Source organism: Pseudomonas sp. TSO6, from assembly GCF_056098905.1.
This window is the reverse complement of sequence record NZ_JBLZWV010000034.1, coordinates 57672-113726: the sequence shown is the minus strand read 5'-3', so window position 1 is coordinate 113726 and position 56055 is coordinate 57672. Positions and strand designations below refer to the sequence as shown.

Annotated in this window: 49 protein-coding genes, 1 pseudogene and 1 riboswitch (2 of these 51 running past the window's edge); of the genes and pseudogenes, 19 read left to right on the top strand and 31 right to left on the bottom strand. The window is 62.4% G+C overall.

What is annotated here, in order from left to right:
• The 3 genes from ACN6NG_RS15585 to ACN6NG_RS15575 form a co-directional block, all read left to right on the top strand.
• Positions 1 to 80: the final stretch of a hypothetical protein gene (locus ACN6NG_RS15585; RefSeq protein ID WP_474314945.1), read on the top strand. The gene continues 211 nt to the left of window position 1, outside the view; only the last 80 of its 291 coding nucleotides appear in the window; the start codon falls outside the window, past its left edge; its stop codon occupies positions 78 to 80.
• A gap of 426 nt (positions 81 to 506) precedes the next feature.
• Entirely contained in the window at positions 507 to 875 is a 369-nt protein-coding gene (locus ACN6NG_RS15580; protein WP_353455694.1) for a hypothetical protein, read from the top strand.
• A 219-nt stretch (positions 876 to 1094) separates the two neighbouring features.
• Positions 1095 to 1403 carry a hypothetical protein gene (locus ACN6NG_RS15575; protein ID WP_041167748.1) on the top strand — a complete coding sequence of 103 codons (309 nt, stop codon included), beginning with the start codon at positions 1095 to 1097 and terminating at the stop codon, positions 1401 to 1403.
• Positions 1404 to 1452: 49 nt separating this feature from the next.
• Here the strand turns inward: ACN6NG_RS15575 and ACN6NG_RS15570 are convergent, their stop codons facing one another.
• The 3 genes from ACN6NG_RS15570 to ACN6NG_RS15560 form a co-directional block, all read right to left on the bottom strand.
• The gene (locus ACN6NG_RS15570) at positions 1453 to 1665 is read right to left on the bottom strand and encodes a hypothetical protein (RefSeq protein ID WP_049276428.1); all 213 of its coding nucleotides are present in this window, start codon (positions 1663 to 1665) and stop codon (positions 1453 to 1455) included.
• A gap of 145 nt (positions 1666 to 1810) precedes the next feature.
• The gene (locus tag ACN6NG_RS15565; RefSeq protein ID WP_063423522.1) at positions 1811 to 2011 is read right to left on the bottom strand and encodes a hypothetical protein; all 201 of its coding nucleotides are present in this window, start codon (positions 2009 to 2011) and stop codon (positions 1811 to 1813) included.
• A gap of 115 nt (positions 2012 to 2126) precedes the next feature.
• Positions 2127 to 2441 carry a hypothetical protein gene (locus ACN6NG_RS15560; protein ID WP_063423520.1) on the bottom strand — a complete coding sequence of 105 codons (315 nt, stop codon included), beginning with the start codon at positions 2439 to 2441 and terminating at the stop codon, positions 2127 to 2129.
• A 231-nt stretch (positions 2442 to 2672) separates the two neighbouring features.
• Here ACN6NG_RS15560 and ACN6NG_RS15555 point away from each other — a divergent pair, with 231 nt between their 5' ends.
• Positions 2673 to 3032: a hypothetical protein gene (locus ACN6NG_RS15555; RefSeq protein ID WP_063423518.1), complete on the top strand. Its 360-nt coding sequence runs from the start codon at positions 2673 to 2675 to the stop codon at positions 3030 to 3032.
• An 84-nt stretch (positions 3033 to 3116) separates the two neighbouring features.
• Here ACN6NG_RS15555 and ACN6NG_RS15550 read toward each other — a convergent pair whose 3' ends face one another.
• The 3 genes from ACN6NG_RS15550 to ACN6NG_RS15540 form a co-directional block, all read right to left on the bottom strand.
• Positions 3117 to 4298: a hypothetical protein gene (locus ACN6NG_RS15550; protein WP_474314942.1), complete on the bottom strand. Its 1182-nt coding sequence runs from the start codon at positions 4296 to 4298 to the stop codon at positions 3117 to 3119.
• A 51-nt stretch (positions 4299 to 4349) separates the two neighbouring features.
• Positions 4350 to 4829 (bottom strand): VOC family protein, encoded by a 480-nt coding sequence (locus tag ACN6NG_RS15545; protein ID WP_016499924.1) that lies wholly within the window; start codon positions 4827 to 4829, stop codon positions 4350 to 4352.
• Between the two features lie 110 nt (positions 4830 to 4939).
• Complete coding sequence (locus tag ACN6NG_RS15540) at positions 4940 to 6559, bottom strand: NADP-dependent glyceraldehyde-3-phosphate dehydrogenase (protein ID WP_049276423.1); 1620 nt, start codon at positions 6557 to 6559, stop codon at positions 4940 to 4942.
• Positions 6560 to 7039: 480 nt separating this feature from the next.
• Between ACN6NG_RS15540 and ACN6NG_RS15535 the strand changes: the two genes are divergently transcribed.
• From ACN6NG_RS15535 to ACN6NG_RS15525, 3 genes are all read left to right on the top strand, one after another.
• Positions 7040 to 8194, top strand: coding sequence for a hypothetical protein (locus tag ACN6NG_RS15535; protein ID WP_474314939.1), 1155 nt, complete (start codon positions 7040 to 7042; stop codon positions 8192 to 8194).
• Between the two features lie 73 nt (positions 8195 to 8267).
• Positions 8268 to 9395 carry a glycosyltransferase 61 family protein gene (locus ACN6NG_RS15530; protein WP_063423510.1) on the top strand — a complete coding sequence of 376 codons (1128 nt, stop codon included), beginning with the start codon at positions 8268 to 8270 and terminating at the stop codon, positions 9393 to 9395.
• A 34-nt stretch (positions 9396 to 9429) separates the two neighbouring features.
• Positions 9430 to 10218 carry an AraC family transcriptional regulator gene (locus ACN6NG_RS15525; RefSeq protein ID WP_474314935.1) on the top strand — a complete coding sequence of 263 codons (789 nt, stop codon included), beginning with the start codon at positions 9430 to 9432 and terminating at the stop codon, positions 10216 to 10218.
• On the opposite strand, the gene ACN6NG_RS15520 is transcribed toward ACN6NG_RS15525, so the two are convergent.
• On the bottom strand, positions 10211 to 10792 hold the full coding sequence (locus ACN6NG_RS15520; protein WP_063423508.1) for a LysE family translocator: 582 nt from the start codon (positions 10790 to 10792) through the stop codon (positions 10211 to 10213). The genes ACN6NG_RS15525 and ACN6NG_RS15520 overlap by 8 nt on opposite strands.
• A gap of 269 nt (positions 10793 to 11061) precedes the next feature.
• On the opposite strand from ACN6NG_RS15520, the gene ACN6NG_RS15515 reads away from it, so the two are divergent.
• Positions 11062 to 12633 carry a TerC family protein gene (locus tag ACN6NG_RS15515; RefSeq protein ID WP_016499918.1) on the top strand — a complete coding sequence of 524 codons (1572 nt, stop codon included), beginning with the start codon at positions 11062 to 11064 and terminating at the stop codon, positions 12631 to 12633.
• Here the strand turns inward: ACN6NG_RS15515 and rarD are convergent.
• On the bottom strand, positions 12596 to 13483 hold the full coding sequence (rarD, locus tag ACN6NG_RS15510) for an EamA family transporter RarD (RefSeq protein ID WP_024717647.1): 888 nt from the start codon (positions 13481 to 13483) through the stop codon (positions 12596 to 12598). The genes ACN6NG_RS15515 and rarD overlap by 38 nt on opposite strands.
• 32 nt (positions 13484 to 13515) lie before the next feature.
• Positions 13516 to 15102: an EAL domain-containing protein gene (locus ACN6NG_RS15505; protein WP_063423506.1), complete on the bottom strand. Its 1587-nt coding sequence runs from the start codon at positions 15100 to 15102 to the stop codon at positions 13516 to 13518.
• A gap of 299 nt (positions 15103 to 15401) precedes the next feature.
• Between ACN6NG_RS15505 and hppD the strand changes: the two genes are divergently transcribed.
• On the top strand, positions 15402 to 16478 hold the full coding sequence (gene hppD / locus ACN6NG_RS15500) for a 4-hydroxyphenylpyruvate dioxygenase (RefSeq protein ID WP_063423504.1): 1077 nt from the start codon (positions 15402 to 15404) through the stop codon (positions 16476 to 16478).
• Between the two features lie 22 nt (positions 16479 to 16500).
• On the opposite strand, the gene ACN6NG_RS15495 is transcribed toward hppD, so the two are convergent.
• Together ACN6NG_RS15495 and ACN6NG_RS15490 are read right to left on the bottom strand one after the other, a co-directional pair.
• Positions 16501 to 17307: a CSS-motif domain-containing protein gene (locus ACN6NG_RS15495; RefSeq protein ID WP_474314931.1), complete on the bottom strand. Its 807-nt coding sequence runs from the start codon at positions 17305 to 17307 to the stop codon at positions 16501 to 16503.
• A gap of 132 nt (positions 17308 to 17439) precedes the next feature.
• Positions 17440 to 18126, bottom strand: coding sequence for a type 1 glutamine amidotransferase domain-containing protein (locus tag ACN6NG_RS15490; RefSeq protein WP_474314928.1), 687 nt, complete (start codon positions 18124 to 18126; stop codon positions 17440 to 17442).
• A 184-nt stretch (positions 18127 to 18310) separates the two neighbouring features.
• Between ACN6NG_RS15490 and ACN6NG_RS15485 the strand changes: the two genes are divergently transcribed.
• Positions 18311 to 20380: a hybrid sensor histidine kinase/response regulator gene (locus ACN6NG_RS15485; RefSeq protein ID WP_474314926.1), complete on the top strand. Its 2070-nt coding sequence runs from the start codon at positions 18311 to 18313 to the stop codon at positions 20378 to 20380.
• Between the two features lie 3 nt (positions 20381 to 20383).
• Here ACN6NG_RS15485 and ACN6NG_RS15480 read toward each other — a convergent pair whose 3' ends face one another.
• The 7 genes from ACN6NG_RS15480 to ACN6NG_RS15450 all read right to left on the bottom strand — a co-directional run bounded on the left by ACN6NG_RS15480 (position 20384) and on the right by ACN6NG_RS15450 (position 31604).
• A complete protein-coding gene (locus ACN6NG_RS15480; RefSeq protein ID WP_474314923.1) occupies positions 20384 to 21997 on the bottom strand; it encodes a response regulator in 1614 nt (537 codons plus the stop codon).
• Between the two features lie 79 nt (positions 21998 to 22076).
• Positions 22077 to 23132, bottom strand: coding sequence for a tetratricopeptide repeat protein (locus ACN6NG_RS15475; protein WP_063423494.1), 1056 nt, complete (start codon positions 23130 to 23132; stop codon positions 22077 to 22079).
• Positions 23133 to 23408: 276 nt separating this feature from the next.
• Positions 23409 to 24824, bottom strand: a complete 1416-nt coding sequence (locus ACN6NG_RS15470; protein WP_474314920.1) for an efflux transporter outer membrane subunit — start codon at positions 24822 to 24824, stop codon at positions 23409 to 23411.
• Positions 24821 to 28000 (bottom strand): efflux RND transporter permease subunit, encoded by a 3180-nt coding sequence (locus ACN6NG_RS15465; RefSeq protein WP_474314917.1) that lies wholly within the window; start codon positions 27998 to 28000, stop codon positions 24821 to 24823. Before ACN6NG_RS15465 ends, ACN6NG_RS15470 begins: the two co-directional genes overlap by 4 nt.
• Before the next feature lie 12 nt (positions 28001 to 28012).
• Positions 28013 to 29254 carry a multidrug efflux RND transporter periplasmic adaptor subunit MexE gene (gene mexE, locus ACN6NG_RS15460; protein WP_049274506.1) on the bottom strand — a complete coding sequence of 414 codons (1242 nt, stop codon included), beginning with the start codon at positions 29252 to 29254 and terminating at the stop codon, positions 28013 to 28015.
• A gap of 158 nt (positions 29255 to 29412) precedes the next feature.
• Positions 29413 to 30999: a rhodanese-related sulfurtransferase gene (locus ACN6NG_RS15455; RefSeq protein WP_474314914.1), complete on the bottom strand. Its 1587-nt coding sequence runs from the start codon at positions 30997 to 30999 to the stop codon at positions 29413 to 29415.
• Positions 30996 to 31604, bottom strand: coding sequence for a cysteine dioxygenase family protein (locus ACN6NG_RS15450; RefSeq protein WP_063423486.1), 609 nt, complete (start codon positions 31602 to 31604; stop codon positions 30996 to 30998). The genes ACN6NG_RS15455 and ACN6NG_RS15450 overlap by 4 nt, the downstream gene beginning before the upstream one ends.
• 304 nt (positions 31605 to 31908) lie before the next feature.
• Here ACN6NG_RS15450 and ACN6NG_RS15445 point away from each other — a divergent pair, with 304 nt between their 5' ends.
• Positions 31909 to 32844, top strand: coding sequence for an ABC transporter substrate-binding protein (locus tag ACN6NG_RS15445; RefSeq protein WP_063423484.1), 936 nt, complete (start codon positions 31909 to 31911; stop codon positions 32842 to 32844).
• A gap of 137 nt (positions 32845 to 32981) precedes the next feature.
• Entirely contained in the window at positions 32982 to 34289 is a 1308-nt protein-coding gene (locus ACN6NG_RS15440) for an LLM class flavin-dependent oxidoreductase (RefSeq protein WP_474314910.1), read from the top strand.
• Here ACN6NG_RS15440 and ACN6NG_RS15435 read toward each other — a convergent pair.
• Together ACN6NG_RS15435 and gspG are read right to left on the bottom strand one after the other, a co-directional pair.
• Positions 34283 to 35473, bottom strand: a complete 1191-nt coding sequence (locus ACN6NG_RS15435; protein ID WP_063423479.1) for a type II secretion system F family protein — start codon at positions 35471 to 35473, stop codon at positions 34283 to 34285. The genes ACN6NG_RS15440 and ACN6NG_RS15435 overlap by 7 nt on opposite strands.
• Positions 35474 to 35484: 11 nt before the next feature.
• Positions 35485 to 35910 carry a type II secretion system major pseudopilin GspG gene (gene gspG, locus ACN6NG_RS15430; RefSeq protein ID WP_063423602.1) on the bottom strand — a complete coding sequence of 142 codons (426 nt, stop codon included), beginning with the start codon at positions 35908 to 35910 and terminating at the stop codon, positions 35485 to 35487.
• 185 nt (positions 35911 to 36095) lie between these two features.
• Here gspG and ACN6NG_RS15425 point away from each other — a divergent pair, with 185 nt between their 5' ends.
• From ACN6NG_RS15425 to ACN6NG_RS15410, 4 genes are all read left to right on the top strand, one after another.
• Positions 36096 to 36689 (top strand): lytic transglycosylase domain-containing protein, encoded by a 594-nt coding sequence (locus tag ACN6NG_RS15425; RefSeq protein ID WP_061203881.1) that lies wholly within the window; start codon positions 36096 to 36098, stop codon positions 36687 to 36689.
• A 118-nt stretch (positions 36690 to 36807) separates the two neighbouring features.
• The gene (locus tag ACN6NG_RS15420) at positions 36808 to 38268 is read left to right on the top strand and encodes a sensor histidine kinase (RefSeq protein ID WP_063423478.1); all 1461 of its coding nucleotides are present in this window, start codon (positions 36808 to 36810) and stop codon (positions 38266 to 38268) included.
• Positions 38269 to 38566: 298 nt separating this feature from the next.
• Positions 38567 to 40060, top strand: coding sequence for a sensor histidine kinase (locus ACN6NG_RS15415; RefSeq protein WP_063423476.1), 1494 nt, complete (start codon positions 38567 to 38569; stop codon positions 40058 to 40060).
• The gene (locus ACN6NG_RS15410; RefSeq protein ID WP_474314904.1) at positions 40029 to 41456 is read left to right on the top strand and encodes a sigma-54-dependent transcriptional regulator; all 1428 of its coding nucleotides are present in this window, start codon (positions 40029 to 40031) and stop codon (positions 41454 to 41456) included. Before ACN6NG_RS15415 ends, ACN6NG_RS15410 begins: the two co-directional genes overlap by 32 nt.
• A gap of 114 nt (positions 41457 to 41570) precedes the next feature.
• Here the strand turns inward: ACN6NG_RS15410 and ACN6NG_RS15405 are convergent, their stop codons facing one another.
• The 3 genes from ACN6NG_RS15405 to ACN6NG_RS15395 form a co-directional block, all read right to left on the bottom strand.
• Positions 41571 to 41873, bottom strand: coding sequence for a hypothetical protein (locus tag ACN6NG_RS15405; protein ID WP_063423474.1), 303 nt, complete (start codon positions 41871 to 41873; stop codon positions 41571 to 41573).
• Between the two features lie 84 nt (positions 41874 to 41957).
• Positions 41958 to 43310 (bottom strand): GntP family permease, encoded by a 1353-nt coding sequence (locus ACN6NG_RS15400; protein WP_063423472.1) that lies wholly within the window; start codon positions 43308 to 43310, stop codon positions 41958 to 41960.
• Positions 43311 to 43421: 111 nt separating this feature from the next.
• On the bottom strand, positions 43422 to 43961 hold the full coding sequence (locus tag ACN6NG_RS15395; protein WP_016499891.1) for a gluconokinase: 540 nt from the start codon (positions 43959 to 43961) through the stop codon (positions 43422 to 43424).
• 207 nt (positions 43962 to 44168) lie between these two features.
• Between ACN6NG_RS15395 and gntR the strand changes: the two genes are divergently transcribed.
• The 3 genes and pseudogenes from gntR to ACN6NG_RS15380 all read left to right on the top strand — a co-directional run bounded on the left by gntR (position 44169) and on the right by ACN6NG_RS15380 (position 46644).
• Positions 44169 to 45188 (top strand): HTH-type transcriptional regulator GntR, encoded by a 1020-nt coding sequence (gntR, locus tag ACN6NG_RS15390; RefSeq protein WP_197897794.1) that lies wholly within the window; start codon positions 44169 to 44171, stop codon positions 45186 to 45188.
• A 100-nt stretch (positions 45189 to 45288) separates the two neighbouring features.
• Positions 45289 to 46107: pseudogene (locus ACN6NG_RS15385) on the top strand (PAS domain-containing protein); the annotation flags it as partial.
• Between the two features lie 42 nt (positions 46108 to 46149).
• Positions 46150 to 46644, top strand: coding sequence for a methyl-accepting chemotaxis protein (locus tag ACN6NG_RS15380; RefSeq protein ID WP_232107066.1), 495 nt, complete (start codon positions 46150 to 46152; stop codon positions 46642 to 46644).
• On the opposite strand, the gene ACN6NG_RS15375 is transcribed toward ACN6NG_RS15380, so the two are convergent.
• The 8 genes from ACN6NG_RS15375 to ACN6NG_RS15340 form a co-directional block, all read right to left on the bottom strand.
• Positions 46619 to 49888 (bottom strand): transporter substrate-binding domain-containing protein, encoded by a 3270-nt coding sequence (locus ACN6NG_RS15375; RefSeq protein ID WP_474314900.1) that lies wholly within the window; start codon positions 49886 to 49888, stop codon positions 46619 to 46621. The two genes, ACN6NG_RS15380 and ACN6NG_RS15375, sit on opposite strands and share 26 nt — an antisense overlap.
• 13 nt (positions 49889 to 49901) lie before the next feature.
• Positions 49902 to 50516 (bottom strand): response regulator transcription factor, encoded by a 615-nt coding sequence (locus tag ACN6NG_RS15370; RefSeq protein ID WP_063423466.1) that lies wholly within the window; start codon positions 50514 to 50516, stop codon positions 49902 to 49904.
• 222 nt (positions 50517 to 50738) lie between these two features.
• On the bottom strand, positions 50739 to 50981 hold the full coding sequence (locus tag ACN6NG_RS15365) for a DUF1272 domain-containing protein (protein WP_063423465.1): 243 nt from the start codon (positions 50979 to 50981) through the stop codon (positions 50739 to 50741).
• A gap of 66 nt (positions 50982 to 51047) precedes the next feature.
• The gene (gene cobM / locus ACN6NG_RS15360; RefSeq protein WP_474314895.1) at positions 51048 to 51800 is read right to left on the bottom strand and encodes a precorrin-4 C(11)-methyltransferase; all 753 of its coding nucleotides are present in this window, start codon (positions 51798 to 51800) and stop codon (positions 51048 to 51050) included.
• A 33-nt stretch (positions 51801 to 51833) separates the two neighbouring features.
• Positions 51834 to 52223: a cobalamin biosynthesis protein gene (locus ACN6NG_RS15355; RefSeq protein WP_474314892.1), complete on the bottom strand. Its 390-nt coding sequence runs from the start codon at positions 52221 to 52223 to the stop codon at positions 51834 to 51836.
• On the bottom strand, positions 52223 to 52909 hold the full coding sequence (locus ACN6NG_RS15350) for a CbtA family protein (RefSeq protein WP_474314889.1): 687 nt from the start codon (positions 52907 to 52909) through the stop codon (positions 52223 to 52225). The genes ACN6NG_RS15355 and ACN6NG_RS15350 overlap by 1 nt, the downstream gene beginning before the upstream one ends.
• A gap of 9 nt (positions 52910 to 52918) precedes the next feature.
• Positions 52919 to 53107 (bottom strand): CbtB domain-containing protein, encoded by a 189-nt coding sequence (locus tag ACN6NG_RS15345; protein ID WP_016499882.1) that lies wholly within the window; start codon positions 53105 to 53107, stop codon positions 52919 to 52921.
• Between the two features lie 94 nt (positions 53108 to 53201).
• A riboswitch (cobalamin riboswitch) is annotated at positions 53202 to 53425 on the bottom strand.
• Positions 53426 to 53592: 167 nt separating this feature from the next.
• Positions 53593 to 56055, bottom strand: the 3' portion of a protein-coding gene (locus ACN6NG_RS15340; protein WP_474314887.1) for a TonB-dependent receptor plug domain-containing protein. It continues 12 nt past the right edge of the window; only the last 2463 of its 2475 coding nucleotides appear in the window; the start codon falls outside the window, past its right edge — the gene reads right to left on this strand; the stop codon is at positions 53593 to 53595.

Here is a 56055-nt window from a genome sequence, read left to right as displayed (position 1 = left end):
TAAACCCCGACGGTTCGCCCGATGTCTCGTATACCGGCAAGAACAAAGCCAACGGGGTGTGCCAGGTCAAGGCGTCGTAGAAGGCCGCCACGCATGAGTGCAGTGGTAGCGGTTGGATGCGGTTCGATGCTGGAACGGTAATTGCTGTGACCCTGAGACATTGACCTCGCGGAGAGCGCCGAAATGACTCAGGATGACCGCTATTACATGGTTTTCGTTGTGGCTGCTGTGCTGGTACTGGATCTGGTAGCAACCCTGGTGTTTCTCAAGGCCATTGCCTGACCCCGAAAGTGGGCACGGTAATACTCGGAGTTGGGGTCATTTGCCGTCGCTTATGCCCATCCGACTGTGACATACCCGAGCCCTTGCATCCTGAACCCATATAGCAAACAACCCTATGGCACGGTTGCTATTGAGCAGTAACATGGGGTCACGAAAACTAAAAAATGGGCGTGCTACTTGGCAACACTTTCCAGGTTCTCGATGGGGGAGCAGGAGTGTGTCGCGTGAAGCGTTCAAGATCGGGAGCAGGTGCATTGCTTGTGTCCACCTTCGCCGCAGTGTTCATGGCAGGTTGCGCACAAACCCCTGACGTACGTGACGGGCATGATTATACCTCTGGCACCACCGCGAAAAGCCCACCGGCGTATCTGGGGTGCGTGAAGGGGGAACTTCCAGGGAATGTGAAAACCTACGAGGTCGACAGCGATAATTCGGTCAGGCTGTTCATCGAAAGCACCGATCCCACCAAGGCAGGTGGCCTTGTGGAGCTGCGCAGTACAGGAGGCCAGCACCAGTTCACGGCCTATCAACGTGATGCCTGGTACGACCATGGCCGGTTGTTGGATGCCGCGTTGATGTGTTCAAAAGCATGATGCAATGACCCCTCTACACTAAAAGCCCGCCATCGAAAGCGGGTTTTTTGTGTAGGGACGTCAGCATGATTTCCGCCCAACGCGCTGTATGCAGGTTCACCGGCAAATTTCAAGAACTGGCTGGAGCCGCGCCTGTTTTGCATTTGCCTGCCTTGACCGCGATAATTCACGCATTTGGATGGAGAACAGTGGGTGGAAGCTAGAAGCGTTGTCGCCGAAATGTTCATTGGGATCCCGACGCATTTCTGGGTGTTGCCCGTTGCCGGCCTGGTTGCATACTTCGGCCTGAAATGGTCCGCCAGATTCAGCAGTCGTAGCACCCTGCTGCAAGCCTCGACTTACCTGTTGTTGCTGGCCCTGGCGGTGTTACCCAACGGCTTTTATGCCCTGTTTCCACCGGCGCCCGACCCGGATGTGCTGTTGAATCACGCGCCATTGCCCAACTATGCGGGGCGCTTTTACCTGGATGCGTTCTACGTGTTCAGTGGTTGGGCGCTGAGCAAAGTGGCGAAGCTCAAGTTCAGCTGACTGGTTGCCCGGGCACCTGACGCGAAGCAGTCACCTGCTTCGCTTATCATCAAGCGCCTTTGATATCGTCGATTTTCGCAGCCACAGAGCGCAACTCGTCCGCAACCACATCGATGGACCGGATGTGCGCCGTGACATCGATCTCGCGCTGTGAACCTCGCGCCTCCATGAACCGGGCGTGGCCGCTCATGGCCTGACTGAGTTTTTCCAGATGATCGGCTGTTCGGACCAGATCCGACTTGATGCTGTTAAGCGTCTCCATGGTGCTAAAGGCCTTCCTTGCTATCGCTTCATCGGTCCCGTGAGCATCGCCTCAGGGCCGGGTGAAACGCAACAGATTTGTGGAAGGCCCCTCCTGGCCCGGGCTCTGAAAAGCTTGTGCGATCCCTGCAGTGGCGTCGGAGGTTTCAGCTTTTTTCCTGCACCTGCAGTACCGAACCCTTGTCGTCGGTCACCAGCAATCCGCTGGTGTGAGTGCCGTCTGATTGCTGCTCGGCAAGTGGCACGTCCGAGGAGCGAAGGATGCTGCAGGCCTGTTCACCGGTTTTAAGTGTGACCAGCTTGCCATGCTGATAGAAGAGTTGCGTGGTGTTGGCGTTCTTTTGCATGGTGTGTAGTCCCTGGCCGAGTCGCGGTGTGATGCCCCATTGGCAGGTTCACTTTCTCAGCGTTCAGCCGGCCATGCTACTGGCAGAAATATCAGGTGCTCTGTATGCCACCCGTTCAGGCTTCGTCCGGCAACCGCCCTGGGCTGAAGAAAAACGAGGCCACCACCACCGCCGTGATCACGCCTGTAGCATCTGCAAGAAACAGCAGCAAAGCACTGGTATCACCCTGCGCCAAGTGTTTGCCTAGCGCAAAATCCACACCATGCGGGCATGCGGCGAGCATGAGCAGCATGGCGGCCAGCAGGCCAGAAAGCAGCTTCATGTAGGCCCTGCCGAATGCCAGGCCATAAGCCCAGAACACGAAAATACAGAGCACGGCGAGGCCGGTGGAGGTTGCATATTGGGCGAGTAGTTCCAGCCACCAGAGCATGGGATTCTCCTGAGTAAAGCCGGCCGGTGATACCGTGGCCTGATGTTAATCAGAAGCAGGGCAGAATGAATTCGTTCCTTGGGTCACAACAATTAATTGCTGTTTCCCGGCGTTGTTAAACAAGCCGCGATGTGGCCGTGGTATCGCTGGGGCGTTGTTGCTGTGTCAATTTCGCGAAAAGTCAGCCGCAAGACCTTGGTTGATTAGAAACTCGGCGCAACCCTCGCTAGAATGCAGCGTATCCCTGACGGCCAATTGCAAATGCCTACTTTTCGTATCTTCATCGCTTCTGCGTTAGTTGCCACTCTTGCCGGCTGCGCAACGCCCGGCAAACCCACTGCCAGCAAGCTGACCAACAAATCACCGCAGCAGTACGCTGCCTGTGTCCTGCCCAAGTGGCAGGCCTTGGCACCCCAGGCCACACAGAAGTCGATTGCCCACGGTTACCGGCTAACGGCATCCAGTGCGGTGGCAAGTGACGATGTGCTGGACGTGGTCGACGCTCGCGAGGGCAGCCGCGCGACCTTCTACAAGGGCAGCTTCCTGTCTGGCGACAAATTGCGCCAGGCGGCCAAGGAATGCCTGGACTGAATCGGTACCCGCGAGCCTGGGCCCCTTTGCGCCCCGGTCGCGCCACAAGACCGTTGCTGCAGCGGGGCATGTACTGTCCGGCGTTCAGCGCTCCCGCATGAAGAAACCGGCGACGAACTTGCGGAAGGTTTCCAGGCTCTTGAAGTCGGCGTAGCGCTTGAAGTTTTCGGTGTCCGGCTCTGGCCCGATGGGCTGTTCCAGTAGCGACACTGACAACACCCTGTCCTGGTCCGAGGTCAGCACCAGCTCATCCATCACCTGGCCGCCGATCACTGGCCGGCGCATCTGCACCTTGACGCCTTTGCTGGCCATCCAGTCGATCAACGACACCAGGGCCTTGAGCGGTTCGCGCTCTTCATCGCGATACACCGGGAACAGATGCGAACGGGACAGCACCGGCACGCTGGCCACGTGGATCAGCTCATAGAAATGGCTCCCGGCGCTGGTCGGCGAGTAGATCATCAGCGCCAGCAACGGCCCGGTGGTACGGCTACCGCCCCAGTACAGGTGGTGCCCCTGGAAGTCGAAGCCGTCTTCACTGCGGTTGTTGAACAGCTTGCGCCCTTTGATCTGGTCGACGCAGTCCAGCATCAGCCCATGGCGGCGATGGTTGCCGAACACGGTGGCTTCGCGCAGGCGGGACTTGAGCATCATCATGTGCTTCATGTCCAGCCGGGTTTCCAGGTAGTTGCTGGCAGGTACCCGTTCCAGCAGCGGGTAGCGGCTGGCCACGCTGCGCAATTCGGCAAACTGCGTGGTCAAGTCTTTTTTCAAGTGGGTGGCGTAGAGATTGAGGCCACTGGTTTCGATCCAGGTCAGCAACAGCGACAGCAAGCGCTGCTGTTCGCGCCGCTCGTTACCATCACTGGTGGCACTGGCGTTACCGGCGCGGAAGTCACCAATCAGGCGCAACGGCGTGTCGGGCGGTAGCCAGGCGGCGGGTGGCGCAGGGTCGTCTTCGCGCTCGGAGGCCTCCCGCTCGTCCTTGGTGAACGGGCAGCCAGGCGCGTGCTCGGCGGTGCCTGGGTTGTTCTTGAGGAACAAGGTGCCGGTGCTGCCGTTAAGGGTGACATTGAGCACTGGCAAGGCGTCTTTGCGGCAGTCACAGGCCAGCCACTGGTTGGCGTTGCGCACCTTCATCAGTAGCTGGTTGGCCTGCAGCAGGCGTGGGCCGACGAGGCTGCCGGTAGCAAAGCCGACCAGCAGCTCCTCTTCGGCGGAGGTCAGGCTGCGCACCTGCGCAGCGGTTTTGTCGATGATTCGCATGAAGCAGCTCCAGGCTACGAGCCTCAAGCTTCAAGCAAAGTCGCGCCGCTTTCAACTTGCCGCTGGGTTACCACCGAACATCTTCGCGGCGCGGGCACGAATTTCATCAGGGCTCAGGTCCTCCTTATGGGTGGAGACGAACCAGATATTGCCGAACGGGTCCTTCAGGGTGCCGCTACGGTCGCCGTAGAACTGGTCGGTCAAGGGGTGCAACTGGGTGCCGCCAGCCGCCAGGGCCTGGGCGTATACCTTGTCGCAGTCCTCGACATACAGGTGCAGGCCCACGCCTGCGCCACTGAGCTTCTGGCTGGCGGTAAGGCCGCCCTCCATGTCGCAGGGGTCGCCCAGCATCAGCGACGAGTCACCGATCCTCAATTCGGCATGGCCCACGCGCCCACCAGGGGCATCGAGGCGGAACATCTCGACCGCACCAAAGGCCTCCTTGTAGAACTCGATGGCTTTGGCGGCGTCGTTGATGGCCAGGTAGGGGGTGATGCTGTGCTGGCCTTCCGGGATGGGTTTGACTGCCATGTTCGACTCTCCTTTGCGGTGGGCGCCGGAGGGCGCCCTGTTGCTTAGAGTCGTTTGCGCCGATGGAAAATCGACAATGGTGCTAGATCGATTTTCTATAAGTGCGGCCGTCAGAAGATGTAGTCGGTGGTCAGGAAGCTCGATTGGCGGTTACGGATGATTTCGCTGATCAGTGCCTTGTTGGCCTCCTGGAAGCGGGTGGCGACCAGGGTGCGGATAGAGAAGACACGCAAGGCGTCATGTACCGACAGGGTGCCTTCGGCGCTGTTCTTGCGGCCGTTGAACGGGTAGGTGTCCGGGCCGCGCTGGCATTGTGCATTGATGTTGATGCGCCCCACCTGGTTGGCGAAGATGTCGACCAGGCTGCCGATGGTCGCCGGGTCGTTGCCGAACAGGCTCAGCTGCTGGCCGTAGTCGGAGTCCAGCACGTAGTCGATGACGGTTTGCAGGTCGCGATATGGCACTACGGGTACCAGGGGGCCGAACTGCTCCTCGTGGTACACGCGCATTTCGTGGTTCACCGGGTACAAAAGGGCCGGGTAGAAGAACGACCCGCGGCTTTGCCCGCCACCTTCGTTCAGCACGCGCGCGCCCTTGGCTGTGGCATCAGCGACCAGGCCGTCGAGGTAGTCGACTTTGCCGGGCTCCGGCAATGGCGTCAGCGCGACGCCCGGTTCCCAGGGCATGCCGGGCTTGAGCGCGGCCAGTTTGCGCTGGAACTTGTCGAGGAAGGCGTCGACCACGTCCTCGTGGACGAACAGGATCTTCAGTGCCGTGCAGCGCTGGCCGTTGAACGACAGCGCGCCGGTAACCGCTTCTTCGACGGCGTTGTCGAGGTCGACCTGGGGCAGCACGATCCCCGGGTTCTTGGCATCCAGGCCCAGTGCGGCGCGCAGGCGGTGGGGGCGTGGGTGCAGCTTTTTAAGGTCGCTGGCAGCCTTGTGTGTACCGATGAAGGCGAACACATCGACGTTGCCGCTGGCCATCAGCGCGCTCACCGTCTCCCGGCCGCGGCCATAGATCACGTTGATCACACCCGGCGGGAAGCTGTCACGGAAGGCTTCGAGCAACGGTCGGATCAGCAGCACACCGAACTTGGCCGGCTTGAACACTACGGTGTTGCCCATGATCAGCGCCGGGATCAGCGTGGTGAAGGTTTCGTTCAGTGGGTAATTGTAGGGCCCCATGCACAATGCCACGCCCAGGGGCGCGCGGCGGATCTGGCCGAGGGTGCCCTGTTCCAGCTCGAAGCGGCTGGAGCGGCGGTCGAGGTCCTTGAGAGCGTTGATGGTGTCGACGATGTAGTCGCAGGTGCGGTCGAATTCCTTTTCCGAATCCTTGAGGTTCTTGCCGATCTCCCACATCAGCAGCTTGACCACCGCCTGGCGCTGCTCGCGCATGCGTGCCAGGAAGGTTTCGACATGCTGGATACGCTCGGCCACTCGCATGTTCGGCCAGGCACCGCGGCCCTTGTCGTAGGCCTGTACGGCGGCGTCGAGGGCGGTGAGGGCGGTGTCGGCATCGAGCAGCGGTGCGCTGCCCAGCACCACCTGGCGTTCATCAGCACCCTCCTTGAGCCATACCGGACTGCGTACCGTGGCCAAGGGGCCGTCCCAGCGCCTGAGCTCGCCGTTCACCAGGTAATCTCGTTGTTCCAGAGGGGCTCCCAGGCGCCAGGTTTCCGGGATGTTCTCGGCGCTGGGGAAGAGTGAATCGAGCAGACGGTCCATAGGTACTGCACCTCACATTGCGGGGCTGGTTTCAAGCCGGGTGAATCGCTTCAGCTGCGAGCATGCACCGGCCGCCGGAAAAACACCAGTCTGGCTCAAGCGGGCCGTGTGTGCTTGCCAAATGAGCCAGCAGGCACCTTGTAAGGCGTTCAGGCAGTTTGACGTTTCTTTTATGCAAAGAAGATATCAAATGCTAATTATCAATAGCCAGGTGGTAATGGAATGCCATGTGTGTCGGCACGCTTATAGCCAACTTGCGATTGGCGAGGGTTTTCACGCAGGAAATTTGACGCCATCAAACTTGATCTAAAGTCAGCCAGAAGCCGCTTGCCAAAGCGTTTGCAGGCATCTTAAATTGTTACTGGATGTGATAGGCAAGTTTCACGGCAAACTATAAAAATCAAAGCGTTAAGTGTTTTTGCTGATTTTTTCTCTTTTTCAGATAGACCATAGAGCACTTCAAAGGACGTCGAAGAAGAAATGAAAGAGACCTTGACGGCTGTGGCGCGAAAGCTCCTGTCACCCTCCATGCGCTACGAAATGAGGCTGCTGGCCAGCAAAATTCGGGAAACGGCGGCGCGTGCCTGTTTCTGGCGTTGGGAAGTAGCCAGGTTTCGGCTACAGCAGGAAAGCCCTTACGAAATCCTCTACATCGGCCGCAAGCAACAGCGGGAAATGGCCAAGCTGCTGATCGGTGGCAAGGGCCAGGGCAGCGCTTCTATCGTGGACAGTGCAAGTGCAACGGCGGCTGCCAACCATGTCGTGGTAATCAGCGAAATGCCCTCGTCGGGGGCGCTGTCAGTGCCTCATTACCTGAGCGCCGTAGTGCCGCTGGGCCGCTCGCTGGAGGACATCACGGCGCGCTACGACAGCGAACTGCGGCGCAGTATTCGCAAGAATCGCCCGCTGTACCAGATGCGTCAGGCCCTCTCGGACGACGAGATCGCCATGGCAGACCGTGAGCTGCTGCGCCCCTATGCCACGGCCAGGCAGGGTATCCATGCTGCGCAGTTCCCCACGGAAGAAGTGTTCCGCATTGCCAAAAACGTCGGCAGGCTCGACCTGATCACGCTGGGTGACGAAGTGATCGGCTGCCATTTGGGTTGCGAAGTGGTACGCGGTGGCAAGCGCTACTGGAGCACGTTGCGTTTCGGCTATTGCGAGGCGGTGTTCAGTGATGCCAAGAGGTTGCGCGAGGTCAATTCGATTACCACTTTCATGGCGCTTGAATGGGCCTTGGAGCAGGGCTTCGATTATTACGACATCGGCCTGTGCCTGGCGCGCCCGGACGACGGTCTGCTGAAATGGAAGCGCCGTCGCGGGGGGGACATCGACTCTTTGGGCAACCATGCCTACCTGTTTGTTCGCCTGCCCAAGACTGGTACGGCGAAGTTCTTGTGGGATACCCCGATGTTTGCAGTGGAGGGCGACAAACTCACGCTGCACCTGGGGTTGCCGGATGGCCCGAGCGATGAGGAGGTTGCCAGCCGTTACCACGAAATGGTGTTTGGCGGCCTGCACAAGATTTATCTCTACGGTGGCAGAAGTGCGGGTGAACCGTTCGTGGAAACCCTGCGCAGCCGTTACGCCAGCCTGCAGTCGCCGCCCACGATGGAAAGAGTCACATGCAACTGAGTGGTTGCCAGGGATGCATTGATCTGGCGCTTGACGCCAGGGTTTAGACTTCGTCATCAGGGGAGGACGCTTCATGGGAAGCGACATCTCGCAGTTCAGTGCATCGCCCGAAACCAAGCAGCACACGTGGACGTTGGCCGCCTACCGCTACATGGCGCGCAAGCGGCTGGGCAAGAACACGGCCCTCGACCTCAAGAGCATCGCCACCAAGAGTTGGGACATTGCCCCGGGCGAAACCACGGTGTCGCCGCCGGCCATTTTCCTGCCTGGCCAGATGGAGCGGGTCATGGGCTGGGAGGGCAAGCGTTTTTACCCCTACGTGCACCCCGCTCGCACCATGGAGGGCGGCATCAGCACGCTACAAGGGCCAACCCGCGGCTACCTGATCAAGAATGTGTGGCTGGTCGATGGCGCGTTGTACAAGGGCAAGGCCAGCCACTGGCTGTCGCTGAAACCGAGCACCTTCCCGACCATCATCGTTGACAACGAAATAGACCGCGGGGCCATATATTGCACGCAAAACGGCAACTCGTGGTTCGGCACCTGGCTGATGGAAGATTGCCCGACCTATGCGCTGGCCTGTAACGAGGGCATACCGGTGACCACCGCGCCATCGGCCCGGTACCCGCTGTTCACCCAGGCGCCGGCCTACGAAGACTGGCTGGGCATGAAGCCGGTGCGCCTGCGCAGTGCTTTTTTCCGTGAGCTGGTGCTGTTCGATGACCAGAGCAACAATCGCAGCCGGCATGCCCGCTATCGGGCCATGGGTGACAAACTGCTGTCGCACGTGCCGCATGCCCCGCATCCTGGCGTATTCCTGCTGCGCGGCGGTGACGGTGACCTGCGCCTGTTGCGCAACGAGCTGGAGCTTGCCGAGCACCTGCGTGTGACCCGTGGTTTTCGCATCGTCAATCCGCTGAAGTCCGACGTGCCGAGTATTGTTGCGGCCTGTGCCGGGGCCAGAGTGGTCATCGGCGTGGAGGGCAGCCAGTTGGTGCACGGGGTGAATGTGCTTCAGCCTGGGGGCTGCCTGCTGACCTTGCAGCCGCCGAACCGTTTTGTCAGCTACTACAAGTACCTGACGGATCGTGACTACCAGCATTTTGGCTTTGTGGTCGGCATACCGGAGGGTGATGGCTTCGTGATTGATATCGGTGAGGTGGAGCGGACGCTGGACCTGTTTCCACAGGTAAACGTGTAGTATCGGTGCATGTCAGCAGCGAGTGGGCAAGGTGATGATCGAGGTTTCGCGGTTCTGGCGTGACCCTGCAGTACCCTTTGTCGAAGCGCGGCGGGTAGGGGACGGGCGGCAGGTGTGCTACGCCGCGCACTCGCATGAGAGCTTTTCGATCGGTGTGATCACCGGCGGGCGAAGCACCTACCTCAACGGTGACCTGCGCATCCAGGTAGGGGCCGGTACCACCGTGCTGATGAACCCGGGCGTTGTGCATACCTGCAATCCCATCGACGGTGAGCCTTGGTCTTACCTGATGCTGTTCGTCGACCTCCCCTGGTTACAGGAGCAAGGCTTTGAATTGCCGACGCAAACCTGGAGTGACTCGCCTGCGTTGTACCACCGGTTATTGCAGGCGTTTGCAGACCTGTTCGATGCGGGTGTGCCTGACCGGGAAGGCCGCCTGGCCGCGCTGTTCGGCGCCTTGCCGGGCTTTCTCGGCGTCAATGCCCGTGTCAGTGACGAAGGCCACCCACGGCTGGACGCGGCAGCAGCGTTCATACGCGCTCATCGCAGCGATCCGCTGAGCCTGGCAGATGTCTGCGCAGCGTGCGGGCTGTCGCGCGCCTACCTGATTCGTGCCTTTCGCCAACATTACGGGCTGACACCGCATGGCTATCTGCTCGACCAGCGCGTTCAGCTGGCCAGGGCGCAGTTGCGTCAGGGGCGGGCCATTGCCGAGGTCGCGCAGGAGGCCGGGTTTGCCGACCAGGCGCACTTGCAGCGGGCGTTCAAAAAGCATTTGGCTGCGACGCCGGGTCATTATCGCAATGCCACCGGGGTCAGATAACCAGGTACACAGCACTGCCCGCCAGCAAAACCGCCAACCCGCGATTGAGCAGGCGCATGTGCCGTGGGTTGCTCAGGTACTGGCGAATCACGCTGCCGGCCCATGCCCAACTGGCCACCGAAATGAAACAGATCGGCCCGTAGATCCAGGTGAACAACCACAGCAAGTGCTGCTCACCGCCGGTGTAAGCGCCGACCCCGGCCACTGCCGCCAGCCAGGCCTTGGGGTTCAGCCATTGCATGGCCGCGCCGTGCCAGGCCGAGGGGGCGGGTGTTGAGTGCGCGCCAGTCAGCTGGCCATCGTCGCGGGCCAGTTTCCATGCCATGTACAGCAGAAACATCACCCCACCCCAGTGCAGTAGCACGCTCAACACAGGCCAGCGCAGCAGCAGCTGGTGCAGGCCCAGCCCGACCAGCACCAGCAACAGACAGAAGCCCAGGGTGGCGCCGGCGACATGCGCCAGGCTGGCACGTAAGCCATGGCTGGCGCCGCTGCTCAGGGCAACGATGTTGACCGGGCCGGGGGAGATTGACGCCGCCAGTGCAAAGGCGGCCATGGACAGGGACAGGCTCATGTGAGAGATCCGGGTGGTTGCAAGGAACCCTGATTTTCAGCTGTTGGTTGTCTAGAGTATTGAATAAAAGTACCCCCAATGCGGACTCACACGCGTTACAGGTTTTGTAATAGTTTTGCGCTATCAGAGAAAACTGCTGTGCCTGTAGGATTATTTTCCCAATTTTCTATCAAGGTATATATGAGCACCTTCGCGGAGCCCCCCAGTCTCTGGCCTCTCAGGCCGTCCTCCCTCTGTCCTCGTGACGCTTCCTTCGTGAGTACCCGTTAATGGAATGGTTAGCCGATCCCACGGCGTGGCTGGGCCTGTTGACGCTTATCGTCCTTGAGCTGGTGCTGGGTATCGACAACCTGGTGTTCATTGCCATCCTGGCAGACAAGCTGCCACCGCATCAGCGCGACCGCGCGCGGGTGATTGGCCTGAGCCTGGCATTGATCATGCGCCTGGGCCTGTTGGCCAGTATTTCGTGGATGGTCACCCTCACCGCACCGTTGATCGACGTGTTCGGCAAGAGCTTCTCTGGCCGTGACCTGATCATGCTATTCGGTGGTGTGTTCTTGCTGTTCAAGGCCACCATGGAGTTGCACGAACGCCTGGAAGGCCATGTGACCCAGGCCAGTGGCACGCTGCGCCATGCCGCATTCTGGCCTATCGTCGCCCAGATCGTGGTGCTGGACGCGGTGTTCTCGCTGGATGCGGTGATCACGGCAGTGGGCATGGTCGATGAGCTGTCGGTGATGATGATCGCGGTGATCTTCTCGATCGGTATCATGATCGTTGCCAGCAAGCCGCTGACCCGCTTCGTCAACGCCCACCCTACGGTGATCATGCTGTGCCTGGGCTTCCTGATGATGATCGGCTTCAGCCTCACCGCCGAGGGCCTGGGCTTCCATATCCCGAAAGGCTACCTGTACGCAGCGATTGGCTTCTCGATCCTGATCGAGCTGTTCAACCAGCTGGCTCGTGCCCGCCGCAAGCGCAGCTTGCAGCAGCACCGGCCGCTGCGTGAGCGCACCGCACATGCCGTGCTGCGCCTGCTGGGCGGCCGCCGGGTCGAGGCTGACGAGGTGGGCGAGGAAATCGCCGACCTGGTCGAAGGTGGCGAGGAACAGGTGCTGTTCGATCGCCGTGAGCGGGTAATGATCAGTGGCGTACTGAACCTGGCCGAGCGGCCGATCCGTACGGTGATGACCGCACGTGCCGAGGTCGATGTGATCGACCTTGCGCAACCGGCCGAAGCCATTGCCCAGGCCCTTGCCAACTCGCCGTACTCGCGCCTGCCGTTGATACGTAATGGCCGTGTCGACGAACCACTGGGCTTCGTGCACAAGAAGGAGCTGCTCAAGGAGTTGTTGTCGGGCCACCAGCCGGAGCTGGAAGGCATGGTACGGGCGCCGTTGAACCTTCTGGAGAGCTTCAGCATCCTCAATGCCCTGGAGCAGATGCGTGGGCAGTCGACCCACATCGCCTTTGTGGTCAACGAGTTCGGTGACTTCACCGGCCTGCTGACCATGACCGACATCCTTGAGTCGATTGCCGGTGAACTACCGGACGCGAGCGAGGTTGAAGGCCCCGGTATCGTCCAGGAGGGTGAAGGCTTTGTGGTGAGCGGTGCACTGAACCTGAGCCAGGTACAGGCACGTACCGGCTTCAGTGCCCGTGCCACCGACGATTACCAGACCCTGGCAGGCCTGGTGATGAGCCTGCTCGACCGCCTGCCGATGGTGGGGGATCGCCTGGCCTGGAATGGCTGGACGCTGACCGTGGAGGCGGTTGAAGAGCGGAGGGTGCGCCAGGTTCGGCTTATACCGAACGGCGACGCTGACGCAGCAGGTGCTTGAAGCCCTCGAGCACCAGTACCAGCACCGCGGCCCAGATCGGCAGGTAAGTCAGCCACTGATCCGGGCCGATGGTTTCGCCCAGCAGCAGCGCCACCCCCACCAGCAGCACGGGCTCGACGTAGCTGAGCAGGCCGAACAGGCTGAATGGCAATAAGCGACTGGCCAGCACGTAGGCGATCAGGGCCGAGGCGCTGATGGCCCCAAGGACCGGGATCAGGGCATACAGGCCCGGGTGAGCCTGCAGGTCGCCGGACGAAAGCGGGCCCTGGATCACGAAGTACAGCGCCCACGGCAGCAGCAGGCACATGTCGCACCACAGGCCACCCAGGTGGTCGGTGCGGCAACGCCGGCGCAGTACGAAGTAGATCGGGTAGCCGATCGTCACCAGCAGGGTTTCCCAGGCAAAACTGCCATTCTGGTACAGCTCGTGGCCTACGCCCAGCGCGGCGCAGGCCACGGCTACCTTCTGCAGGCGCGACAGGCGCTCGCCGTACACCAGCCGCCCGGTCAGCACCATGGCCAGCGGCAGCAGAAAGTAGCCCATCGACACTTCCAGGCTGCGCCCGTGCAGGGGCGCCCAGAGGAACAGCCACAACTGCACGCCCATCAGCCACGACGTACCGACCATGCCCAGCAAGAGCACGGGCGTGCGTTTTACCCGGGCCAGCAGCTCGCCTACCCGTTTCCAGTCCTTCGAGACAAGCATGAACAAGGTGAGGCAGGGCAGCGTCAGCAGGGTGCGCCAGCCAAAGATCTCTTCGCCATCGAGTGGCGTGAGCAGCGAGGTATAGAAGTACATCACAGCGAACAGACAGGACGCCATGACCGATGAAACAATGCCTTTTGACACAAATGCCTCGAATGGGGAGTTGAGCGGTTGGATCAGCCGCGCATGATCTCAGGGGGCGCCCCTTGCGGCAACCGTGACGCGCCCGGATGTGAGGCCAGTGCCTCAAGGAACTGCGCCGCAGGCATGGGCCTGGCGAACAGGTAGCCTTGCTGGAAGTCCACGCCATGGCGGGCCAGGTAGTCGCGCTGGGTGTCAGTCTCGACACCCTCGGCAACGATGCCAAGGCCCAACTTGGCAGATAGCTCGATGATGGTTTCGAGGATGTGCACGGACAGCGCATCGCCGCCGATCATGGCAACGAAGCTCTGGTCGATTTTCAGATAGTCGACCTTGAACTGGCGCAGGTAATTAAGGCTGGATTGCCCGGTGCCGAAGTCGTCGAGTGCAATCATTACCCCCATGGCATGCAGCTTCTCGAACAGTTCCAGGGTCACCGGGGTGGGCTCGATAAGCTTGCGCTCGGTTAGCTCCAGGGTCAGTACCACCCGGCCAGGCGGGAAGTGCTGCAGGAAGGTGCGGCAGTCGTCCAGCAGGCGCAAGTCGCGGCAGTGGTCGGCGGTGATGTTGACCCCGATGTGAAAGCCATCCTCCAGCAGCCCAATATAGGGCGCGAGGCTCTGGGCAGTGTGCATCATCAGCGCACGGGTCATGGCGACGATCTGCCCGCTGTGCTCGGCATAGGGGATGAACAGGTCAGGGCGAACCAGGCCTTCTCGCGGGTGGTTCCAGCGCATCAGCACTTCAGCACCGGCCCAGCGGTAATCGCCCTTGCGCACCACCGGCTGGAAGTACGGCAGGAATTCGTCAGCCTGCAGGGCCCGATCCAGCTCGGCGCGGGGCGAGGTGGCGCGGCGAATCTGCCAGCGGCAGACCAGCGCGGCCACGGCCCCCAGTACCAGCAGCAGGCTGAGCAGGGCAGGGTAGTGGCTGCGCAGCAACTGGCCTTGCTTGTCGGCGCTGTAGCCGCCCTGCACGCTGAACGGGTAACGCGTCGAGCCCAGCAACACGTGGGCACTGGCTGCGGCAGGTGGTGCGCCTATGTGTACAACGCCGTCCTTGCCCATCCAGGCGTTGCCTACGCGTATTTGCAGCTCTTCATCCGGGCCGATCAGGCGCAATGCGGTCAACAAATGGTCGCCATCCACCGTGGTGATTGCGCCGTTGTCGCCGTCGCTGGCGCGGTACACCAACAGTGGATGCCCCGGGGTGACCGAGTTGCCGTCCATCAGCCAAAGCTTGCCATCGGTGTAGTCGCTGGCGTTGACGGGCTCGTCGAATTCGCCGAACAGCGAGGTGCAATAAAGGTTGTTGTGCCTGAACAAGTTGGTCGAGCGCACGAAGGCATTGCGGGTCACCTGGGCACGCAGCGTAAGCTGGACCTGGTCGCAAGGGCTGGCAGTCAGGGGGAGTAGCGCATTGGCAGCACGGGACAGGTTGTCGAGGATGCGTTCGACGTGCTCCACCGCCTGGCGGGTGGTGGCCTGGCTGCTGGCCTGCATCTCGCGCTCTACCTGCCAGTTCATCACGGCAAGGCCGCACAATACCGGCAGCACGCCGACGACCCAGGGCAGCAGGTTGCGCCAGCTCAGGCTGGCGCGGCGTTTGGCGGTAAGAGGCATGCGGGAATGATCTATGAGAAGGGTAACGAGAGGATAGCCGCTTGTCGGGACACGCGGCCAACTAAAACGCGACAAACGTTTTTACGCAATGTAGAATCCATTTACGAATACAACAATAAGGTCCTTCAATACCGAAGGATCAAGCCCGCCGAGAATGGGTCCATATGACATACCATGGGTTCAAGCTGATCATAGGTGACTTCCTCGCCCGCAGCGTGCGAGGCATCCCCTGCGCACCGCCGTTTCTGTCCCACATCCTACGCAATCAATAATATTTCGCTGCAGATGAGGACACGAACATGGCTGATATCTTCGACAATCCAATGGGCCTGATGGGCTTCGAATTCATCGAACTGGCTTCGCCGACCCCAGGCGTACTTGAGCCGGTCTTCCAGATTCTGGGCTTCACCAAGGTGGCCAGCCACCGTTCCAAGGATGTGCACCTGTACCGCCAGGGTGGCATCAACCTGATCCTGAACAACGAACCCAAGAGCATCGCCTCGTACTTCGCAGCCGAACACGGTCCGTCGGTGTGCGGCATGGCGTTCCGTGTGCGCAATGCCCATGAGGCCTATGCCCGTGCCCTGGAACTGGGCGCCCAGCCGGTTGAAATCGAAACCGGGCCGATGGAGCTGCGCCTGCCGGCAATCAAAGGCATCGGTGGTGCGCCGCTGTACCTGATCGATCGTTTCGACGAAGGCAGCTCGATCTACGACATCGACTTCAACTTCATCGAAGGTGTTGACCGCAACCCGGTGGGTGCCGGCCTGAAAATCATCGACCACCTGACCCACAACGTTTATCGCGGGCGCATGGCCTACTGGGCTGGCTTCTACGAGAAGCTGTTCAACTTCCGCGAAATCCGCTACTTCGATATCAAGGGTGAGTACACCGGCCTGACGTCCAAGGCCATGACCGCTCCCGATGGCATGATCCGCATTCCGCTCAACGAAGAGTCGTCCAAGGGTGCAGGCCAGATCGAAGAGTTCCTGATGCAGTTCAACGGCGAAGGTATCCAGCACGTGGCCTTCCTGACCGACGACCTGCTCAAGACCTGGGATGCCCTGAAGGGCTTTGGCATGCGCTTCATGACTGCGCCGCCGCAAACCTACTACGAAATGCTTGAAGAGCGGCTGCCTGGTCACGGCGAGCCGGTCGACCAGTTGCAAGCACGCGGCATCCTCCTCGATGGTGCCTCGCAGCCCGAAGACAAACGCCTGTTGTTGCAGATTTTCTCGGAAACCCTGCTCGGCCCTGTGTTCTTCGAGTTCATCCAGCGCAAAGGTGACGATGGCTTTGGTGAAGGCAACTTCAAGGCGTTGTTCGAATCCATCGAACGTGACCAGGTACGCCGCGGTGTGCTGAGCACCGACTGATACCCTCTGGGTAGCGCCGCCTTCATGTAGCATTGGCGGCTCTATCCCGGCTGCTGGAGCGTGCCCTGAACAGGCCCAGATAGACGATCAGGCCGGTCACGGTCCCCACCAGCACCAACGAGGGCAGGATCTGCAGCATGGACTGGCGGATTTCCTGGGCGGTGTAACCCTGTGCGTAGCCGCCTTTTACCCTGTACCCATATTTGGCCGACAACGCGGTGGCGAAAAACTCGGACTGCGAAGGGCGCTGTGCGTCACGGCTATCGCCTTCGCTCCAGATCCAGCGGTTGCCAAACTCCACCAGCAGCGTCAGTCCGTCCTGAAAGGCATCCAGTTCATTGCGCAGCTGTGAGGCATAAGCGGTCACGATTACGCCGCTTTCGTTGCCTTGCAGGTAAAAGTTGACCAGCAGTTTGCGGCGCCTGTCAGGTTGGCCATAGGACAGTTCGACCTGTTGGCCAGATGAGGCGAAGGCAGATAAGTGGTCAAGTGAGTCTGAAGCGCTGCTGCAGTAGGCTTCATTGCCCTTTACCAGGGTCAACGACCTGAGCATGGAACGGCTCACGACCTGCTCCTGTAAAGTGCTGTTAACGCCTTGGCAGGGCTTGCCTGCCAGTGGCAGGGTGCGCTGGGCAGCCTCCTGCAGTCGATTCAGTGCCTGGTCAATGCTGAAAACCGCTTCCTGAACGGAAATGGCCGCGTTTTCCTCAAGCTTCATTTCCAGTTGAACAATCATCACCAGCAAACCGGAAATCACAGGCACCAAGCCTACAGTGGTGAGCAGCAGGAGCTCCCGCAGGCGGCGCCCGGCGTGCATGATTTTCAACATGATGCATTAGTTCTCCGGGCAGAAGCTGTTCGTGGTGTACAGCTGAGCCCAGAGCCTATGCATTCGATGACCTGCCGGCTGTAGTCCGCGTCAGTCTGCGCGACAGGAAAACCAGAAGGCTGATGTAAGGCTTTACTTGGCGTTGAGTTTCTCCAGTACTTTCTCTGCGAGCAGCGCAGTGGAATCTGGGTTCTGACCGGTGATCAGCAGACCATCCTCGACGACGTATGGCTTCCACGGGTCAACATGTTTGCTGTACTCGCCGCCCCGGCCAACTAGCTCTTTTTCCGTCGAGAAAGGCACCACCTTGTCCAGCTCGACCAGTCGTTCCTCAATATCGGAAAAGCCGGTCACTTTGCGATCTTTCAGTAGAAGGCTGTTGTCGCTGAGCTTGATGTTAAGCAGGCCGGCCACGCCATGGCATACCGCGGCAACAATGCCGCCTTTTTCGTAGACCTTGCGCGCCAGCTCCTGCAGCGGCTTGTTCTCGGCAAAGTCGTACATCACCCCATGCCCACCGGTGTAATAGATGACGCTGTATTCCTCGGCTTTTACCTGGCCAGGGCTCAAGCTGGTGCCCAGGCGGGTCATGAAGCGCTTGTCGTCATACCATTGCCAGTCCAAGTCGGGGGCCATCTGCAGGCTGTGTGGGTCGACAGGGACATAGCCCCCCTCTGGGCTGACATAATCGACCATGTAGCCGGCCTTTTCGACTTTCTCGACAAAGTGCACCGCTTCACCCAGCCACAGCCCCGTCGCACGTTTCAAGGTCGGATACTTGGCTGTGTTGGTCAGCACTACCAGCATTTTCTTGCTCATGACCACGCTCCTGTCGGCAACCTGGATGGGCCGTTGCTCCCTGGCCCGGAGAAAACCTAATCAGCATAGCTGCCAGGCGCACGTACGCCATAGTGCGCAGCTTATGCTGTGCTAATTTGAACGAAACCCTCGGGGGTAGCCTTCGGCACTCGGGGTGAATCCTTGCATTGCTGGAGTAACGCTATTGGCCGTACACGGTACGCCGCGCAAACCTGCGCGGCAGCTCACCTTGGCAACGCCCGTATCGCCATCGCTCGACCTGATGAGCGATAGAATTGCGCAATTTGACTGGGGGCGTACAACCCTTGGGCCGTTGCCGCGATGGCCGGCATCGTTGCGCATTGCCGTCGACATGATGCATTTGTCACCGTTTCCCTGCGCAGTGGTCTGGGGGACGGACCTCTGCGTGGTTCACAACGATGGCTATCGGGCGCTGCGGACCGCCCGACCGGATGCACTGGGCAACGGGTTCGATGCGCTGTGGAGTGATCTCTGGCCGGCAATGGGGCCCTGGGTGTTCAAGGCGCTTGAAGGGCGTTCGAACTTTGTCGAGGACCCGCCCCAGCGTATCGTCTGCGGCGAAGGCAGCGAGCCGCTGTGGTGCGCGTTCGGTTATGCACCACTGCACGATGAACTTGGCAACGTGGCGGGTTTTCTGCACACGGTGATCGAGACTACGGCCAGCGTTGAGGCGCATCATCATTGGCGGGAGCAGGCGCAAGGCTTTGAACGGCAGATAGAGCGGCATGTGGCCGAGCGCGAGCAGATCTGGCAGTTGTCGCGTGATGCAATGATGACGATAACCCCTGAGCTGAGGGTGCATGCCGCCAACCCGGCCTGGTACCGCATTCTGGGCTGGACCCAAGAGCAGGTTCATGATCTGCCGTTACTGGAGCTGGTGCATCCGGCGGATCGCACCGAGGTCCAGGTGGCGGTCTCCGGGCTCCTGCAGTACCACGATGCCGAGCAGGTGCAGACTCGCTTGCGCCACCGCGATGGCCATTATCACTGGTTTAGCTGGAGTGCCCGGTTCGACGGCAGCCTGCTGACGGCAGTCGGTCGGGATATCACCGAAGACCGCGAAGAGGCCGCGCGTCAGTCTGAAGCGCTGATGCGCAACAGTGAACGCATGGAGGTTGTGGGGCAGCTGGCCGCGGGCATGGGCCACGAGATGAACAACCTGCTGTCTGGTATCGGTGGTAGCCTCGAACTGTTGCAGCGGCGCTTGCAGGAGGGGCGCATGGAGCGGATTGAAACCTATGTGGAGGTCGCTCGCGACTCCGTGCAGCGTGCGATGGAGCTGACTCATCGCCTGCTGGCATTCTCTCGGCATCACCCACTTGCACCCAAGACCCTGGACTTCAATCGGCAGTTACGGCAAAGCGAGCCGTTGCTGCTCAAGGCGCTGGGCGCAGAGATGCGCTTGCACTGGCAACTGGATGTCGCGCCGTGGGCGGTATGCCTGGACATTCCCCAACTTGAAAATGCCTTGGTCAACTTATGCGCCAATGCCCGGGAGGCTTGCCTGGAGCGTGGCAATGTCACTGTTCGCAGCGTCAACGAGCGGTTAACGGCCAGTTTTCCCGATGAGGGTGGCCTGCCGCCAGGCGACTATGTGGCCTTGCATGTCGAGGATGACGGCCATGGCATGTCGGCAGAGGAAATTTCCAGGGCCTTTGAGCCATTCTTCACCACCAAGGCGATCGGACGTGGTTCCGGGCTAGGGCTATCGATGGTGTATGGCTTTGTCGGTCAATCGGGGGGGTATGCGTGGATCGAATCGGCCCCGACCCAAGGCACCAAGGTTTCCATGCTGTTCCCAAGATGCCATGAGCCGGTACCCGAAGAGCCCAAACCCCGGCTGCGCTCCCAGAGTATGGCCCGGGGCGAGCGTCTACTGCTGGTAGATGACGAGCTCAACTTACGTACCGTGATGCGCGAATACCTGACCGAACGGGGTTTTGTGGTCACTGATGCGAGTGATGCCAATACTGCGCTGGAGCGCTTTCGCCTGGATGATCCCTTTGACCTGGTGATTACCGACATCGGTTTACCGGGCGGCTTCAGTGGCCGGCAAGTGGCTAAGGCCATGCGCATGCAGGTGCCTGCTCAGAAAATTCTGTTCATCACCGGCTATGCTGACCATTCTGTTGAAGCGCAGTTGCTCGATCAACCGGGAACGGCATTGATGAACAAGCCGTTTTTGCTGGCGGACCTTGCCGATCAGGCGCTAACCATGCTCGACCAACAATAGGTTTCAGGACTCGGCAAGAATCCGCGTTACGTGCGCCTTTATTTCTTTCAGTTCAAACGGTTTGCAGATCAGGTGCATGCCCGCGTCAAGAAACCCCTCGCGGGCCATGGCCGTTTCCGCGTAGCCGGTGATGAACAGCACCGGCAAATGCGGATGCAGGCTGCGTGCAATTTCGGCCAGTTGCCGGCCATTCATGCCGGGCAAGCCGATATCGCTGACCAGTAGGTCCACGGGTTGTGCCGAGCGCAGGACTTTAAGGCCTTGGGTGGCGTTGGACGCGCTGTGGCAGGGGAAGCCGCTCTCGCGCAGCGCCTGACACAACAATTGACGTACATGGGGGTCGTCCTCGACGACCAGCACATGACGGCCTCGGGGAACTTGCACAGGTATCGGCTTGCTCGGTTCCCTGGGCTGGCCGATGTGGCGCGGCAGGAACAGGTCTACCTGGGTGCCTTGGCCGATCTGGCTGTGCAGCGTGACATGCCCGCGGGACTGCTTGCTGAAGCCGTACACCATCGACAGGCCCAGGCCAATGCCCTGGCCGATCGCCTTGGTACTGAAAAAGGGCTCGAAAGCGTGCTCCATCGTACTTTGCGCCATGCCCTGGCCGTCATCAATGATGCTCAGGCGCAGATAGTCACCGGCGCACAGGGTTCCGCCGCTGAATTGTGTGCTCTCGATGTGCTGGTTGCTCGCCTCAATTCGTAATTGGCCGCCATTGGGCATGGCTTCGCTGGCATTGAGCAGCAGGTTGTCCAGGGCTTCCTGCAACTGCTTGTTATCAGCTTCTACGGGCCACAGCCCTTTGGCGATGTGCACGTGCAGGGTTACGGCAGGGTTCAGGCAGGCCTTCAGGCGTTCCACCTCAAGCAGGCTGTGCAGGTCGACGCGCTGGCTGTGCAGCGATTGGCGGGAGGAAAACGCCAGCAAGCGGTGGGTCAGGCGGGCAGCGCGTGCAACTGCCTCACGGCCCATGCGCAGCACGCTGTCCAGGCCATCGCAGCGGCCTTGATGCAGGCGCCGTTCAATCAGCTCGAAGCTGCCGCCAATGCTGGTGAGCAGGTTGTTGAAGTCATGCGCAACCCCTCCGGCCAATTGGCCAATGGCTTCCATCTTGCGTGCCTGGTAGTGGGCGAACTCGTTGCGTTCCTGCTCCTGGTCTGACGATGCGACCGGGGTGTTCAGACGCTGCTGCAGGTCCTGCAACTGGTCGCGTGTCAGGTATTGCCGGCGCCGGTTGCGCAGGGCCGATCGGGTCATGTGCAGCAGTTGGGCATTGTCGAACGGGGCGACCATCAATAGAAGATTGCCCACCGGGTGGTTACTCGCGCCCGTGGCCGACCAGGCACCCTGGATCAGCAGCACGATAGGCAGGTCCGACCAGCTTTGTTGCTGGTCGAGGAATGCTTGCAGCAACGCGCTTGGGCCCTGGCTGAACACTTGCTCGGCAATGATTGCCAGGCCTGCGCCTTCAGCCAGGCAGCTGTGCAGGTTGGCCAGGTCGACGGTGCACAGGCTATCGATGCCGGCGGAGGCGAGCAGGCGCGAGGTATCCGCCGCTAATGGCGGAGGTGCCAGAATCAAGGCACGTTCATCCAGCGCCAGTGAATGGGCCAAAACGACTCTCCTGTAGGGTGGCCTGATACCCACTGGACCCTGGGCACACGCTCAGGGTTCAACAATATTCAGGTGTTGCCTACAGGCCCTGTTGTAATACGGGGTCGTCTGGGTTCTGACGCTCCAGCTCGGCCAGCAGCACTTGTACGTTCTGCAATTGCCCGGTCTCTTTCGAGTACTGGATCAGCAGCACCCGCGCCCGGCGGTTGGCCGGTTGCCGGCTGAGCACGGTTTCCAGCTGCTTTTGCGCGGCGTCGAGTTGTTCCAGCTCGTGCAGCGTGACTGCCAGCGTATAACGGTAGTCGGCGTTGTCCGGGTCCAGTTCGACGGCGCGGGACAAAGCCAGCAAGGCGTACTCGCGCTGCTCGTGGCGGTTCAGCCAGAGCCCCAGCTCGTACTGCAGGAAGGCTGAGTCGGGGCTTAGCGCCAAGGCTTTGCCCAAGACCTGGCGCGAGGCATCGTGGTGGCCCTGACGCTCCAGCAGGCGCACCTGGGTGGCAAGGGCGTCGAGGTTGCCGGGTGCAACCTCCAGCGCCCGCTGCAAGGCCGTGGCTGCCTGGGTGTAGTCGTTTTCGTGCAGGTACAGGCGCGCCAGGTGTACTTGGGCGTCGGCATCCGCGGGTTGTTGCTCGAGCGCCTGCTGGTATTGTTCCAGGGCTGCCTGCAACGGGCCGAAATACAGGCCGATGGCATCGGGATCGAGGCCCAGTAGGGCATCCACGGCAGCAAAGCGCACGCTTTGTTCGTCGTCGTCCAGCAATGGCCCGAGCACCAGGCTGCGCTGCGCCGCCGGCAGCAGGCGGCGGATACCGGCAATGGCCGCACGGCGCACCAGCGGGTCGGCATGCTCCAGGTCCTGGCGGGCGAGTTTCAATGCCTGGGGGGAGGGGTAGTTGGGTAACTCGGCATACAGTGCAGCGCGGCGGATAGGGGGCAGATCGTCGCGTTGCAATTGCTGGTACAGCACGCGCGCAGCGCCGGGTTGGCCGTCATGGGCCTGGCGCAGCGCCTTGGCATAGCTGTGTGCGGGCAAGGTCGGCGGGGCTGGCTGCTCATCGCGCCACAGGTAACCGAACAGGGCCGATACCAGGATCAACAGCAGCAGAGCGATCAGGTAGCGGTTGCGTCTGTGCATCGGACGGTCCGTGGCGGCGGGAAGGGCAGAGCTTGGGCCAGCCGGGGGGTAAATGCAACCGAGTGCAGGCACCAAGGCGGTCGCGCGCGTATCTCGCAGGTTCGATTGGCCCGAAACAAACGTAGGAGCGAGCGCAGCTCGCGATGCGCCGCGCGGGCGGCGCTCGTTCTCGCAGGCGCTGAAGATTCAACGACATAAAAAAGCCCCGCAGACCAAGGCCAGCGGGGCAAACGGTTGGGGGAGGAGCCAACCAAAGGAGTCGTTGAAACGGGTGTGTCAGCGTGTGCTGGCCACGGTCTCCGGTTGCCAGCCGCCGCCCAGGGCCTTGTAGATGGAAACGATACCGCGGTACAGATCGACCTCACCCTGGGCCTGCGCATCCTCGGCGCTCAGCCGCTCGCGCTCGGCGTCGAGCAGTACCAGGTAGTCCACCGTACCTTCGCGATATCGAATCGAGGCCAGCTCCGCTGCCTTGCGGCTGGCGTCGCTCTGGCGCATCAGCGACAGGAGCCGCTGCTGGGTCTTGTCGTAATCGCTGAAGGCATTGGCCGATTCTTCCAGGGCCAGCAATACCTGCTGCTCGTAGTTGGCCAGCGCCCCTTCGGCATCGGCCTTGGCGCCACGCAGGCGGGCCCGCACGCTGCCCAGGTCGAAGGCTGCCCAGGTAATGCTTGGGCCCAGCGCCCAGGCATTGGCTGCCGAGGAGCCGATCTGCGAGCCGCGTGCGGCAGTAAAGCCAAGGAAGCCGCTGAGGCTGACACGGGGGAACAGGTCTGCCGTGGCCACGCCGACGTTGGCGGTGGCGGCAGCCAGCTGGCGCTCGGCACTGCGGATGTCCGGGCGACGGCGCAGCAGTTCACCCGGGTCACCCACCGGCAACGCCTTGGCGATGGCCGGCAGGTCCTTGGGTGACAGGTCTACGCTGAGCGCGTCCGGGCGCTGGCCGAGCAGGGTGGCGATGCGGTGCCGCGCCCGTGCCTGTTCGGCCTGCAGTTGCGGCACGGTGGCTTCGACCCCGGCCAGGCGTGCATCGGCACGTACCACGTCGAGGTCATTGCCCACGCCGGCATCGCGCAGGGTTTCGGTAATGGTCCGCGATTCCTGCTGGGTCTTGAGGTTGGCCAAGGCGATCTTCTCGCGCAATTGCGCACCGCGCAGTTGCCCATAAGCATCGACCAGTTCGGCGATCAGGCTGACCTGCAACTGTTGCAGGTCGGCCGCGGCTACCGCTTCCTGGGCTTCGCTGGCCTCGATCTGGCGCTGGATGCGGCCGAACAGGTCAAGCTCCCAGGCCATGTCCAGGCCCAGGTCATAGCGCTCGCTGTTCACCCGCTGCGTGGTCTGGCCGGGGATCTGGCCCTTGCCGATGTCGCTGCTGGCGCGGCTGGTGACCACCGGGAACTGGTCGTTTTCGGCGTCTTCGCGGATTGAACGGGCGGATTTCAGGCGGGCGAAGGCCACGCGCAAGTCACGGTTGCCGTCCAGCGACGCCTGCACCAGCTGGTTCAGCACCGGGTCGTCGAACTGCCTCCACCACAGGCTTTCGAAGCGGCTACGGTCGTAGGCCTTGGCCTGCACATCGCTGCTCAGTTGTGCAGGTTCGGTTGCCGGGGCCTGGTAGTCCGGGCCTACCGCACAGGCTGCCAGGGCCAGTGCCAGCAGGCTTGGGGTCAGGGGTTTGAGCAGGTTCATGCATGGTTCTCCAGCACTTGAACGCGCTCGGCCTTGCGGGCCTGGCGACGCTCGACGAAACGGCGAATCAGGAAGAAGAACACCGGGGTCAGGAACAGGCCGAACACGGTCACGCCGATCATCCCCGAGAACACCGCCACACCCATGGCATGGCGCATTTCCGAACCTGCACCAGAGCTGAACACCAGCGGAACCACACCCATGATGAAGGCAATCGAAGTCATCAGGATCGGCCGCAGGCGCAGGCGGCAGGCTTCCAGTACCGCAGCCAGCGGATCCAGGCCTTTGGCCTGTTCATCCTTGGCGAACTCGACGATCAGGATCGCGTTCTTGCACGCCAGGCCCACCAGTACGATCAGGCCGATCTGGGTGAAGATGTTGTTGTCGCCACCCGACACGATCACACCGGTGATGGCCGAAAGCAGGGTCATCGGTACGATCAGGATCACTGCCAGCGGCAGGCTCCAGCTTTCGTACTGGGCGGCCAGCACCAGGAACGCCAGCAGTACGCACAGCGGGAAGACCAGCAGTGCGGTGTTGCCCGAGAGGATCTGCTGGTAGGTCAGGTCGGTCCACTCGAAGGTCATGCCGTTGGGCAGTTCTTCTTTCAGCAGCTTCTCGATGGCAGCTTCGGCCTGGCCAGAGCTGTAGCCCGGGGCTGCGGCACCGTTGATTTCTGCGGTGATGAAGCCGTTGTAGTGCATGACGCGGTCCGGCCCGGAGGTGTCGCTGACCTTGAGGAAGGTCGCCAGCGGGATCATTTCGCCCAGGTTGTTGCGCACTTTCAACTGGCCGATCTGCTCGGCATCGAGGCGGAACTGCTGCTCAGCCTGGACGTTGACCTGATAGGTGCGGCCAAACCGGTTGAAGTCGTTGGTGTACAGCGAGCCCAGGTAAACCTGCAAGGTGTCGAAGATATCGTTGATCGCCACGCCGTGGGTCTTGGCCTTTTCCCGGTCGATGGCGGCATCGACCTGCGGCACGTTGACCTGGTAGCTGGTGAACAAGCCTGCCAGCTCCGGCACGTTGTGGCTCTTGGCGATGATGTTCTGGGTTTCCTTGTACAGCGCTTCGTAACCCAGGTTGCCACGGTCTTCGATTTGCAGGCGGAAGCCGCCGATCGTGCCCAGGCCCTGTACAGGCGGCGGCGGGAAGATGGCGATGTAGGCGTCCTGGATATCGGCGAACTGGGCATTCAGTGCAGCCGCGATGGCCGCCGCCGACTGGCTCGGGTCCTTGCGCTCATCGAACGGCTTGAGCGGAGTGAACACGATGCCGCTGTTCGGGCTGTTGGTGAAACCGTTGATCGACAGGCCAGGGAAGGCCACCGAGTCGGCCACGCCAGGCTGCTTCAGGGCGATTTCGCTCATGCGCTTGATCACCGCTTCGGTGCGGTCGAGGCTGGCGGCGTCCGGCAGCTGGGCGAAGGCCACTAGGTACTGCTTGTCCTGGGCCGGCACGAAACCGGTCGGGGTGGACGAGAAGCCCAGGTAGGTCAGGCCCATCAGGCCGGCATAGACGAACAGGGCGATGCCGCTGGAACGGATGACCCGGCGCACGCCACCGACGTAGCTGTGGCTGGCGCGGTCGAAGAAACGGTTGAACGGCGAGAACAGCCAGCTGCCCAGCAGTTTGTCGAGGAACCGCGAGAAACGGTCCTTGGGCGCATGGTGGTCCTTGAGCAGCACGGCAGCCAGGGCCGGCGACAGGGTCAGCGAGTTGAACGCCGAAATCACGGTGGAAATGGCGATGGTCAGGGCGAACTGCTTGTAGAACTGCCCGGTAAGGCCGGAAATGAACGCCGCAGGTACGAACACTGCGCACAGCACCAGGGCGGTGGCAATGATCGGCCCCGTCACTTCGCTCATGGCCTTTTGCGTGGCTTCCAACGGTTTCAGGCCCAGCCCGATGTTACGTTCGACGTTCTCCACCACGACGATGGCATCGTCCACCACGATGCCGATGGCCAGCACCAACCCGAATAGCGACAAGGCGTTAAGCGAGAAACCGAACAGGTGCATGACCGCAAAGGTGCCGATCAACGATACCGGCACGGCCAGCAGCGGGATGATCGAGGCACGCCAGGTCTGCAGGAACAGGATGACCACCAGCACGACCAGCACCAGGGCTTCGAACAGGGTGTGCACCACTGCTTCGATGGAGCCGCGCACGAAGATGGTCGGATCATAGACGATGCTGTAGTCCATCCCTTCAGGGAAGTCCTTCTTCAGCTCGGCCATTTTCGCCCGCACTTCGTCGGAGATCTCGATGGCGTTGGAGCCTGGGCGCTGGAAAATCGGGATGGCCACCGCCGGCTGGTTGTTCAGCAGCGAGCGCAAGGCGTACTGGCTGGAGCCGAGTTCGACCCGGGCGATGTCCTTCAGGCGGGTGATTTCGCCATCGGCACCGGCACGGATGATGATGTTTTCGAACTCTTCCTCGTTGACCAGACGGCCCTGGGTGTTGATCGACAGCTGGAAGCTGGTGGAGCCCGGGGCGGGCGGGGCGCCCAGCTGGCCGGCAGCCACCTGGCGGTTCTGCTCGCGGATTGCTGCTACCACATCACTGGCGGTGAGGTTGCGCGAAGCGGTCTTGTTCGGGTCGAGCCACACGCGCAGCGAGTAGTCGCCCATGCCGAACAGTTGCACGTCGCCTACGCCGCCCAGACGCGCCAGCTCGTCCTTGATGTTGAGGATGGCGTAGTTGGACAGGTAGAGCATGTCGTAGCGGTTGTCCGGCGACGTCAGGTGCACGACCATGGTCAGGTCGGGCGAGGCCTTGTCGACGGTGATACCGATACGCGTCACTTCCTCGGGCAGCTTGGGCTGGGTACGGGTGACGCGGTTCTGCACCTGCACCTGGGCGTTGTCCAGGTCGGTGCCCAGGGCGAACGTGATGGTCAGCGTCAGCTTGCCGTCAGCGGTGGACTGGGAAGACATGTACAGCATGTTCTCCACACCGGTAATGGCCTGCTCCAGTGGCGCGGCGACGGTTTCGCCGATGACCTTGGGGTTGGCGCCGGGGAAGTTGGCACGTACCACCACGGTGGGTGGCACCACTTCGGGGTATTCGCTGATCGGCAGCTGGAACAGCGAGATCGAACCCGCAATCAGCAGCACCAGCGACAGCACCGCGGCGAAAATCGGCCGGGTAATGAAGAATTTCGAGAAGTTCATCGGTATGTTCCCTTAACCGCGTGGCGCCTGGGCGCTGGCGACTTTCACGTTGTTGCCCGCCACTTTCGGCGCCGGGTTGCTGGCCTCCAGTGCCTGGCGCTGCTGGGCGAGGGCGGCGAGGGTCTGTTCGCTGGCCATTGGGGTTTCTTCCGGGGTGACCGGCGAGCCTGGGCGCACGCGCTGCAGGCCCTTGACCACGATGCGGTCATCCTTGGCCAGGCCGCTACGCACGATGCGCAGGCCTTCCAGCTTCGGCCCCAGTTCCACGGCGCGGTAGGTGGCCTTGTTGTCCTTGTCCATGACCAGCACGAACTTCTTGCCCAGGTCGGTGCCCACGGCTTCGTCGTTGATCAGCATGGCGTCGTACTGGGCGCTGCCGACCAGCTTCAGGCGTGCGTACAGGCCCGGGGTGAACTGGCCGTCGCGGTTGTCGAACACCGCACGGCCGCGGATGGTGCCGGTGCGCGGGTTGACCTGGTTGTCGACGAAGTTCATCTGGCCCTGGTGCGGGTTGCCGGTTTCATTGGTGAGGCCCAGGTACACCGGGGTGGTCTGGCCACGCTGGCCTTCGCGCGCCAGCTGGGTGTACTTGAGGTACACGCGCTCGTCGGCGTCGAAGTAGGCGTAGACCTTGTCGGTGGACACCACGCTGGTCAGCGGGGTGACATCGGCCGTGACGATGTTGCCGGCAGTGAACTGGGCACGGCTGACGCGGCCACTGATGGGCGCGGTGACGCGGGTGAAGCTGAGGTTCAGGCGCGCCAGGTCGAGCTGTGCCTGGATCGCGTCGACCCCGGCGCGGGCTTCGGCGGCAGCGCTGCTACGCGATTCTGCAAGTTCGGCGGAGATGGCGTTGCTGTCGCGCAGGCGTTCGCCACGGCGCGCTTCGTTGGCGCTGCGAATGGCGGTGGCCTTGGCCTGTTGCAGTTGGGCTTCAAGGCGGCGGACTTCAGCCTGGAACGGGCGTGGATCGATCTGGAACAGCAGGTCGCCTTTTTTGACCTGGGCGCCTTCGGTGAAGGCAACCTGGTCGATCTGGCCGGCTACCCGCGGGCGAACTTCAACAGTTTCCGGGGCTTCAAGGCGGCCGGTGAATTCGTCCCATTCGTTGATCGGTTGCTCGATCACCTTGGCCACAGTGACCTTCGGCGCGGCGGGAGCCTGCACGGCGTCTGGGGTTCGACCGCAAGCGCTGATCACCACCACTGCCAAGGCAGCGAGGGGAAAGCGCAAGGGTTTGAGAGATTGTTCCATGGAGAACTCCGCCAATGTATTAGTAGTGGGCGGAGTGTGAGTGTGTTGCGCGTGAGGCACGAATCGAACGGGACGAAGGTTAATATCACGCTGAATGATATGTGTGGATCATTCATCGATGGCGGGCATGATGGGGCTGCTTGGCAGCCCCGGCAACCTCAGCTCAATACGTTGAACCCGTGGGTGCCATCCTGCTCCAGCTGGGCAATCAGCCCGAACTCCCAGTCCAGGTACCCCTGCATGGCCTCACGCGGGTTATCAGTGCCTTCATAAGGCCGGCGATAACGGTCGGTACGCGCCACCGCCAGGTGCTTTTCGCCACTTTCCAGCGGCTTGCCTGCCGCAATCCACTGCGCCGTGCCGCCGTCCAGTACGTACACCGGGGTTTGCGTAAGCGCCTGCAAGTCTACCGCCGCAAAGCGTGCCAGCAGGCTGCTGCCGCAGGTCAGTACATAGCGCTCGGCTACTGGCAGCTGTTCCAGCACCTGCGGCAACTGCGCGCGAATTGCCCAGTGGGCGCCCGGAATATGGCGTTTAACGTAGTTGGCACTGGTGGTGAAGTCCAGCACCACGGTGCCTGGCGTTTGCAGCCAGTCGTCCAACTGCTCGACGCCGATTGCGGTGACTGCAGGCAATGGAGCTTGGGGAGCCTGCCAATCACCGGTCTCGCTGAACTCTTGCGCCGACACGCCATCGAGCACGGCGACCTGCCAGCCCATTTGCGCCAGCCAGGAAGCGCTCATGTTGGCCCGCACGCCGTCATCATCCACCAGCACGATTCGCGCCCCCCGCACGCTGGCGACGTGGTCGGTTTCCTGCACCAGTTGCCCGCCCGGTACACTGCGGCTGGCCGGCAGGTGGCCGTGGGCATATTCCTCGGGGGTGCGCACATCGAACAGGTAGGTGGTGCGCTGGGTATCGGCCTGCCAAACGGCCAGGGCTTCGCGCTCCAGGCGCAGCACACCGGCACGGTCGGCCACATTGCGGGCGCGTTGGGCGGCGTTTGCGCGGGTGTCGTCGCTCACCTCGGCGAAGCGGCGCTCCTGGCCGTGTGCCAGCGTTTGCCCGGCCAGGGTCCAGCCGATGGTGCCGTTGCGCAGGGCAGCCACGGGGTTGGGGATGCCGGCGTTGACCAGCGACTGGGTGCCGATGATGCTGCGGGTGCGCCCTGCGCAGTTGACGATGACCTGCGTGGCGGGGCTGGGCGCCAGTTCGGCAACCCGCAGTACCAGTTCGGCACCCGGCACACTGATGCCCCCCGGGATGCTCATGGTCTGGTATTCGTCGAAGCGGCGGGCGTCGAGCACCACCACATCGGCCTTGTCGTCCAGCAGCGCCTGCACCTGTTCGGCCGCCAGCGACGGGGTATGGCGCACGCTTTCGACCAGCTCGCCAAAGGCCTTGCTCGGCACGTTCACGTCACGGAACAGCTCGCCACCGGCGGCGCGCCAGCCGGCCAGGCCGCCTTCGAGCAATGCAACATCGCTGTACCCTAACGCCACCAGGCGTTCGGCGGCCTGATTGGCCAGGCCTTCACCGTCGTCATACACCGTAATGCGGGTGTCGCGCCGTGGCACGCGGGCGAAAATCTCCAGTTCCAGCTTGGACAAGGGGATGTTGGCAGTGAACAGGGGGTGTTCCTGGGCGAACGGGTCTTCCTCGCGCACATCGATCAGCGCCAGTTCTTCATGGGCCAGCAAGGCCTGGCGAATGTCTTGGTAGGAACGGGTGGCAACGGTACTCATGGGGCAGGGTTCTCTTTGGACAGGTCCCAGATGTTGGGCAGAAGGCTGTTGGAATAGCCGGAAATGAACGGTTTTTCGCTGCCGTCGGGCGAGTACACCGCGCGGCTGACGGCACCGATGTTGGCGCCATACACGTGGATGCTGATAGAAACCCGGTCGTCGAACGCGTTGCTGACTTGATGAACATCGCCAATACGCGGCGAAACGGCCTCTACATGGCCGGGATCAAGGCGTACAGGCTCACCCGCTGGCAATAATGCGCCGTGTTCGCTACGGGCGAAGCCTTGCGAATATTCCGCGCCGCGCAGCATGCCGATCAGGCCCCAGACCCGGTGGTCGTGGATCGGTGTCTGCTGGCCTGGCCCCCAGACGAAGCTGACGATGGAAAAACGTTGGCGCGAATCGCAATGCAGCAAATATTGCTGGTAACGGGCCGGGTCTGGCTGCGCCAGTGCTTCGGGCAACCAGTCGTCATGGGCGACCAGGCTGCGCAGCAGGCTCTGGCCGTGGTCGAGGAGGGTGGCTTCGTCGTTTTCTTGGTCCACCAGTTGCGCAAGCGCGTCGATGAAGTGGCGCAGGCGCTCAAGGCGCAGGGGTTGGCTCATGGTTCAGGCTCGGCTGACGGTTTGGGTTAACCCTAGCAAACGCACTGAATATTCTCAAAAGTAAAAATACGAATAAGCTAATATGCAAATAACGCATTTACAGATTGGTGAATCTGTTTTGAAATGGGCGCATGGGCAAAGCATTAGGTTATGCCCAAAATGAATTTCACGGCGCTGCGCTTAATCGATAACTTATAAGCATTGCTCTGGTTATATTCAAAGTGAATATATCAGCCCCCATGCCCCCCACGAGACCGCACGCGCGGATCGGCCTGAAGTACCCCTACGGTACCTGGAGACGAACGTGCGATACCTCAAGCAATTGGCCGCCGGTGTGCTGGCCAGCTCCCTCAGCCTGGCCGCTGCCGCGCAAACCTTGGTGGTCGGTGACCAGAGCTTCAATGCCCGAGCGGTCATGGAAGCGGCCGGCGTGCTCGACGACTTGCCGTATACATTGGAGTGGAAGCAGTTTACGGCCGGCTCGCCGGTAGCCGAGGCGCTGAACGTGGGCAGCCTGGACATCGGCCTGCTGGGCGATGCGCCGCCGTTGTTCCTTGGTGCCCTGGGCGCCCCGATCAAGGTGATTGCGGTCAGCCGGCAGAACCTGGATGGCGTGGCGATCCTGGCGAGTAAGGACTCGAACATTCACAGCCTCGAAGACCTGCGCGGCAAACGTGCGGCGATCTGGAAGGGCTCCTGGAGCCAGCAGTTATTGTTCAGCGCACTGGACAAGGCCGCCGTGCCGCGCGATGCCCTGGAGCTGCGCTACCTCAGCGCCCTGGACGCCTCGCATGCCCTGGATGGCGGCTCCGTGGACGTGATCGCGACCTGGGAGCCCTACGTCACTCAGCAGGAGCGCCAAGGGGCACGGGTGCTGGCCACGGCTGAAGGGCTGATCCCGGCGCAGAGCTTCGTAGTGGCCAATGCCAAGGCGGTGGAGGCCAAGCGGGCGCAGATCAGTGATTTTCTGCAGCGCCTGAAAAAGGCCCGTGACTGGACCCTGAGCGACCCGGCCCATACCGAGGCTTATGCCGATGCCTGGGCCAAACGCACCCGTGCCGACCGCGACATTGCCCGCATCTGGTTTGCCCGCGCCCGTACCGATATCGCGCCGCTGAACCCGCAGGTGATCGTGGATGCGCAGAAGACCGTGGACTTCTTTGCCGGGCTGGGGCTGATCAAGAACTACCCGGCCTCGAGCCTGTTCGATACCTCGTTCGCGGCAGCGCTCGACCACTAAGCACTTCTGTAATGGCCCTATCGCCGGCAAGCCAGCTCCCACAGGTACACCGTTGGGCTTCGGCCTTAGGGGCTCCTGTGGGAGCTGGCTTGCCGGCGATAGGGCCGGTACAGGCAGAACCTTTTTGAGGAATGACCATGACTACTCGCAAAATCAAGCTCGGCGCCCTGACCATGGGCTGTGGCGGCCCTGGCCGGCATAACCTGTGGCTCGACCCGGAACTGCCCGCCGATGCCAGCGTCAACATCGACTGGTACATCGATATCGCCCGCCAGGCCGAAGCGGCGCTGTTCGACCTCATGTTCATCGTCGACAGCCAGTACATCACCCCCGGCTCGCCGTCGCACTATCTCAACCGCCTGGAACCGCTGACCCTGCTCTCGGCGCTGGCAGTGACCACGCGGCACATCGGCCTGGTCGGCACCCTGACCACCTCCTACAACGAACCTTTCAACGTCGCCCGCCGCCTGGCCTCGCTGGACCTGATCAGCAAAGGCCGCGCTGGCTGGAACGTGGTCACCAGTGGTGACGCCGGTACCGCTGGCAACTATGGCCGTGACGAGCACTACGATTACGACAGCCGGTATGCCCGTGCCCAGGAGCATGTGGCTGTGGTGCAGGGGCTGTGGCACTCCTATGAAGACGGTGCGTTCCCGCGCAACCGCGCGACCGGGCAATTCCTCGACCCAAGCCGAATGCATGCCCTGAACCACAAGGGCGAGCACTTCTCGGTCGTAGGGCCGCTGAATATCCAGCGTTCCCCCCAGGGCCAGCCGGTGATCTTCCAGGCGGGCGACTCGCAGCAAGGACGCGAGCTTGGGGCGGCCACGGCAGATGTCATCTTCACTCATGCCGCCAGCATCGAGCAGGGCCAGGCGTTCTACCGCGATGTGAAAGACCGCGCTGCGCGGCTGGGGCGCGACCCCGAGCAACTGCTGGTATTGCCTGGTGCCGAGATCTACGTGGGCGATACCGACGAACACGCCCGCGAGATCGAACGCCATTACCACCAGCAGGACCATAGCTTCGAGCTGGCCCTCAAAGAATTCGGGCGCAATTTCGGCTGGCACGACTTCAGCCAGTACGACCTTGATGCGCCGTTCCCCCAGGAAAGCCTGGAGCACGCACGCAGCAGTTTCTTCACCAACGCCAAGCGCATCGCCGACCAGGCCCGGGAGCAGGGGTTCAGCCTGCGCCAGGCGGTGGAATTCGGGCGCAAGCTGCGCCCAGGGGCCTTCGTTGGCTCGGCCGAAACGGTAGCGGCAAAAATGACCGAGTGGTTCGAGGCGCGGGCGCTGGATGGCTTCAACATTTACATCGGCCACCCCGGGCAGTTCCGCCGGTTTACCCAGCAGGTGGTGCCGCTGCTGCAAGAGCGCGGGGTGTACCGTACGGCCTACGAAGGCAGCACTCTGCGCGAGAGCCTGGGCCTGGCCATTCAGTGAATGCTTGAGGCCAGTTCGAAGATCGGCATGTACATCAGGATCACGATCAGGCCGATCAGCAGGCCGATGAACGTCATCAGCAGCGGTTCAAACAGTTTCACGAACCATTCCACCCAGCGGCCGATTTCCTGGTCATGGAAGTCGGCGCAGCGTTCCAGCATCTCGCCCAGGTTGCCGGATTGCTCGCCGGCCCGCAGCAGGCGCAGCGACACGGGTGTAACCAGGTGCCCGGCCTCCAGCGCATCGGACAATGGCAGCCCTTCGCCCACCCGTTGGCTGGCCTGGCCCAAGCCCTGGGCTGCTGCGCTGCCGAGCAGGCCGCGGGCCATGCCCATGGCGGTGAGGATGGGAATGCCGCCTTGCAGCAGGATGCCCAACGAGCGATAGAAGCGCGCCAGCTCGTACATCATCAAGCGTTGATGCAGCGCCGGCAGGCGGCGCAACTGGCAGGATGCCCAGCGCCGTACCCGCGGGTGGCGGCGTAGCAACCAAAGCGCCGTGACCCCAGCGACCGTGCCCAGGGCCAGCGGCAGTTGCTGGGCATGCAGGAACAGCCCGATCTGCATCAACACCCGTGACAGCCAGGGCAATTCGGTACCCATGCCCTCGAACACCTGGCTGAAACGCGGCACCACATAGCCGAGCAGGAACAGCACCACGCCGCCACCCACCAGCAACAGCAGCAACGGGTAGACCGAGGCCCCCACCAGCTTCTGCCGTACCAGGTCCAGGCGCTGGCGATAACTGATGTAGCGCGTCAGGGCGTCGCCCAGCGCACCGGTGCGTTCGCTGGACTGCACCAGCGCCACGTACAGCGGCGGAAATATCCGCGGTTGCTGGCCCAGGGCCTGGGACAGCGAACGGCCTTCGTACAGCTGGCGTACCAACTCGGCCAGCACCTTGCGTGTGGCAGATGCAGGGGCCTTTTCTGCCAGGCTCTCCAGTGCGTCGATCAGCGGCAGGCCGGCATTGAGCAGGGTCGACAGTTCCTGGCTGAACAGCACCAGGTCGAATGCCGCTTCGCGTCGCCAGGCCATGCCGCGCAAGGCGCCGCCGTTGCTGCGCAGGCTGAGCACGCGCAGGCCTTGGTCCTCGGCCTGGCGGCGGGCCTGGTCGGCGTCCTCGGCGTCGATCTGCAACTGCACCACGCCCTGTCTGCCCAGGGCCTTGAGGCTGTAGCGCATGGCCACTCTCCTTACTGCCAGCTGGTAATTTCGGCGTTTTCCCCGTCACCGCCGGGCTGGCCATCCTTGCCCATCGACAGCAGGTCGTATTCACCACCGTTTTCGCCAGGTTGCCGGTAGATGTAGGGGCGGCCCCATGGGTCCTGTGGCACGGCCTTCTGCAGGTACGGGCCGGTCCAGCGCGCTTCGCCACTGGGGGCGATTACCAGCGCCTGCAGGCCTTGCTCACTGTTGGGGTAGTGGCCGACTTCCAGGCGATACAAATCCAGCGCCTTGCTCAGCCCTTCTATCTGCGCCCGCGCCACCTTGGCTTCGGAGCGACCGAGCTGGCTGAAATACTTGGGCGCGACGATGCCGGCCAACAGGCCGAGCACCACCAGCACCACCAGGAGTTCGAGCAGGGTGAAGCCACGTTGCGGTTTGGTTCTGCGCTGCATGGTGAAGCCCTCCACTGCATGGGGACACGGGTTGCCAGGCACCATGCAACAGCCGTGCACGTCTGCCTCGGGGCCTTGCGCCATGCGGAACAGGAAGCGGCACAGTGCTTGCGTCGTGGTCATCGACCTCGGGTTTTCCGGGGCATTTCCCCCACTTTGGGGGCCACGACAAAGAGGCGACCATCATGCGTGGACTCATCCTCGGTTTGATCTGGCTGGCGGCAGGTGCCGCCCAGGCCGATGTGTACATCTCCATCGATGCCAAGGGCGGCTACGTACTGACCAACGTCCATCGACCCGGGCGCCACTATGAAAAAGTGATCAGCGAACAGGCGGCCCAGGCTGGCCCGGCCAATGCGCAGATGATCACTGGCCGCCCTTACGCCGAGGTGGTCGCCACGGCAGCGCGCATCCACAACGTGCCACCGGCCCTGCTGCATGCGCTGATCAAGGCCGAGTCCGGCTACAACCCGAAGGCCCGTTCGCGGGCGGGGGCAGTAGGGTTGATGCAACTGATGCCGGATACCGCCCGCGAAATGGGCGTGGAAGACCGCCTGGACCCTGAGGACAACGTGCAGGGCGGGGCACGATACCTCAAGCAGATGCTTACCCTCTTCGACAACGACATCACCCTGGCCGTGGCCGCTTATAACGCTGGGCCGGACGCCGTGATGCGGCGCGGCGCCGTGCCGCCGTTTGCCGAGACCCGGCGCTATGTGCCCACGGTGCTGCGCGAATACCGCAAGCTGCAGGGGTTGGCGAATGATTCGCCACTGTAATTGCCTGTCAGAGGTTACGCGGTCCCTGTACCCTTCGGCGGTTGCCATCAATTTAGCACTACGGCTTCCCCAGGTCTGGGCTATAACCTTCTGAAGGTGCCCAGCTGTGGAGCCCGCCATGGACATCGCCCCCCGTTCCGACGCCATCGAAGTGCCTGCCGGTAACGAGCTGACAGCCCCACGCAAGCCGTTCAACCTGTTGCACTGGTATGCCTGGGTCAGCCTCGCCATCATCCTTTCGGTGGCTGTCGGCCTGGGGCTGATTTCCAGCCGATTCATCATAGATGAGAGCGTTGAGCGCGATGCCTTGCTCACGGCACAATTCATCACCTCCATCGCCGACGCCGAAGTGCGCCATGTGTCGATCCCCAACGTGCGTACAATGGGCGAGCTGCTGGACCCGCGCACCGACCGCAGCAACCTGCCGGACGTCGACCCGGATGCCCGGCGCAAGGCCCGCGGCGAGTTTCTTGACCATATCGCCCACCTGCCAGACATGCTGCTGGCCAATATCTATGCCCCCGACCGTATGGTGATCTGGTCCACCAACCCGGCGCTGATTGGCAAGCTGATTGACAGCGACGACGACCTGGAGCGGGCTTTCGAGTACAAGATGCGAGTCTCGGCCAGCTACCACAACTTCGAAGAGGCCCGCGCCGAGCAGAAGTTTGTCACCCCGCCCGAGCAGCTGTTCATCGAAAACTACATTCCGCTGTTCGCTGCTGATGGCGAGCACGTCACGGCGATGGTCGAGATCTATAAAGAGCCCCATGACCTGATCGTGCGCATCGAGCATGGCCTGATACTCATCTGGCTGGCGATCACCGTCGGCGCCGCACTGGTCTACGTTGGCCTGTACGGCATCATGCACCGCGCTGCGCGGTTGCTGGCAGTGCAGCAAAAGCGGCTGATCAACAACGAAACCTATGTGGCCCTCGGCGAGGTGTCCTCGGCGGTGGCCCACAGCCTGCGCAACCCGCTGGCCAGTATCCGCTCCAGTGCCGAGCTGGCCCATGCGTTCGACGAAGGGCCGGCACAGCGCAATATCAACGACATCATCAGCCAAGTTGACCGCATGTCGCAGTGGATCCGCCAAATGCTGCAGTCGCTGCGCCCACTGAACGATGAGGCGGTCGCGGTGGACTTGCCGCTGGCCTTGCAGGAGAGCCTGCAGAGCTACGCCGTGCAGTTGGCGCGTGGCGGGGTGAGCCTGGACCTGCAACCGTTACCGGCGGTACAGGTATTGGGGCATCCGGCGTTACTGCGGCAGATTTTCAGCAGCCTGATCGCCAATGCGCTGGAATCGATGGAGCAGGGCGGACGGCTGCGTATCGAGGTGGTCCGCCATGACCGGCGCAGCCTGACCCTGCGCCTGTCCGACAACGGCAAGGGTATGAACGAACAGCAGCAGCGCATGGCCTTCCGGCCGTTCTTTACCACCAAACAGGGTGGGTTGGGGGTGGGGCTGGTGCTGGTGAAACGCATCATGGAACGCTTCGGCGGCACGGTCAGGCTCAGCAGCAGTGAAGGCCATGGTACGCGAGTGTCGTTGAATTTCCGCTTGGCGACGAATTGTTAAATGGTTTTAAAAACAAAGCGTAACCTATTGATTTGAATCAATTAATTGTTTTTGGGTCATTAGTACCCAAATGTGGGGTCTGATCTTTAGGTGGTTTTTAGAATGGACTCCTAAGCTACTGAAAAATAGGGATTTTAAATTTGTACTGTGCGCTGGCCGAGTTCTTGCAGCGTGATAGGCGAAGCGCGACACGCGACACATGGCAGCTTATGGCTGCCCAGGCGGGGTGCTATCAACTGGCTGCTGTTGGTTGGCCTGGATGCATTTCTGAACGGACGCCTTGTGCGGGAACCACGCGATGCAGATGCTGGAAAACGACGTTCGCGACAAGGCCGGTGCGACTGCCAGCGGTCTGGCCGTGCCATTGCGTGAGTTCAACCTGTTGCGCTGGTTTTCGGTCATCAGCCTGTTGATCATCACGGCGGTGGCGGGCGGGCTGGGTTATGTGTCCACGCGCTTTGTGGTCCGCGATAGCGTGCAGCGTGATGCGATGCTGACCGCGCAGTTCATTCAGGCCATGGCCCAGGCCGAGGTACGCCATTCGCAGTTGCCACCGGGCACCACGATGGGTGAACTGCTTGACCCGCGCCTGGACCAGCAGCACTTGCAGTTCACCCCGGCGCTGGCCGAATCGACCCGGGTCGAATTTCTCGACCATGTCGAGCACCTGCCTGATACCTTGCTGGCCAATGTCTACGCCCGCGACCGCACCATCGTCTGGTCCACCAACGTCGAGCTGATCGGCAAGCGGATAGAAGCCGATAGCGATCTGGATCGCGCCTTCCGCTCGCGCAAGGCGGTGTCGGCCAGCTACCACAAGGCCGAGGATGACCGCGAAGAGCAGAAGTTTTTGCGTCAACCGCGCTACCTTTTCATCGAGAACTACATTCCGCTGTTCGACAGCCAGGGCGAACAGGTAATGGCCATGGTGGAGATCTACAAGGAGCCGCAAGACCTGATACGACGCATCCAGCGCGGCTACGTGCTGATCTGGGCGTCGACCCTGGTAGGCGGGGCGTTGATCTACTTCGGGCTGTTCTGGATCGTGCGCCGGGCGGCGCAGATGCTGAACCTGCAACAGGACCGGCTGGTGGCCAGTGAAACCTACGTGGCACTGGGCGAGATGTCGTCTGCAGTGGCGCACAGCCTGCGCAACCCACTGGCCAATATCCGTTCCAGCGCCGAACTGGCCCAGGAAATCGCCAACCCCGCAGCGCAGAAGAACATTACCGACATCATCAGCCAGGTGGACCGCATGTCGCGCTGGGTACGCGACCTGCTGGTGTCGTTGCGCCCGCTCAGCGACGAGGCCGAGGCGGTGGACCTGGTGGCGGCCATCGAGGACACCCACCTGGCGTTCGTCCAGCAGATCGAGCGCAACGGGGTGCGCTTTCATTTCGAAGGGCCTGATGAGCAGTGGGTGGCCAGTCAGCCGCTGCAGCTCACGCAGATTCTCAACAGCTTGTTCTCCAATGCCCTGGAGGCCATGCCGGCAGGCGGCATGCTGACCGCCCAGGTCAATGTCAAGGACGGCCAGCGTGCCGAGTTCGTGCTCACCGACACCGGCAAAGGCATGAGCCAACAGCAGGAGCGGATGGTGTTCAAGCCGTTCTTCACGACCAAGCAGGGCGGCCTCGGTGTAGGCCTGGCCCTGGTCAAGCGCATCATGGAACGTTTTGGCGGCTCGGTCAGCCTGAGCAGCCGCGAAGAGGAAGGAACCCGCGTCAGCCTTACATTCAATATCGCAGCGGGAGGGGACCATGGAGCACAGCATCCTGGTAGTCGAGGATGATGAAATCCTCGCTGACAACATTCGCACCTACCTCAGCCTCAAGGGCTTCGAGGTCACCGTGTGCCACAGCGCCGAGCTTGCGCTGGAGCAGGTCAAGCGGGCGCAGCCCGACGCGGTGCTGACCGACAACTCATTGCCAGGCATGAGCGGGCACGACCTGCTGCGCAGCCTGGTGGTGCAGGTGCCGGGCCTGAAAGTGATCATGATGACCGGCTACGGTAATGTCGAAGATGCCGTGCAGGCTATGAAGGAGGGCGCCTTCCATTATCTGACCAAGCCGGTAGTGCTTGCCGAGCTCAAATTGACCCTGGACAAGGCACTGGCTGCCGAGCGCATGGAGCGCACGCTGTCGTTCTACCAGGAGCGCGAGGCGCAGAAGTCCGGGTTGCAGGCGTTGATCGGCGAATCGTCGGTGATGCTCACCCTCAAGCACACCCTGCGCCAGGTGCTGGATGCCGAGCGGCGTATGGCCAGCGACGATTTGCCACCGGTGCTGGTCGAAGGTGAGACCGGGACGGGTAAGGAGCTGGTGGCGCGCGCCCTGCATTTTGATGGTTCTCGCGCCAAAGGCCCATTCATCGAGTTCAACTGCGCCTCAATCCCTGCCAACCTGCTGGAAGCCGAACTGTTCGGCCACGAGAAGGGCGCATTCACCGATGCCAAGGAGCGACGGCTGGGCCTGGTAGAGGCCGCCGACGGCGGTACCTTGTTCCTCGACGAAATTGGCGAAATGGACCTGGTGCTGCAGGCCAAACTGCTCAAGCTGCTGGAAGATCGCAGCATCCGCCGGATTGGCGCGGTGAAAGAGCGCAAGGTCGACCTGCGGGTTATCAGCGCCACCAACTGCAACCTGGAGCAGATGGTGCAGCAGGGCAAGTTCCGCCGCGACCTGTTCTTCCGCCTGCGCATTATCGCCCTGAAGGTGCCGCGCCTGTATGCCCGAGGCCAGGACATTCTGGTACTGGCAAGGCATTTCCTCGCCCATCATGGCAGGCGTTATGGCAAGCCGAACCTGCGATTCTCTGCCGAGGCCGAGAGCCTGATGCTGGGCTACAGCTGGCCAGGCAATGTGCGCGAATTGCGCAACATGCTGGAGCAGACCGTGCTACTGGCACCGAACGAGGTGGTGCAGGCGCATCAGTTGAACCTGTGCATGACCTTGATTGACGAGCCATTGATGCAGCAGCCGGCGCCAGCGATGTTCGAAATGCCGCGGCACGAGCCGGAGCCAGGCACCAGCCTGCCGGACATGGAACGCGACCTGGTGTGCAAGACCCTGGACCGAACGGACTGGAATGTGACCAAATCGGCGCGGATGCTCGGGTTGTCGCGGGACATGTTGCGTTACAGGATCGAGAAGCTGGGGCTGACACGCCCAGACAAACGCCAGTGGTAATTCATCAATCTTTACTGCCCATGTCGGCCTTTTCGCGGGCATGCCCGCGAAGAGGCCAGTACAGGCATACACCAACCCCTGCGATTTTTTAAGGTGGACCACTGGGTAGCGTAGTCAGGGGTTGCCTGTACTGGTACCGCTGTTTCCCTGATATCCGCTACCCTCCGAGCCACTGCCATCCATCCCCGGCAGATCGCGGTTGTCATTCTGCTTGGCCGGTGGGCTTTCCGGGTCGTTACCTTGGATGCGCGTGTCAGTATCCCGCGGCATGGGCTTTTCGATCGGGTTGAGGGTGCTGTCCACGCCCGGCCGTGGCGCCGGGTTGTGTGGGTCGTCAGGGTAGGTGGGGCCAGTGCCGGCGGCCAGGGCCAGTGGCGAGGCGAGCAGGGCAATCAGCAGAATGCTTGAGCGGGGCATGGCAGGCTCCTTTGCTTCGGATAGGTCTCATGATTTCCTTTGGCCCTACCCAAAGCATCAAGGTGCCATTACCCCGATAAACGGTTACACCACCTGCGCCAACAACATGATGAAGATGATGCCAACCACCGAGAGGATGGTTTCCATCATGCTCCACGTCTTGAAGGTTTCCGCTACGGTCATGTTGAAATACTGCTTCACCAGCCAGAAGCCGGCGTCGTTCACGTGCGACAGGATCAACGAGCCAGCACCGGTGGCCAGCACCAGCAACTCACGGTTCACACCCGGTACCAGTTCGATTACCGGTGCGACAATACCTGCACCGGTAATGGTAGCGACCGTGGCAGAGCCGGTCGCGATGCGGATTACCGCTGCCACCAGCCAGGCCAGCATGATGGGCGAAATCTCTGCCTGCACGGCCATCTGCCCGATCACGTTGCCCACGCCGGTGTCCACCAGCATCTGCTTGAAGCCACCGCCAGCACCCACGATCAGCACGATGGCGGCCGTGGGGGCCAGGCTCTGGTCAAGCATCTTCATGATCTGCTGGCGGTTGAAGCCGCGGGCCGAACCAAAGGTGTAGAAGGCCAGCAGCAGGGCCGCGAGCAGGGCGGTAATGGGGTGGCCGATCAGGTCCATCCACTGGCGCACGATGTGCTCGGCCGGCAGTACCACGTCGGCGAAGGTTTTCAGCAACATCAACGCTACGGGTAGCAGCACGGTAATCAGGGTGATGCTGAAGCTTGGCAGGTTGCCCTGGTCGGACTCCTTGGCGATCTGGTCCATCAGCTCCTGGGACGGGTTGCCCGGGATGTAGCGGGAAATGAAGTTGCCGAACAGCGGCCCGGCGATGATCGCGGTGGGCAGTGCGACGATCAGGCCGTAGAAGATGGTCTTGCCGATATCAGCGTGGAAAATACCGATCGCCAGCAATGGGCCCGGGTGTGGCGGCACCAGGCCGTGCACCACCGACAGGCCGGCCAGCAGCGGGATGCCGATCTTGACCAGCGATACGCCGGAGCGCCGCGCCACGATGAACACCAGCGGAATCAGCAGCACAAAGCCGATTTCAAAGAACAGCGGAATGCCCACCAGGAAGGCGGCGAACATCATCGCCCAATGCACGTTCTTCTTGCCGAAGGCGCGGATAAGGGTTTGTGCAATCTGGTCGGCACCCCCAGAGTCGGCCATCAGTTTGCCCAGCATGGTGCCCAGGGCGAGCACGATGCCGACAAAGCCGAGCACACCGCCAAAACCATCCTGGAACGACTTCATTACCTTGGCCACCGGCATGCCGGAGGTCAGGCCAAGGAAGCCGGCCGCGAGGGTGAGGGCGACGAAGGGGTGCACTTTGAAGTGGGTGATCAGCAGGATCAGCCCAATGATGGTAACCAGCGCGTCGAGCAGCAGGAAGGTGTCAGTAGCCAGTCCGAACATGGTTTGAAGGCCTCGATCTTATCGTTGTTTTTGGCGTAGCGTTTTGAAACTTTACCCGCGATCACGGGTCGAGGTAGCGCTGTCTTTGGTGAGCCGGGAAAGCCGCCGGGATCAGGCGGTTTGCGCCAGGCCCTGCTCACCGCAACGCTTTAGCCAGCGGTCCACCGCTTCGGCAAGTGCTTCGATGGGCTGGGTGGCGTCCAGTGCCAGCGTCAGTGGCTCGCCGCGTGGTGATTCCAGGGCAGCAAACTGGCTGTCGATCAGGCTAGCCGGCATGAAGTGCCCGGGCCGGGCCAGTACGCGTTTTTCCGCCTCGGCGGGCGACAGTTCGAGGAACACGAACACCAGCCCCGGCATGGCATCGCGCAGCGTGTCGCGGTAGCGGCGCTTGAGTGCCGAGCAGGTCAGGATCGGGCGCTCCCCAGCCTGGGTGGTGGCCTGCAACTCCTGGCCAAGGCGCACCAGCCAGCCGGCGCGGTCACTGTCGTCCAGCGGGATGCCATCGCTCATCTTGCGGATGTTTTCGGCAGGGTGGAAAGCGTCGCCTTCAATCAGGCGGCCGCCGCTTCTGGCAGCGATTGCGGCGCCGATGCAGCTTTTGCCGCAACCGGCCACGCCCATCACCACGATGGCGGACAGGGGAGAATTCATCAGTACCTCCTGCGGGGTGAGATAGCGCTGTCTCGTCGCCGACGAACAGCCACCTCCCCGGTGTTATTGGTCTTGTCCTTACGCAGTATGGACGCCTGGTAGCGAGCGCGTGTGGGCTGCTGCCAAAGATTACATTGCCTGCGTCCTGAGACAGCGCTACCTTAGTGGCCGTTCCCTATCCTTGCAAGTAGTAAAATTACAACATCCATGTCCCGCATCGGCTCCCGCACTACAGGTCGTCCCACCTTGGCAGAAGTTGCCAGGCTTTCCGGGGTTTCCCCGATTACCGCCTCGCGCGCCCTGCGCGGGGTCAGCACGGTTGCGCCTGAACTGGTCGAAAAGGTCGTCGCTGCAGCGGCGAGCCTGGGCTACGTGGCCAACCCGGCGGCCCGCGCCCTGGCCTCGGCCCGCAGCCAGTCGGTGGTGGTGTTGATCCCGTCGTTGTCCAACCAATTGTTCATCGACACGTTGGAAGCCATTCACGAGGTCATGCGCCCGCGTGGCCTCGAGGTACTGATCGGCAACTATCACTACGACCTTGCCGAAGAAGAGAACCTGATCCGCAATTACCTGGCCTACCAGCCCTGCGGCATGCTGTTGACCGGTTTCGAGCGCAGCGATGCGGCGCGGCAGATGTTGGCCGCCAGCGGTGTGCCGTGTGTGCACATGATGGAACTCAATGGCGAGCCAGGGGCATTGTCGGTCGGTTTTTCGCAGCAGCAGGCCGGGCGCGCTGCGGCCAGGCATTTGATCGAGCGTGGGCGCAAACGCCTGGCGTTCATTGCCGCGCAGCTCGATCCACGGGTAATGCAGCGGGCCGAAGGTTTCCGCCAGGCGTTGGCCGAGGCCGGTTTGCAGGCGGCCGAGCTGGAGGTACTGGCGCCGGAGCCTTCGTCGATTGCCTTGGGCAGTGTGCTGTTCAGCCAGTTGCTGCAACAGTCGCCGGATGTCGACGGTATCTTCTTCTGCAACGATGACCTGGCCCAAGGGGCGGTGCTGCAGGCACTGCGCCAAGGGGTGGAAGTGCCACGTCAGGTGGCCATGGTGGGGTTCAACGACTTGCCCGCTTCGGCACACATGGTGCCGCGCCTGACCTCGATTCGCACGCCCCGGGCCGCAGTCGGGCGTGGCGCGGCGCAGGCGCTGCTGGCGTTGCTCGATGGCAAGCGGGTGGCGGATACGCAACAGGATCTGGGCTTTGAGCTGATGGTGCGCGAGAGTTCCTGAGTACGCCTTGAGTAGAGTGTTGGGTTTGACATCGAGCGCCGCGCGGGCGGCGCTCGATCTATCAGGCGACACAAAAACCACGACTTGCCAACGGCGATCTATGCTCAGGACACCGCGCATAAAGGAGCCCGGCGTCATGTTCGATTTCCATCGCAAATCCGATTTGGTTGAGATCCAGCGCACTCACCAGGCCTTGAGCGGCACGCAAGCCAAATTGGCGGCGATCAGCCGTTCGATGGCGATGATCGAGTTCGCCCCTGATGGCACCATCCTCGATGCCAACGAGCGTTTTTGCCAGGCCATGGGCTACAGCGCAGACGAGCTGCGGGGCAAACACCATCGGTTATTCTGCGAACCGGGCTATGCGCAAACTGCCGAGTACCAGCAGCTGTGGCGTGAACTGGGCCAGGGCAAGGCGATCAGCGGTACGTTCGAACGCCTCGACAAGGCCGGCCGCGAGGTTTGGCTGGAGGCCAGCTACATGCCGGTGCTGGACGAACAGCGCCAGGTAACCAGCGTGATCAAGGTGGCAGCCGACATCAGTCAACGGGTAGTGCAGGAGCACGAGAGCGAGAGCCTGCTCAAGGCCATCGGTCGCTCCATGGCAGTGATCGAGTTCACCCCGCAAGGCCGTGTGATCAAGGCCAACCAGAACTTCCTCGACACCATGGGCTATCGCCTGGACGAGGTAGTTGGCCGCCATCACGGGTTGTTTTGCCTGCCGCAGGAGCGCGAATCGGCCGAGTACCGTGAGTTCTGGGCATCGCTCAACCGCGGCGAGTACCATTCGCACCGCTTCGAACGCATCAACAAGCAGGGCCAGATGGTCTATCTGGAGGCCTCCTACAACCCGATATTCGACAGCAAGGGCCGCTTGTACAAAGTGGTGAAGTTCGCCAGTGACATCACCCGTCAGGTCAGTACCCAGCAAACCGCCGCCGACGCCGCCCATGCCAGTTCCATGCAGACCGATGCCTGTGCGCGCAAGGGCACCGAGGTGGTGCAGCAGACGGTGCAGGTGATCGAGCAGATTTCCCATGAACTGAACGAGGCTGCACGCAGCATCGATGCCGTGAGCAAGCAGTCAGATGTGATCGGCCAGATCGTGCTGACCATACGGGGCATTGCCGACCAGACCAACCTGCTGGCCCTGAACGCGGCCATCGAGGCGGCCCGCGCCGGGGATCACGGGCGCGGTTTTGCCGTGGTGGCCGACGAAGTGCGCAACCTGGCGGCGCGGACCAGCAAGGCCACCCTGGAAATCGTCGATGTCGTACGGCAGAACCACGACCTGTCACTGCTGGCCGTGGCCAGCATGCAGTCGAGTTTGACCCGCACCGGTCATGGGGTTGCACTGGCCAATGAGGCCGGTACGGTGATCATGGAAATCCAGCAGGGTTCGCGGCACGTGGTGGATGCCATCAGCCAGATCAGCTCGACGCTTCAACTGCATTGAGTGCGTCGCTCAGCTCGTTCAGCAAGGCTTGCAGGCTGATTTGCAGTTGTTCACGTTGATCAACCGTTGGCAGGCCACGCGCATGAGCGTTCTCGATGGCTTCGCAATCCTTGACCACGCCGCGCACTCTTATCATCTTCGCGCCGCCCTTGATGCGGTGAGCCAGGGTGCGGACGGCCTCATCGGAGGCCTCGGGTGCCAACGCGCGCAAAGAGGCGAGGTCTTCGCCGACACTTATTGAAAGCTGTTCCAGCAGATGCCGCGTCAGTTGCCTGTCGTCCTGAGTCAGGTGGCGCAGTTCAGCCAAGCTGAAGCCGCTACTGCGCAGCGTCGGCTCTTGGGCGCTGCGGGCTTGGGGCAGGTGAGCCTTGAGTGTGCGCAGGCCGATCGGTTTGAACAGGCATTCGTTCATGCCGCTGGCCAGGCATCGGTCACGTTCTTCGGCCTGGGCATTGGCAGTCACGCCGAGGATCTGGCACGCCGGCAGGCCGCGTTCGGCTTCAAGGCTGCGAATGCGGCGGGTGAGTTCGTGGCCGTCCATCACCGGCATGCTGCAGTCGGTGATCACCAGGTCGAAATGCCCTGCCTGCCAGCGCTCCAGCGCGACCTGGCCATTTTCTGCCAGGGTCACGTGATGGCCCAGGGTGTGCAGTTGTCGCTCCAGCAACAGCAGGTTGGCAGGGTAGTCGTCGATTACCAGGATATTCAGCGGGCCACTGCTGCTTTCGGCTGCCGGGGTGTGCTGCTCAACAGGTTGCGGGGCCGGGCAGGCTGGCAATTGCAGGCTGACTTGCACCTTGGTGCCGACACCTTCGACGCTTTGCAGGCTCAAGTTGCCGCCCATGAGTTCGGCAAAGGTGCGGCTGATCACCAGCCCCAAGCCCGCCCCTTGGCGTGCCCGCGGTCCATCAGCCTGCACGAAGGTGTTGAACAGCCGGGCCTGATCAACGGGGCTGATGCCGATGCCGGTGTCACGCACAGACAGGTCGATAGACTGGCTACTGCCCCCCCCAGTTGGAGGTATCAGCAAACTGGCCTGTACCTCGCCGCGGTCGGTGAACTTGATGGCGTTGCTGATCAGGTTGGACAGGATCTGCTTGAGCCGCAGCGGGTCTGCCAGCACCCAGACCGGCTCGGCAGGCAGTGCTGCGTGCAGATGCAAGCCTTTGGCCCGAGCGTTGCCTTCGAACACCCGTACTGTAGCGCGTACCAGCTCGACCAGGTTTGTGGGTACTGGTTGCAGGGTAATGTGCCCAGATTCGATACGGGAAATGTCGAGAATATCGCCAATCAGCTCAAGCAGGCCGATGGCCGAGTCATGGGCAGTCTGAAGGGTCTGGGCGTCGCAACGCCCCTTGCGGCTGTCTTCCAGGGCCAGCTCCAGCAGGCCGATCACGGCATTCATCGGGGTACGGATTTCATGGCTCATGGTGGCCAGGAAGGTGCTTTTGGTCTGGCTGGCCTGTTCGGCGTCGTCCTTGGTCTGGCGCAGCTGTTCGAGCAGGCCGCGGCTCAAGGCCAGCTGCGCCTGCAGCGCGTGCTGGGCCTCGGTGCGCTGGTTGATCAGCTTGCGCAGGTAGCTGTTCCAGAACACCACGCCCGCCAGCAGCAGGGCCGACAAAACCAGTACCTGCAAGGCCAGGGTGCGGTAATCGCGCCAAGGGCTGTCGCTGACCAAGGTGCTGGTGCGCCAGCGGTTGGCCAGCTGGTCGAGCTCTTCGGGTGGAATGCTCAGCAGTGCCTTGTCGAGGATGGCCTGTAGCTGCGGCTGGTCCGCGGCCACGGCGAAAGCGGCAATGGCCGGGTCGTCGTCCAGCACGCTGGCGATGCGCAAGCGGTCCTTGAAAACATGGCTGATGTAGTAGGCGGCATTGATATGGCTGCTAAGGGCAACGTCGGCGGCCCCACCGGCCACGGCCTCCATGAGACCGAGCGGGTTGTCCACTTCCACCAGCCGGGCCTGCGGGTAGCGTTGTTGCAGCAGCGCCCGCTGCGGCGAGCCGCGTACCACGGCGATGCGCTGGCCATCCAGCGCCTTGGCCTGTGCCGGGAAAGTACTGTCGCTACGGGCAACCAGAACGCGTGGGCTGACCAGGTAGGGGCGGGTATAGCGCAGTTGTTTCGCGCGATCCGCGCCATAGCCCAAGGCGCCAATCATTTGTGCATCGCCACGGGCCAGGCGCTCGACCATCGCCTGCGCCGAGTCGCTTTCGACCGCGCTGAAGTGCAGCCCTGTGCGCAGCGAAATCTGTTTCAGCAGGTCCAGGGTGATGCCGGTTGGGCGGTGTTCGGCGTCGTTGAACGTCAGTGGCGCCAACGAGGTGTTGACCAAGACATTGATGTTGGGGTGTGCCGCGATCCAGGCTTCCTCTTCCTTGCTCAAGGCGGTGAGGTGACGCTGCAGCAGCAGGCTGGTGTGGCCACTGTTCCAGCGGCGCAGGATATTCAGCCGCTCGCTGTCGGTGATGCGCGCTAGCGCCATGTCGACCAACCGACGCAAGCGAGGGTTGTCGCTGGCCAGGGCAAAGGCAAATGCCCCTGCAGGGACCTGGCAGAAGTGGTCGATTCTCAGCGTGCCCTGGTAACTCTTGCCAATCGTGAAATCGGTACTGATGGCATCGCCCAGGTAGGCATCGGCCTCGCCCAGATCGACAGCGGCCAGCCCGGCCAGGGTCGAGCGGTACAGGCTTAACTGCGCCTTGGGGTACAGATTGCGTACGGTGCTGGCCGGCAGGTAGTGATCGACCATCGCCAGGCGCAGGCCGGCGAGGTCGGGTGTGTTCTTCAGGCTGGTTCCTTCGCGGGTGACGATGACGGGCATGTCGTCGGCATACGGGGTGCTCAGGTCAAGCTGGGCGTCTGCCGCCTCGAAGGCGTTGGAGCTGCCCAGCAGGTCGATACTGCCCTCACGCAACGCAGCGATGGCCTCGTGGCGGTTGTCGAACCGCCGTACTTCGACGTTTATGCCCAGCTGCTCGGCGATGATGCCGGCGTAGTCTGCGCTAATGCCTTCGTAGTCCTGCTGGCTGGCGTTGAGTTCGAAGGGCGGATAGTCGGGGCGCGAACTGCCCAGCACCAGGTATTGGCGTTGCTTCAGCCAATCCCGGTCTTCCCTGGACAGTTGCAACGGGGCTGCGGCGCTTACCGAGCGCGCCAGCAGTTGGCGAGGTTCGCTGTCGGCCAGCAGCGCGGCGGGGCCGGACAGGCCGATGGCCAGGAGCATGCACGCCAGCAGGCGCTTCATGGCGGCCGAGCGCTCAGTAAACGCTGTTGCGTTTGGCCAGGTCGACCATTTCAACCAGCGATTCGGTCTTGAGCTTTTCCATGATACGGCCCCGGTAGGTGCTGATGGTCTTGGCACTCAGGTTCATGCAGGTGCCGATATTTTTGTTGTTTTCGCCGCGCGCCAGGCGCCGCAGCACTTCCATTTCACGGTTCGACAGGCTGGCCAGGCGTACCGGTTCGCTCTCCAGCGAGTTGCTGTTGACCGACATTTGCGGGAAGGTCGAATAGCCCTTGACCAGGGCCTTGAGGGCAAACAGCAGAGCATCGTGGTCTTCTTCCTTGGTGACGAAAGCGCCGATGCCGGCATCCAGACAGCGCCGCACGTACAGGTCGGTGGCCTGGCCGGTCAGCACCATGATCTTGGGCACTGCCTCCAGGCACTGCAGGCGTTTGATCACTTCCATGCCGTCCAGGCCGGGCAGGCCGATGTCGAGCACTACCACGTCCGGGCGCAGGTCGCGGGCTACCTGTGCCACTTCGCTGCCGTTACCCACCTCGCCAACGACATGAAAACGTTCACCCTCCAGTAGTAGGCGCAAAGACAGTCGGACAATGGGGTGGTCGTCGACGATCAGCACGGTTGTCATGTGGAAAACTCCTGTCAAGATGTGGTCCGCTTCCTGGAACACTCAGGAATACGTCTGCAAGTGGGTTAATCGGAAGCGCTGCAAGATACGACCAATCCCGAGGTTTGGTAATGCCGAGTATAGAAGTGTTGATAATCCGCGCGCTTGTTGTTGAAAAATCCTACAAGCAATGGGAAAGGCATCACCCTATCAAAGCGGCAATGCCGGGTTTGAGGTGTGGAGTCAGGCGCAAGCAGCGTGTGCTTTGTTCACGCGTTGGGTGGCAGCGGGGTTATTGACCAGCGCCTGGCCGACCCGCGTCGGGCGGGCCACCAGCTGGCCGGCACAGTTGGGGCATCGGCCCTTGAAGCGGGTATCGGCGCAGGCGCGGCAGAAGGTGCATTCGAAGGAGCAGATCAGCACATCGGGGCTGTCGCCCGGCAGGTCGGTATCGCAGCACTCGCAGTTGGGGCGTAATTCCAGCATGGGTGTGACTCCTGTTCGCAGGCGGGAACCCGGAGTCTGCTACGCCCGTGGCAATGCTGGCAATGCTCAGTCGCCAGGGCGGTACAGGTGCGCGTGCCCGGCACGGTACAAGGCCGACTCGGCGAATGGAGTGTCCCCGAGCACATGGCCTACAAGGATCAGCGCCGTGCGGCGAAAATCCTTGGCTGCGACGCGCTCGACGATATCGCCAAGGGTGCCGCGCACCCAGTCCTGGTCTGGCCATGTGGCACGATGGACCACCGCCACCGGGCAGTGCGCGCCATAGTGCGGTAGCAGTTCTTCGACGATCCGCGACAGGTGCTTGACCCCCAGGTGAATCGCCAGGGTGCTGCCATGGCGCGCCAGGTCGCCCAGTTGTTCGCCGGGTGGCATTGGCGAACTGTCGCCATAGCGGGTGAGAATCACCGTCTGCGCGACCTGTGGCAGGGTCAGCTCGCAGCCAAGCAGAGCGGCGCTGGCCGCCGTGGCCGTGACCCCGGGTATGATCTGGTAATCGATGCCCAGTGCCTGCAGGTGGCGAATCTGCTCACCGATGGCACCGTACAGGCCGGGGTCGCCGCTGTGCACCCGGGCCACGTCCTTGCCTTGTTCGTGCGCGCTGCGCATGGCGGCGATGATCTGCTCCAGGTGCAACTCGGCACTGTTGATCACGGTCTCGGCCTGGTGGCCTTCGAGCACGGCAGCAGGTACCAGTGAGCCGGCATAGATGATCACCGGGCACTCGCGAATCAGCCGTTGGCCCTTGACCGTGATCAGTTCCGGGTCGCCGGGGCCGGCACCGATGAAGTACACCGTCATGGAAAGTCCTTGCAGGAAAAAGAAGCGAAATGTTCAGTAGGCCAGGGCGAGGGTCGCCGGGCCCAGTACCTGGCGGGTCAGCAGCAACCGGGCTGTGCTCCCGGGCTGCTCGCTGGCGAGGGCCAGCGCCGCGCTTTCGGCCACGCCCCAGCAGCCGCTGTGGGCATGGGCTGTGGCAGAGCGGTGGCTGAGCAGCGGCTCAAAGGCTTGCAGTTGTGCGCTATGGTACAGCACCAAGGGCAAGCCAAGGCGTGCGGCCAGTTGCTGCAAGCCGGCTTCGTCGGCCTTGAGGCTGATGCTGGCAATGCCGCGCAGGTCGGCAAGCGCCAGGCCCTGGCTAGCCAGGGCGTGGTGCAGCAGGGTTTGCAGGGTGTCCGCCGGGCAGCCCCGGCGGCAGCCGAAGCCGGCGTAGAACGCTGGCATCAGGCCTGGCTGGAGCGGCGGAACAGCCACGCACTGAGCAAGCCCAGGGCCACCCAGAAGGCAACGTTGGTCAGCCAGGAAGCCATCTTGAACTGGGTCTCCAGTGCTTCGGGAGCCAGGCTATCATGTACTTCGGGCTGTGGAGCGCCGATCACATGGGGGATTATCAGCAGCACGGCGCCCAGCGCCTTCAGCAGCCAGTGGCGGGCGAACACCAGCAAGGCCAGGCCAACGGCGGTGGCGCTGGCTGTGCCAATCCACCAGGCCTGGCGTTGCCCCAGGTCGGCGGCGGCAGTGCCGGGCAGCTCCGGTGGCAGCCCCAACGTCGGGGCCAGGCAGAACACGGCAAAACCGGCCAGGCCCCACAGCGCACCGGTGCCGAGACGCTGCGGTTCGCGCAGGCTGTACAGGGCGGCGAGAATCAGGGCGAAGCCGACCGCAACCACCAGGTTGCCCCCGGTGGTGGACAGCACCCGCTGCCAACCGTCTTCCGGCGACCAGGCTTCGGCGCTGTGCTCATGGGCGGCCACTTCGCCACCATGTTCGTGCTGTGCGGCCGGGGCCGAGGATTCGTAGGTTTCCGCCTCAAGAATCAGCGGGGCGACCCAGAAGCTTTGCAGCAGGGTCAGCAGCAGGGCCGCAAGCAGCCCGCTGAAGCCCGCGGTACGGGCAATGCGCGTGATCATCAGGCGTACTCAGTGGCAGGGGAAGGCGGCGCTGTGGCGGGTGTCGTGGGCGGCGTTGTGCACGGCCTCGATGTGCGAAAAGCCGGCGAAGTACACCAGGCACAGGCCCAGCAGGCTGGCGCCGACGGCGATGACGACGCGCTGGCTGAGGGTGACGGGTGTGGCAAGGCTGTGTTGCTTGGTGCTGGTGACGGGCATGACGCGTTCCTCTGCTTTTTGTGGGCAACGGGCAAGCGCGGCATCCCCGATGCGGGGCCGCCCAGGGGAATGCAACAGCGCCCGCCCACCGCGGGGTGTTCATGAACGCCAGGCCGGTCTCCGGGCTTGCGAGGAGGAGCAGGGCTCCTGGAAAGCGTCACCTTCCCATGCCGGACTACATGGCACAGTGGTAAAGACGCTTCACTCGCTTACCGTTGCGGGGGCAGCACCGGCCTTGTCCGGCCCTGCTGGAGGGCCTGGGACGCACCGGTTTCCCGTTTCACCCCCTGTGGGGGCACCTGAACGTGAGGCATAAGGAGAGCATGGGGGCGGGGTTTGCGTCAATTGCCAAGTGCCGAAGGTGCCACGCACACCTGTGGGAGCGGGTTTACCCGCGAACACCGGCTTTGCCGGTGCCATGCACCGGGTTGGATGCTTCGCGGGTGAACCCGCGCCCACAGGCCAGGAGCAAATGTGCAGATGCTTCAGAAGTCATAGGCCAGCTTGGTGTACCAATAGCCGCCACCTGGGTGGAACGGTGGGTTGCCGTACGCCGCCTGGTTGCCGTTGGCGTTGTAGACGCCGTTCTTGTCGGGCCGCACATTGAAGATGTTGGTGCCACCCACACTGACGGTCAGGCTGTCGAACAGCAGGTAGGACAGGTCCAGGTCGGTGACCCACTTGGCGCCGAAGGTGCGGTCCTGGGCCTGGTTCTGCTGCCAGGTTTCGACCTTGCCGTAGCGGGTGGTCTGCAAGGTGCCGGTGAAGTTGCCCAGCAACCACTGGCTGCCCAGTACCCATTTGGTTTTCGGCGAGGCTGCCACCAGGTCGCCTTCGCGGCCATGGCCGACCACGTCGATGCCGGCAGCGGCCAGCGCTGCGGGCGTACCCCGGGTGCCGCGTACGGTAGTCTTGTTCCAGTTGAAGCCCAAGGTCCAGCGCACATCGCCCCAGGCGCCGAACTCGCTGGTGTGATCACCCACCAGGTCGAGGCCGCGGGTGCGGGTGTCGAAGGCGTTGGTGTAGTAGTTGATCCAGGTGGTGCGTGCCAGGCCGAGCGATTCGAGGATGTCGCCAATGGCACCGGCACCGTTCTGCCGGTCGTAGAGGTTTTCGGTGAGCAGGATGCGGTCGTCAATGTCGATCAGGTAGGTGTCCAGGGTAACGCTGGTGCGACGCGCCGGTTGCCAGGTCAGGCCAAGGCCGGCGTTGCGCGATTTCTCCGGGTCGAGCTTGTCGCCGCCGAATGCGAGCGCGGCTGCACTGCCGGGCGCCACGGTGCGGCGCAAGGCCGGCACCACATTGCCGTCGGCGTCCAGCGCGGTGCGGTTGTCGCTGACGGTGTAGCCGCTCTGGGTCAGCGACGGGGCGCGGAAGCCGCTGCCCAGGGTGCCGCGTACCGCCACGGTTTCGCTCAGTTCATAGCGTGAATTGAGCTTGAAGCTGGCGGTGTTGCCCGAGTCGTCGTCGTAGTGCTCGACGCGCGCGGCGGCGCCCAGGTACCAGCGCGGCGTCAGGTCCAGGCCGAGGTCGATGTAGGCGGCATAGTTGTTCCGCTTCACATCGGCCTCGTCTTCCGGGCGAATGGTCAGCGCAGCCTGGGCGCCCACTGCGGTCTGGCCGTTGGCCAGCGCATAGAGCGGGTTGGGGCGCCCGTCCGCCAGGGTAGCCGGGTAAGTGTAGGGCCCGACGCTGTAGGCGATGGGGTCGCCGGCAAAGGTCTGGAAGCGCTCCCAGCGGTGCTCCAGGCCGGCCGAGACGCGGGTCGGTACTGCCAGGCCGAACAGGCCGTCGAAGGCGCGGGTGATGTCCAGGTTGTTCACCCACTGGTCGAACTGCAACGTCGCCAGGTCATCGAACGAGGTTGGCGAGGCCGGGCCGTAGGTGGGGTTGATGGTCAGGTCGCTGGACTGCTGGTTCTTGTTGCGCCCGTAGGTGGTGGACAGGTCCCAGTCCCAGGCACCGGCGGCGCCACGTGCGCCGAGCAGCCACTGGTAGTCGGTGTCCTTGATGTTGTTGAGCGGGAAGTATCCGTCGGGGAACAATTCGGGGATCGAGGCGTTGCTGTTGGGCAGGCGGTAGTTGTTGAAAGCCTCCAGCTTGCGCTCGGCATAAGTGGCGAACGAATACAGCTTCAAATCGTCGCTGATGGGCAACTCTGCGTTGTAACCGAGGTTGAAGGCGCGCAGGTCAGGGTCGCCGTTCTTCACCGCCCGGTGGTCCCAGGCGGCCTGGCGGTCGTCTTCGAAGTAGGCGCGGTAATCGGGGGCGGCCTTGTCGATCCAGTTGGCGGTGCCGCGCTTGCGTGCCTCGCCCGACAGGTGCAGGAAACCGCCGTCACCCAGGCTGAAGCCCTGGTCGCCCGCCAGCTTGATGGTTTCGCCCTGGCCGCTGTACAGCTGGCCGTAACTGCTTTCGTAGTGGCCGCCGCTGCTGGCGCTCTTGAGGATGATGTTGATCACTCCGGCCACCGCATCCGAGCCGTACTGGGCGGCGGCGCTGTCTTTCAAAACCTCGATGTGCGACACCGCACTGACCGGGATCATGTCGATATCCACGGCGTTGGCACCGCTGTTGTCGGTCGAGCCGCTGGCCGGCACGGCGCCGTTGTGGCGGCGTTTTCCATTGACCAGCACCAGGGTGTAGGCCGGGCCCAGGCTGCGGTTGCTCAGTGGCCGCACGCCGGACTGGAAGCCGGCAATGTTGGTGCCGAAGTTGAACGAGGGCAGTAGTTTGGAGATGGCCTCGGACAACTCGGCGCGGCCGGTACGCAATAGCTGCTCGCTGCTGATCACGTCGATGGGGGCCGGGCTGTCGGCGACGGTGCGCTGGTTGCCTCGCAGGCCGGTGGAGATCACCGTGACGGTGTCCAGGCGCGGGTCTTCGGTAGTTGGGGCGGCATTGGCGAACGGGGTGAGCAGGCAGGCCAGGGGCAGGGCGAAAAGCGG

Excerpts from the sequence above, each read along its gene's own strand:
- cobM (WP_474314895.1), bottom strand. The coding sequence starts at position 51,800 with ATGACGGTGTACTTCATCGGTGCCGGCCCCGGCGACCCGGAACTGATC.
- ACN6NG_RS15355 (WP_474314892.1), bottom strand. The coding sequence starts at position 52,223 with ATGCCAGCGTTCTACGCCGGCTTCGGCTGCCGCCGGGGCTGCCCGGCG.
- ACN6NG_RS15370 (WP_063423466.1), bottom strand. The coding sequence starts at position 50,516 with ATGACAACCGTGCTGATCGTCGACGACCACCCCATTGTCCGACTGTCT.
- mexE (WP_049274506.1), bottom strand. The coding sequence starts at position 29,254 with ATGGAACAATCTCTCAAACCCTTGCGCTTTCCCCTCGCTGCCTTGGCA.
- ACN6NG_RS15495 (WP_474314931.1), bottom strand. The coding sequence starts at position 17,307 with ATGTTGAAAATCATGCACGCCGGGCGCCGCCTGCGGGAGCTCCTGCTG.
- ACN6NG_RS15555 (WP_063423518.1), top strand. The coding sequence starts at position 2,673 with ATGCAGCGTATCCCTGACGGCCAATTGCAAATGCCTACTTTTCGTATC.
- ACN6NG_RS15365 (WP_063423465.1), bottom strand. The coding sequence starts at position 50,981 with ATGCTGGAATTACGCCCCAACTGCGAGTGCTGCGATACCGACCTGCCG.
- ACN6NG_RS15410 (WP_474314904.1), top strand. The coding sequence starts at position 40,029 with ATGGAGCACAGCATCCTGGTAGTCGAGGATGATGAAATCCTCGCTGAC.
- ACN6NG_RS15420 (WP_063423478.1), top strand. The coding sequence starts at position 36,808 with ATGGACATCGCCCCCCGTTCCGACGCCATCGAAGTGCCTGCCGGTAAC.
- ACN6NG_RS15575 (WP_041167748.1), top strand. The coding sequence starts at position 1,095 with ATGTTCATTGGGATCCCGACGCATTTCTGGGTGTTGCCCGTTGCCGGC.
- ACN6NG_RS15455 (WP_474314914.1), bottom strand. The coding sequence starts at position 30,999 with ATGAGTACCGTTGCCACCCGTTCCTACCAAGACATTCGCCAGGCCTTG.
- ACN6NG_RS15515 (WP_016499918.1), top strand. The coding sequence starts at position 11,062 with ATGGAATGGTTAGCCGATCCCACGGCGTGGCTGGGCCTGTTGACGCTT.
- ACN6NG_RS15505 (WP_063423506.1), bottom strand. The coding sequence starts at position 15,102 with ATGCCTCTTACCGCCAAACGCCGCGCCAGCCTGAGCTGGCGCAACCTG.
- ACN6NG_RS15435 (WP_063423479.1), bottom strand. The coding sequence starts at position 35,473 with ATGCGCTACAGCCTCAAGGCCCTGGGCAGACAGGGCGTGGTGCAGTTG.
- ACN6NG_RS15450 (WP_063423486.1), bottom strand. The coding sequence starts at position 31,604 with ATGAGCCAACCCCTGCGCCTTGAGCGCCTGCGCCACTTCATCGACGCG.
- ACN6NG_RS15400 (WP_063423472.1), bottom strand. The coding sequence starts at position 43,310 with ATGTTCGGACTGGCTACTGACACCTTCCTGCTGCTCGACGCGCTGGTT.
- ACN6NG_RS15540 (WP_049276423.1), bottom strand. The coding sequence starts at position 6,559 with ATGGACCGTCTGCTCGATTCACTCTTCCCCAGCGCCGAGAACATCCCG.
- ACN6NG_RS15545 (WP_016499924.1), bottom strand. The coding sequence starts at position 4,829 with ATGGCAGTCAAACCCATCCCGGAAGGCCAGCACAGCATCACCCCCTAC.
- ACN6NG_RS15395 (WP_016499891.1), bottom strand. The coding sequence starts at position 43,961 with ATGAATTCTCCCCTGTCCGCCATCGTGGTGATGGGCGTGGCCGGTTGC.
- hppD (WP_063423504.1), top strand. The coding sequence starts at position 15,402 with ATGGCTGATATCTTCGACAATCCAATGGGCCTGATGGGCTTCGAATTC.
- ACN6NG_RS15535 (WP_474314939.1), top strand. The coding sequence starts at position 7,040 with ATGAAAGAGACCTTGACGGCTGTGGCGCGAAAGCTCCTGTCACCCTCC.
- gntR (WP_197897794.1), top strand. The coding sequence starts at position 44,169 with ATGTCCCGCATCGGCTCCCGCACTACAGGTCGTCCCACCTTGGCAGAA.
- ACN6NG_RS15530 (WP_063423510.1), top strand. The coding sequence starts at position 8,268 with ATGGGAAGCGACATCTCGCAGTTCAGTGCATCGCCCGAAACCAAGCAG.
- ACN6NG_RS15550 (WP_474314942.1), bottom strand. The coding sequence starts at position 4,298 with ATGCGAATCATCGACAAAACCGCTGCGCAGGTGCGCAGCCTGACCTCC.
- ACN6NG_RS15520 (WP_063423508.1), bottom strand. The coding sequence starts at position 10,792 with ATGAGCCTGTCCCTGTCCATGGCCGCCTTTGCACTGGCGGCGTCAATC.
- ACN6NG_RS15375 (WP_474314900.1), bottom strand. The coding sequence starts at position 49,888 with ATGAAGCGCCTGCTGGCGTGCATGCTCCTGGCCATCGGCCTGTCCGGC.
- ACN6NG_RS15350 (WP_474314889.1), bottom strand. The coding sequence starts at position 52,909 with ATGATCACGCGCATTGCCCGTACCGCGGGCTTCAGCGGGCTGCTTGCG.
- ACN6NG_RS15380 (WP_232107066.1), top strand. The coding sequence starts at position 46,150 with ATGCAGACCGATGCCTGTGCGCGCAAGGGCACCGAGGTGGTGCAGCAG.
- ACN6NG_RS15465 (WP_474314917.1), bottom strand. The coding sequence starts at position 28,000 with ATGAACTTCTCGAAATTCTTCATTACCCGGCCGATTTTCGCCGCGGTG.
- ACN6NG_RS15490 (WP_474314928.1), bottom strand. The coding sequence starts at position 18,126 with ATGAGCAAGAAAATGCTGGTAGTGCTGACCAACACAGCCAAGTATCCG.
- ACN6NG_RS15415 (WP_063423476.1), top strand. The coding sequence starts at position 38,567 with ATGCAGATGCTGGAAAACGACGTTCGCGACAAGGCCGGTGCGACTGCC.
- ACN6NG_RS15425 (WP_061203881.1), top strand. The coding sequence starts at position 36,096 with ATGCGTGGACTCATCCTCGGTTTGATCTGGCTGGCGGCAGGTGCCGCC.
- ACN6NG_RS15345 (WP_016499882.1), bottom strand. The coding sequence starts at position 53,107 with ATGCCCGTCACCAGCACCAAGCAACACAGCCTTGCCACACCCGTCACC.
- ACN6NG_RS15405 (WP_063423474.1), bottom strand. The coding sequence starts at position 41,873 with ATGCCCCGCTCAAGCATTCTGCTGATTGCCCTGCTCGCCTCGCCACTG.
- ACN6NG_RS15565 (WP_063423522.1), bottom strand. The coding sequence starts at position 2,011 with ATGCAAAAGAACGCCAACACCACGCAACTCTTCTATCAGCATGGCAAG.
- ACN6NG_RS15560 (WP_063423520.1), bottom strand. The coding sequence starts at position 2,441 with ATGCTCTGGTGGCTGGAACTACTCGCCCAATATGCAACCTCCACCGGC.
- ACN6NG_RS15525 (WP_474314935.1), top strand. The coding sequence starts at position 9,430 with ATGATCGAGGTTTCGCGGTTCTGGCGTGACCCTGCAGTACCCTTTGTC.
- ACN6NG_RS15475 (WP_063423494.1), bottom strand. The coding sequence starts at position 23,132 with ATGCACAGACGCAACCGCTACCTGATCGCTCTGCTGCTGTTGATCCTG.
- ACN6NG_RS15440 (WP_474314910.1), top strand. The coding sequence starts at position 32,982 with ATGACTACTCGCAAAATCAAGCTCGGCGCCCTGACCATGGGCTGTGGC.
- gspG (WP_063423602.1), bottom strand. The coding sequence starts at position 35,910 with ATGCAGCGCAGAACCAAACCGCAACGTGGCTTCACCCTGCTCGAACTC.
- ACN6NG_RS15470 (WP_474314920.1), bottom strand. The coding sequence starts at position 24,824 with ATGAACCTGCTCAAACCCCTGACCCCAAGCCTGCTGGCACTGGCCCTG.
- ACN6NG_RS15570 (WP_049276428.1), bottom strand. The coding sequence starts at position 1,665 with ATGGAGACGCTTAACAGCATCAAGTCGGATCTGGTCCGAACAGCCGAT.